We start from the raw sequence: 57,671 nt of genomic DNA, 5'->3' as shown, positions 1-57,671 counted from the left end.
CGACGCGGACCCGGTCCGCCTCGACTGGCTGGAGGACGGCGGTCTCGGCGCCGCCCCGGGCTCCACCGTCGGCGTGCCCTGGCCCAGGGGCGCGTACCGGCCGGACCAGACGTTCGCGCTCACGGACGCCGACGGCACCCCCGTGCCCGTGCAGTCCTGGCCCCTCGCCCACTGGCCGGACGGCTCCCTCAAGTGGACCGCCCACGCGATGAGTTCGGACACCGGACCGCTCACGCTGACCGCGGGGGAGGCCGCCGCGCCGGAGCGGAAGGTCACCGTCACCACGAGCGGCGGGGCCGTCTCGGTGTCGACCGGGGTCATCACCGCGAAGATCGGCACGACCGGCTCGGCGCTGGTCAAGTCCGTGACGCGCGGCACGACCGAGATCGCCGGGAACGGCCGCCTCGTCCTCATCCGCCGGCCGGAGATCGAGGACGAGGACCAGGGCACCGTGAAGTCGGAGCGCTTCGAGAGCGTGATCTCCGCGACCACGGTCGAACAGGACGGCCCGGTCCGGGCCGTCGTCCGTGTCGACGGCAAGCACCGCAAGGGGGAGCGGAGTTGGCTGCCCTTCTCGGTCCGTCTGTACTTCTACGCGGGCGCCGACTCCTTCCGCATGGTCCACACGATCACCTTCGACGGGAAACAGGAACCCGGGAAGAGCAGCGGCGACTTCGTGGGCGGGCTCGGCGTCCGCTTCACCGTGCCGATGCGGGACGCCGCCTACGACCGGCACATCCGCGTCGGCGGCGACGGCACGGGTCTGCTGCGCGAGGCCGTCCAGGGCGTCACCGGACTGCGCCGCGACCCCGGAGCCACCGTCCAGGCGGCCCAGTTCGCCGGCGAGACGCTCGCCGACCCGTCCACCTGGGACCAGCGGGTCACCACCCGGCTCCCGTACATCCCCCAGTGGGGCGACTACACCCTCTCCCAGCTCTCCGCCGACGGCTTCACCGTGCGCAAGCGCACCGGGAAGGGACACGGCTGGATCGCCGCGGGCGGCGGCCGGCGTGCCTCCGGCTTCGGCTACGTCGGCGGCCCGAGCGGCGGACTCTCCTTCGGGCTGCGGGACTTCTGGGAGAAGTTCCCCGCCCAGCTCGACATCCGGGGCGCCCACACCGACGAGGCCGAGGTCACCCTCTGGCTCTGGTCGCCCGAGGCGCAGCCCATGGACCTGCGCTTCTACCACGACGGCATGGGCCAGGACACGTACGCGGAACAGCTCGAAGGCCTCAACATCACCTACGAGGACTACGAGCCGGGCTTCGGCACCCCGTACGGCATCGCCCGCACCTCCGAACTGCTCTTCTGGGCCGACGAGTCGACCCCCACGCCCGAGCGGCTCGCCGAACAGATCGGCGCCCTCCGGGTGCTGCCGCAACTCGCGGCGCCGCCCCGGCAGCTGATCAAGGCGAAGGTCTTCGGCCCGGGTCTCTACTCCGAACCCGACCGTTCGACGCCCGCCAAGGCGAGGATCGAGGACCACCTCGACTTCCTCTTCACCTACTACAAGGACCAGGTGGAGATGCGCCGGTGGTACGGCTTCTGGGACTACGGCGACATCATGCACTCCTACGACCCGGTCAGGCACCAATGGCGCTACGACGTCGGCGGCTACGCCTGGGACAACTCCGAACTGTCACCGGACCTGTGGCTGTGGTTCGCCTATCTGCGCAGCGGACGGGCGGACATCTTCCGCTTCGCCGAGGCGATGACCCGGCACACCGGCGAGGTCGACGTCTACCACCTCGGCCGGTGGGCGGGCCTCGGCACCCGGCACGGGGTGCAGCACTACGCCGACAGCGCCAAGCAGCAGCGCATCGCCAACACCACCTACCGGCGCTACTACTACTTCCTCACCGCCGACGAACGCGTCGGCGACCTCATGCGCGCCAACGTCGACTCCGACGAGACCTTCCTCGTCCTCGACCCGAACCGCAAGGTCCGCACCGAGCCGTACACACCGGACCGGCACGCGCTGTCGATCGGCTTCGGCACGGACTGGAGCGGGCTCGTCTCGGCGTGGCTGACCGAGTGGGAGCGCAAGGGGCCGCAGTGGGAGAAGGCCAGGGCGCGGGTGCTGTCGACGATGGAGACCATCGCCGCGCAGCCCAACGGTTTCGTCCAGGGCTCGGGACTGTACGACCTCGACACCGGCCGGTTCGCCGTCGCCGGCGCGCCGGTGGTCGGCGTATCGCACCTGTCCGCCGTCTTCGGCCTGAACGAGCTGTGCGCCGAACTCATCGACCTCGTCGACATGCCCGCCTTCAAGGAGGCGTACCTCGACTACTGCCGCTACTTCAACGCCACCAAGGCCGAGCAGGCCGCCCGCTACGGCAGCAACTTCGGCACCCTGCTGCTCTTCCAGGGCCATTCACGCCTCGACGCGTACGCCGCCGTCCAGACGGACGACGCCCGACTCGCCGCCCGCGCCTGGGCGAAGTTCTACGACTCGGACGGCTACGGCGAGTCCGCGCCCTGGAGGACGGAGGAACTGAGCGGCCCGGTCACGCTGGTGCCGGGCAGCGAGGCCTCCTGGGTCTACACGAACGACACGGCGCTCTACGGCCTCGCCGCCATCGAGAACCTGGCACTCCTCGGGGACCGGATGCCCTCGTGACCGGTCCCCGGGTGACCCGCCGCTAGTCCATCCGCCCCAGCACCTCCCGCACCCGCCGCGCGTCACGGATCCGCTGCTCGTAGGTGGCGCCGAGCCCGAGCAGCAGCAGGCCGGCGAGTGCGGGAGGCGTCCAGCGCGGAAGCGCGTCCACCACCTGCACGATGTACGGGGCGAGTTCGTGCAGGGCGTCCAGGACGAGCACCGCGCCGCCCAGCACCAGCGGGGCCTGGAGCCGGTGCCGGGCACCCAGCAGGGTGACGGCGAGCGCCGCCGCGCCCAGCAGCAGCGGACGCGGCCACTGGCCGTCGCCCCAGGCCGCGAACAGGCTCGGCACGAGGGTCACGGACAGACCCGGCGCGTACGCCGTCCACGACGACACCGAGTTGTCCGAGCGGCGCCTGAACGCGCCCAGGAACAGGGCCGGAACCGTCACCGGCAGGGTGTACGCCTCCGGGGAGCCGACGCCCCAGGACGCGAGCCGCACCCAGGAGGCCAGCACGAACAGCACGGCCGCCGCGTGTCCGACGGAGCGCCGGTCCTTCCGTACGGCCGTGCCCGCGGCGATCAGTCCGCACAGGGCCAGAATCGTGGCCAGCAGGGCGGGTTCGGCCACCGCGAGCGCGACGGCGAGCAGCCCGGCGAGGGCACCGGTGATCTCGATCGACACGGTCGTCGGCACGTCCTCGGTGCGCGCGGCGAGCAGCGCGGCGGCCACGGGCACGGCCAGCACGAGCAGGGCCGTGTGCTGGGGCTGGAGGCCGAGGGAGGCGCCGGCCGCGCAGGCGAGCGCTGTCGCGTACCCGAGCGCTGCGGGCGCCGCCACCGGGGCGAGGCCGGGTCGCGGGGCCGCCGCCGCGAACAGCGCGGTCAGCGCGGCGAGCACCGTCAGGGTCGCGGTCTCGGAGGCCAGCGCGAGGAAGGCGAGACCGAGGGAGGTGATCAGGGCGAGCACGAGCGCCGTCAGCCGGGGGCCGGTCCGGCGGGCGTACCCGAGCAGGCCCGCCGTGATGAGTCCGTGGACGGACAGCGCGGCCGCGTAGGGGAGTTCGAGGGTCGCAGGGAGCACGAACACCGTCGCCCACGCCAGGGTCAGCGCACCGGCCAGGGCGTACGGACGCCAGGCGGCGGCGCGGACGGCCACCGCCAGGACCGCGGCGACGAGCGCGAGCACGAGCGGCGCCGTGACCGCGTCGGCGGGCCAGGGCAGGCCGTACGTCACCGCGTCCCGCGCGTCGGCGGGAGCACCGGACCAGGCGGAGCCGGCCCGGCCGGCCGGGCCCAGCAGGGTGATCGCCACGACGGGCAGGGCCCAGGCCATGGCGAGCGCCCCCACGCAGCCGGAGGCCAGGGCGATCCCGCGGCGCACCGGCGCGGGAAGGCCCGCTCCGGCGACGGCGAGGAGGGCGACGGCGCAGGCCAGATGACCGGGGACCGTCCACTCGTCCGGCAGGGACGTGCGCAGCAGCCCGCCGAACGCGACCACGCCGGTCAGACCCCCGGCCGTCGCGATGCCCGTCGCGGTGTGCGTGCCGAGGCCCGGCTTCGGGGCGCCCCACGCCGCAGTCACGGCGATCGAGGCGGCGAGGAGGAGGAGCGCCGCCGCACGGACGGCGGCGCTCGGACCGGCGGACGTCCAGGACAGCCAGCCGGCCGCGAACGTGCCCCAGCCGCCCAGGCCGTAGGCCCCGACGGCGGCCACGGCACGGACGGAACGCAGGGGCACACGCAGGGCGAGCACCGTGTCGAGCGCCGCCGTGACCAGCAGCGCGGCCGTGATCGCGTACGCACCGGCGGAGGCGGCCACCGCCCACAGCAGCAGCGGCGACTGCGCGGCGACCACGGCGGCGGGCAGCGGCAGCCGCAGCGAGGGACGTGCGGCGGGGCCGGCCGGCCTGAGCGGCGCGCCGAGCGCGAGGCCGTACGCGGCCCACACCACGGCCAGCACCGCCGAGGCGAGCGCCGCGTACCCGACACCGTCCGTGCCGGGGAGCGCCACCGCGTACAGGGCGTACGCGTCCAGGACGGTCAGGACGAGACCGGTGCCCGCGAGCGCCTCGGCCGTCGAGCGCAGTCCGCGCCGCAGCAGGGGCACGGGAGCGCCGAGCGCGGCCAGCGTCACCGCGCCGAGCACGAGGGAGCGGCCCGTGATCCCCAGGTGGCCCCAGCCGACCAGGGTGAACGCGACGGCGGCGACCGCCAGCAGGACGCCGCCGAGGAGCAGGAGCACGTTCTGTACTCCGGGCGCGGTGGTCTCGGGCCGCCGGGCACCGGGCACCGGCGAAGCGGTTCGTACGGGCGCCGCCTGGAGCGCGTGGACCAGCCAGGCGCGTCGGGTCAGCAACACGGCGCGGCGCGCGTCGAGTTGCCGCAACTCGGTGTCCAGGAGCCGCAACTCGTCGGCCGGGGACGGGAACTGGGTCATGGTTCGAGAGTGTGGTCCGGGTCACGCCGGGCGGCATGAGCGCGCGTACTCACGCCGTACTCAGATCCGCGGACGCACGAGGCCGGTACTTCCGGCACCCGCGCCGCCGGGGGACACTCGGGCCATGGACTGGACCCACTACCGCTTCCACACTGTGTGGGAGTTGCCCGCGCCGCCGCCGGACGTGTACGCGGTCCTCGAACAGGCCGAGACCTACCCGCTCTGGTGGCCCCAGGTGCGCGAGGTGACCCCCGTCGACGAGCACAGCGGCGTCATCCGTATCCGCTCGGTCCTGCCGTACGACATCACCATCACCGCGCACGCGGCCCGCCGGGACCCGGCGGAGGGCGTCCTGGAGATCGGCATGTCGGGTGATCTCGACGGCTGGGCACGCTGGAGCTTCGACGCGGCCGGCCCGGGAACCCGCGCCCGGTACGACCAGGAAGTGCACGTCACCACGCCCCTGCTGCGGCGGCTCGCCGTGCCGGGACGCCCCTTCTTCCGCGCCAACCACGCCCTGATGATGCGCGCGGGCGAGCGCGGACTGAGGTCCCACCTCACAACGGTTTGAACCGCACCCGCCGGGACCTGTATTGTTCAGTCCGTTCCCGGGCGATTAGCTCAGTGGGAGAGCGCTTCGTTCACACCGAAGAGGTCACTGGTTCGAACCCAGTATCGCCCACCCGGAGAAGACCGGTCCGTCATCGACGGACCGGTTTTTCGTTGTGCGGACGCCGACGCGCCCGGTCGGGTCATGTCCGTTCGGACCGTGCCCGGTCAGGCCGCCGCTGCCAGGTCCGGGCGCAGCGGCCACGCCGGATCCACCGCCTCCGGTGAACCGCTGCGCGCGAACCAGGCCTGCAGCCCGCGCGCCTGCGCCGCGTGCCACACCGCCTGGAGCGTGTGCAGCTCGGACGGCGACAGCCGCTCGAGACGGGCCGAGAAACGGCGCCCCACCGCACGGACGACCTCCATCGAGGCCAGTGCGTCGGCCGCCGCGTCGTGCGCGCCCTCCAGCGGCACCTCGTAGTGCGCGCACAGATCCGTCAAGGTGCGGCGGCCCTTGCGGTAGCGGTCGAGATGCTTGTCGAGGACGCGCGGGTCGAGCACGCGCAGCGACGTCGACTCGAACCAGCGGTCGAGGGACGAGGCCCGATGCCTGCGCAACTCCCGGTCCAGCAGCGTCAGATCGAACGGGGCGTTCATCACCACCAGCGGCCGGCCGGCCGCGGCCTGTTCACTCAGCTCCCTTGCTATCTCCTCCATGACGGGCGACGGCCAGCGGCCGTTGCGCTGCAGATGTTCGTCCGTGAGCCCGTGCACCGCCGTCGCCCCCGCGGGCACCGGCACTCCAGGGTTCACCAGCCATCGGGTCACCCGCGGACGGGCACCCGGGGCGTCCTGGACGACGACGGCGGCCGACACGATCCTGTCGGTCTCGACGTCCACGCCCGTGGTCTCCGTGTCGAACGCGGCCAAAGGGCCCTCGTACCAGCACGTCATACGTACACAACTCCTCGTTCACCCACGGCAGCTGACGTACCGTCTTCTGCCCGTTTGGTGATACCCGGCCCGTTTGCGCCGTACGCCGGAAGGAGACAACAGAGGTACGGGTCTTTGCAGTTCAGCGACCCGTCGCGGGGATACATCAAGCCTGGAAGGCTGTTGGACTCATGGCACTCGCGCAGCCCGAACGGGGCGGGCTGCTGCCCCAGCGGACGGCACCCCATCGCGGCTCACTCGCCACCACCGCCTGCATGGAGACCTTGCAGGTGGGCTACTTGCACGCCGTCGCGGCGGCCGCGGGCTGTTCACTGTCCCAGCCGTTTCCCGACAACGGCATCGACTGGCACGTCAGCCACAGCGCCCCCGGGCACACGGTCGACGACGAAGTCACCATCAAGGTGCAGCTCAAGTGCACGTACCAGATCCCGCCCAACCCCCCGGGGCCCGCCTTCTCCTTCACGCTCGACAACGAGCACCTGGCGAAGCTCGCGCGCACCCCGGTCTCGGTGCACAAGATCCTGGTCGTGATGCTCGTGCCCAGATCCCAGGACGACTGGCTGCGTGCCAGCCACGACCGGCTCGACCTGCGGCACTGCTGCTACTGGATCAACCTCGCCGGACACGCCATCACGGGCCGGCGCCGGACCACCGTCCGCATCCCGACGGCCCGGATCTTCGACGACCGCGCCCTGTGCGAGATCATGACGCGGGTCGGGACGGGAGGCAGACCATGACACACCGCCCCATCGACGAGGCGCTCCGGCCGGTCAGGCCCCACCCCGCCGAAGCCTTCTGGAACGATCCGCCGGCTCCCGACCAGGTGGACCCGGCCGTGCTCGGCGCGCTGCTGCGGCGGCACGGCTGGCAGCGCCGCGGGGGAGCGGCCGGGCGGTACGGCAGGTGGACCCCACCGGGGCCCGGGGGCGGCGGCACCAGCCTGCTGGTGCCGGAGAACCGGGCCTTCCCCGACAGCGACGACCTCCTCGGCGAGGCCCTCGTCGCCCTCTCCCGCAACGGCTCCCCGGCCGCGCGGGACGTGCTCGTCGCCCTCGCCGTGCCCAGCGACGAGATCCGCTGGTGGCGGGACGTGCCGACCGGTCCCGTGGGCGCGGCGCCCTGGACGGTCGAGGAACAGACCCGCGGCGCCGCCCGCCAGATGCTGCTCGCCGGGGCGCTCGCGGCACGCGCGCGTGCCGGCTACTACGGCGCCCGCCACCGCAGGGCGGCCACCGCCTCCCTGGAGAACGTCCTGGTCGGCGCGGAACCGGGCGGGCGGGGCCTCACCGCCTTCGTTCCCGTCACCTCCGGCCGGCCGCTCGCCGTACGGCTGCACGAGGCGCTGTGCGCGGCCCGCGAGGCCATCGACTATCAGCGGGCCACCGGCGGCATGGACGCCTTCGACGCCGCCGTCGAGGCGGGCGTCAGCCATGAACTGATGGAAGCCCTGGTGGCCCTCGTCCGGGGCACCGAGGGCGCCCGCATCACCGTCGAGTGGTCACCCGCCGCGGGCGTCCCCGAGGGCGGCGCGAACCCCGCCGAGCCCGTCGAGTTCTCGCCCGGCGACCTGCCCGTCCTGCGCGAGGCCGGGGCCCGCTATCTGCGCGAGGAGCCGTCCGTGCCGGTACGGCTCACCGGTGCCGTGGTCCGGATGCGCAGGTCGGGTGCGCGCGGGGCCGGCACGGTACGGCTGCGGGTCATCGCCGGCGCCGAGGTCCCGCATGTGCGGATGACCCTCGACGAGGAGGCGTACCGGATAGCGGGCCAGGCCCACCTGGTCGGGCTGCCCGTACGGGTCCACGGCCGGCTGGAGAGCCGGGGCGGCTTCCGCAGGCTCACGGACGCCACCGGCGTCGTACCCGTCCAGGTGGACGAGGCCGAACGGGACCGGCTGATGAAGTCGCTCCAGGAGAATCTGGACTTCTTCGAGGAGGCCTGCACCGAGGACTGAGGCCCGCGTCCGGGGCGGCCCGGGACGCCCTGTCCACAACCGTTTCGCGGAGGGGACCCCGGGCTCGGTAGGATTCGGGGCATTGCCATGCCATCCCGTATGTGGTGTGGACCCCTTCAGTCAGGAGAGACCGGTGTCAGACGTCCGTGTGATCATCCAACGCGATTCCGAGCGGGAAGAACGTGTGGTGACGACGGGCACTACGGCCGCCGAGCTCTTCGCCGGCGAGCGCACCGTCGTCGCGGCCCGGGTCGCGGGCGAGCTGAAGGACCTCGCGTACGAGGTGCGGGACGGCGAGGAGGTCGAGCCGGTCGAGATCTCCTCCGAGGACGGCCTGAACATCCTGCGCCACTCCACCGCGCACGTCATGGCCCAGGCCGTGCAGGAGCTCTTCCCCGAGGCCAAGCTGGGCATCGGCCCGCCGGTCAAGGACGGCTTCTACTACGACTTCGACGTGGAGAGGCCCTTCACGCCCGAGGACCTCAAGGCCGTCGAGAAGAAGATGCAGGAGATCCAGCGGCGCGGCCAGCGCTTCTCCCGCCGCGTCGTCACCGACGAGGACGCCCGCGAGGAGCTCGCGGCCGAGCCGTACAAGCTGGAGCTCATCGGCATCAAGGGCTCCGCGTCCTCGGACGACGGCGCGGACGTCGAGGTGGGCGGCGGCGAGCTGACCATCTACGACAACCTCGACGCCAAGACCGGCGAGCTGTGCTGGAAGGACCTCTGCCGCGGTCCCCACCTGCCCACCACCCGCAACATCCCGGCGTTCAAGCTGATGCGCAACGCCGCCGCGTACTGGCGCGGCAGCGAGAAGAACCCGATGCTCCAGCGCATCTACGGCACCGCCTGGCCCTCCAAGGAGGAGCTGAAGGCGCACCTGGACTTCCTCGCCGAGGCCGAGAAGCGCGACCACCGCAAGCTGGGCAACGAGCTGGACCTGTTCTCCATCCCGGACCAGATCGGCTCCGGCCTCGCCGTCTTCCACCCCAAGGGCGGCATCATCCGCCGGGTCATGGAGGACTACTCGCGCCGCCGGCACGAGGAGGAGGGCTACGAGTTCGTCTACACCCCGCACGCCACCAAGGGGAAGCTCTTCGAGACCTCGGGCCACCTGGACTGGTACGCCGACGGCATGTACCCGCCCATGCAGCTCGACGAGGGCGTGGACTACTACCTCAAGCCCATGAACTGCCCGATGCACAACCTGATCTTCGACGCGCGCGGCCGCTCGTACCGTGAACTGCCGCTGCGCCTGTTCGAGTTCGGCACCGTGTACCGGTACGAGAAGTCGGGCGTCGTGCACGGCCTGACCCGTGCCCGGGGCTTCACGCAGGACGACGCGCACATCTACTGCACCAAGGAGCAGATGGCGGACGAGCTCGACAAGACGCTCACCTTCGTCCTGAACCTCCTGCGCGACTACGGCCTCACCGACTTCTACCTGGAGCTGTCCACCAAGGACCCGGAGAAGTTCGTCGGCTCGGACGAGATCTGGGAAGAGGCCACCGAGACGCTGCGCCAGGTCGCCGAGAAGCAGGGTCTCCCGCTGGTCCCGGACCCGGGCGGCGCCGCCTTCTACGGCCCGAAGATCTCCGTGCAGGCCAAGGACGCCATCGGCCGCACCTGGCAGATGTCGACCGTGCAGCTCGACTTCAACCTGCCCGAGCGCTTCGACCTGGAGTACACCGGCCCCGACGGCTCCAAGCAGCGCCCGGTCATGATCCACCGCGCGCTCTTCGGCTCCATCGAGCGCTTCTTCGCCGTGCTGCTGGAGCACTATGCGGGCGCGTTCCCGGCGTGGCTGGCGCCCGTCCAGGCGATCGGCATCCCGATCGGCGACGCGCACGTGGAGTACCTCCAGAAGTTCGCCGCCGAGGCCAAGAAGCAGGGCCTGCGCGTCGAGGTCGACGCGTCCTCGGACCGGATGCAGAAGAAGATCCGCAACGCCCAGAAGCAGAAGGTGCCCTTCATGGTCATCGCGGGCGACGAGGACATGGCGGCCGGCGCCGTCTCCTTCCGCTACCGCGACGGCTCCCAGGAGAACGGCATCCCGCTCGCCGAGGCCATCGCCAAGATCGCGAAGGTCGTCGAGGAGCGCGCCCAGATCTGATCCGGACGGATCGGGTCGCCGCGGCTCGGCCGAGACCTCAGCCCCCGGGAAGCTAGCTTCCCGGGGGCTTCTCGTCGCCCTCGCGCGAGAACCGCTGCAGCAGCCACGAGGAGAACGACCCCGTCACCGCGCCGAGCAGCCCGAGACCGCACGCCATCATGGCGACGGCGATCGTCCGCCCTCGGGGCGTCACCGGCGTCACATCCCCGTACCCGACGGTCGCGAGCGTGGAGGCGGCCCACCACACCGAGTCGCCGAAGGTGACGATCGTCGCGTTCGGCGCCCGGTACTCGGCCTGGTAGACGGCGAGGGCACCCGAGAAGCCGAGCAGCAGGACCGAGATGCTCGCGTAGAAGATCACCCGTGAGTACAGCGGGAGCCGGGGCTCCCCGCGGCGCCGCAGCACCGAGTCGTAGAGCTTGACGACCCGCAGCGGCCGCAGCAGCGGCAGGACGAGCACCACGGTGTCCAGCAGGTGCCGCCGGACGAACCTGCGGCCCTGCCCGCTCAGCCGCCAGCGCACCAGGTAGTCGACGAGGAACACCGCCCAGATGGCCAGGACCAGCGAGACGCAGGCCTCGCGCACCCACGCGGGAAGTCCGTGTCCCAGGACGTGCACCGCGTACCCGGCGAGGAACAGCAGCGACCCGATCGCCAGCGGTACCTCCGTGCGGCGCTCCCAGCGGGTCATCGGGCTGTCGTCGTCCATGGCCACAGCTTGGCCGCAGGCTCCTTTGCCCGGCACCCGCCGACACGCCGCGAACGGGCGAAGCAATATGCTGCAACACATGACGAGTGAGCCGGAGCAGCAGATCGGAGTGGGAACGCAGGACGCGTTCCAGCGCCTTTGGACGCCCCACCGGATGGCTTACATCCAGGGCGAGAACAAGCCCACCGGCCCGGGGGCCGACGACGGTTGTCCGTTCTGCTCGATACCGGCCAAGTCCGACGAGGACGGGCTGATCGTCAGGCGCGGGGAGCACGTGTACGCCGTGCTCAACCTCTACCCGTACAACGGCGGGCACCTGATGGTCGTGCCCTACCGGCACGTCGCCGACTACACGGACCTCACGGGGCCCGAGACCGCCGAACTCGGTGAGCTGACCAAGCAGGCCATGACCGCCCTGCGCACCGCCTCAGGCGCCCACGGCTTCAACATCGGCATGAACCAGGGGACGGTCGCGGGTGCCGGCATCGCCGCCCATCTGCACCAGCACATCGTGCCCCGCTGGGGCGGCGACACCAATTTCATGCCCGTCGTCGGGCACACCAAGGTCCTGCCGCAGCTCCTCGCGGACACCCGCAAGATGCTGGCGGAGGCCTGGCCCACCGCGTAGCCCGGGTCCGGGGCGCCCCTGCCGGGCGCCCCGTCCGTGCTCGGCGGCCCGCCGCTACGCGTCGTACAGGTCGGCCTTGCGCGGTGAGGGATCCTGCACCGCCGTGCTGAGGAACGACGAGCGGTTGCCGAACTTCTCCGTGTCGACGCCGTTCTCCTCGAGGACCTTGATCGCGGCCGTGTGCACCACGCGGAGCACCGGCGTCGCCGCCCGCAGCGCGTCGTCCGCCATGAACCGGTGCCGCCACGGCTGATCGGCCCAGGCGTGCCGCAGCCCGAAGGGCTCGGGCAGCGCCAGACTCCCGCCGATCCAGTTCAGCAGCGGCGGATACCAGGTGAGCGGTGCCCGCGCCGCGAGCCGCACGACCTCGTCCGCGGTGACCAGCGGCAGGTTCACCTTGCGGGTCTCCCAGAACTTGACGGCCTTCGCGACCTCCTTGGTGGGAGCCTCCGGCTTGCTGGTGAACAGCGGGTTCACCGGACCCAGCGCGTGCCCGGTCACCTCGATGCGCAGCGTCTGGTGCAGCACGGTCACCGTGATCATCATCGTGATGATCAACTGGCCGTCCCAGAGGGTCCACTGGACCCCGAGATAGTGCCGGTCCCCGCTGCCGAACTGCTGCTTGTTGCAGATGTCCTGCACCGCGTGCGACTTGATCGTGTACGCGTCCACGTCGGTGCCGCCCGGCCGGGACACCGCCTTCGCGTTCTCGCCGATCGGGGTGACGATCCAGTGCTTTATCGAAGGCGCCGGGAAACCACCGGTGTTGAGCGGGCCGCGCTCCAGCATGCGCAACTGGTCGTGGATGTTGCGGATGACGTCCCAGCTCCGGAACGGATGGATCTCCTTCTTCTCGTCCAGCGCCACCAGGTCCTCGGCGAGCTGCCAGCTCCCCCAGCGGGTGCCCATGCCGAGTATGCCCTTGGGGCCCGCGTAGAAGACCGAGTTGGACTGCTGCTCCGCGGTGAGCCGGGCGAGCGACTGGCGCAGTTGCTCCGCGGCCGTCTCACCGGGGCTGCCGGGAACCGCCTCGGGAATCTTGGCGCCGATGCCGCCGCCCGACAGCAGGCTGTCCCAGCGCTCCCGCAGATCCCTCGCGGTGCGCTCGCAGATCCGCTTCGCCCACAGCCAGCCCACGACCGGCAGGATCACCGCGGCACGCGCGTACCAGGCCCAGAAGCCGGTGAACGGCATGCGGACGAGGAAGAGGACGGCCAGCGCGCCGACCGCGAACAGGAGCGTCGTGCCGAGCGCGGAACCGCGCTTGTCCGCGCGCTTGGCGATCTGCGTGCGGATCTGAAAGACCATCAGCCACACCAGCAGGCCCGGCAGGAACAGCAGTCCGCAGAGCACCATGACGGCGGAGAGCCAATTGTCGCGCTCCCGGCGGATGTTGGTGGCCGCGAGACAGTGCTCGACGACGACCTGCGGCTCGGTGCCGAACGACTGGATCAGCGGGGCGCGGCCCTTGCCCAGCATGCGGGCCGTGACGGCACCCGAGAAGGCCTCGCCGAGATTCGGCGTGAACAGCTTGAGCCGGCCGGCCTTCACCGTGGACTGGTGCCATTCGTTGTCGGCCTTGAGGATCTCCTCCATCGGGCTGTCGCGGTACGCGGCCGAGGCCAGGGCGAACGTCGCCGCCGTCTGCCCCGCGGAGCCCGTGAGCGGCACCTGCGCCCCGGGAGTGAAATCGAAACCGTCGAACGCCACTTCCGCCCCCATCGCCGCCGCACCCGCTCCTGCGGCCTTCCCGACTTCGGTGTCCCGCACACCTGTTGATCAGGTCTTCGTCTTGATCAGTTCTCAGAGTATCGGCCGCGGCCGACATTCGTCGGCGGACGGCCGAAGCCGCCCACCGACGGATGAAACCCCCCGCGGGAGTGCCCGGGGCAACCCCGGTCCTCAGGTACCCGCTTCCTGTTCGCGAAGCCGTTCGGCGATGTGCTGGGGCATGGGTTCGTGCCGCGCGTAGGAGCGGTCGAAGCGCGCGGTGCCGTGCGAGACGGACCGCAGATCGACGGCGTACCGCCCGATCTCGATCTCGGGCACCTCGGCGCGCACCAGCGTGCGCCCGCCGGCCGCCTGCTCGGTGCCGACCACCCGGCCGCGCCGTCCCGACAGGTCGCTCATCACCGGGCCCACGTAGTCGTCGCCGACCAGGACGGTCACCTCCGCCACCGGTTCCAGGAGATGGATGGTCGCCTCGCGGGCCGCCTCGCGCAGGGCGAGCGCGCCCGCCGTCTGGAACGCGGCGTCGGAGGAGTCCACCGAGTGCGCCTTGCCGTCCCTCAGCGTGACCCGTACGTCGATGAGCGGATAGCCGGCGACCACGCCCTTGGCCGCCTGGGCGCGCACCCCCTTCTCGACCGAGGGGATGAACTGCCGGGGCACGGCGCCGCCGACGACCTTGTCCACGAACTCGATGCCCGAGCCGTTGGGCAGCGGTTCGACCTCGATCTCGCAGATCGCGAACTGGCCGTGCCCGCCGGACTGTTTGACGTGGCGGCCGCGCCCGGTGGCCGGTCCGGCGAACGTCTCGCGCAGGGACACCTTGTGCGGGACCACGTCGACCTGCACGCCGTAGCGGTTGCGCAGCCGCTCCAGGGCCACGTCCGCGTGCGCCTCGCCCAGGCACCACAGGACGACCTGATGGGTGTTCTGGTTCTGCTCCAGACGCATCGTGGGGTCCTCGGCCACCAGCCGTCCGAGCCCCTGGGAGAGCTTGTCCTCGTCCGCCTTGCTGTGCGCCTCGATGGCGAGCGGGAGCAGCGGGTCGGGCATCTGCCACGGCTCCATCAGCAGCGGGTCGTCCTTGGCCGAGAGGGTGTCCCCGGTCTCGGCCCGGCTCAGCTTCGCCACACTGGCGAGGTCGCCCGCGATGCAGTGGGTGAGGGCGCGCTGCTGTTTGCCGAACGGCGCGGACAGGGCGCCGACGCGTTCGTCGACGTCGTGGTCCTCGTGCCCGCGGTCGGTCAGCCCGTGCCCGGAGACGTGCACCGTCGCGTCGGGGCGGAGGGTCCCGGAGAAGACGCGGACCAGGGAGACCCGGCCCACGTACGGGTCGGACGCGGTCTTCACGACCTCCGCGACCAGCGGACCGTCCGGGTCGCAGGCCTTCACCTCGCGGGGCGCGCCGTCCGGTGTGGTCACGGCGGGCGCCGGGCTCTCCAGCGGGGTGGGGAAGCCGCCCGTGATCAGTTCGAGGAGCTCGACCGTGCCGAGGCCCTGCCGGGCTCCGTCGGCGGCGGGCGCGGCGGCCAGCACCGGGAAGAAGCTCCCGCGGGCCACGGCCCGTTCCAGGTCCTGCACGAGTGTCTTGAGGTCGATCTTCTCGCCGCCGAGGTAGCGGTCCATGAGGGTCTCGTCCTCGCTCTCGGCGATGATCCCCTCGATCAGCCGGTTGCGGGCCGTCTCGATGAGCGTCTGCTGCTCGGGCCCCGGATCCGCCTCCTTGCGCTCCCCGGAGGAGTAGTCGAACAACTGCTGGGTGAGCAGGCCGATCAGGCCGGTGACGGGCGCGTGCCCGTCCGGCCCGGCGGCGCCGTGCAGCGGGAGGTAGAGCGGGAGTACGGCGTCGGGGTCGTCCCCGCCGAACGCCTCGGCGCAGGTCGCGGTCATCTCCTCGAAGTCCGACCTGGCCGATTCGAGATGGGTGACCACGATGGCCCGCGGCATCCCGACGGCGGCGCACTCCTCCCACAGCATCCGGGTCGAGCCGTCCACCCCGTCCGAGGCCGAGACGACGAAGAGGGCCGCGTCCGCCGCTCGCAGACCGGCCCTCAGTTCGCCGACGAAGTCGGCGTATCCGGGGGTGTCGAGAAGGTTGATCTTGAACCCGTCCCAGTCGACGGGCACCAGGGAGAGCTGCACCGAACGCTGCTGCCGGTGCTCGATCTCGTCGTAGTCCGAGACGGTGCCGCCGTCCTCCACGCGGCCCGCCCGGTTCACCGCTCCCGCCGTCAGCGCGAGAGCCTCCACCAATGTCGTCTTGCCCGATCCGCTGTGGCCGACCAGCACCACATTCCGTACGGACGCGGGGTGGTCGGCCGCCGTAGCCCTGCCGGCGGCTCCGGGGTGTGTGTTCGCCTTGTCGCCCATGGCCTTGCCTCCCGTGCACGGTGAGGTCTCTGTGGGCGCGGGACATGCCGGGGCCGCGTGCGGCGGCTCCGGTGACGCCCGCGGTCCTTCGAGCTTTGCACTCGCGTCACTGTGCGTCCATACAAGGGACGCGATCGCGCCGTGACACCGGCGGCATCGCGTCGTGACACGGGGGGCGGGTGCCCGGCCATCGCACAAGCGCACGCGTGACTACGATGGGCCAGCCGACGGCCAGCAGGGGCCGCCCGGCGACACCGACCCTCGGGAAGGCCATGCTGAACAAGTACGCGCGTGCATTCTTCACGCGTGTCCTCACACCGTTCGCCGCGTTTCTCGTCCGCCGGGGGGTGAGCCCCGACACGGTCACCCTCCTGGGCACCGCCGGCGTCATGGCGGGCGCGCTGGTCTTCTTTCCCCGGGGAGAGTTCTTCTGGGGAACGATCGTCATCACGCTCTTCGTGTTCTCCGACCTGGTCGACGGGAACATGGCGCGCCAGCTCGGCCGCTCCAGCCGCTGGGGTGCCTTCCTGGACTCCACGCTCGACCGCGTCGCCGACGGCGCGATCTTCGGCGGCTTCGCGCTCTGGTACGCGGGCAACGGCGACGACAACGTCCTGTGCGCCGTGTCGATCTTCTGCCTCGCCAGTGGCCAGGTGGTGTCGTACACCAAGGCACGCGGTGAGTCGATCGGTCTGCCGGTCGCGGTCAACGGTCTCGTCGAGCGCGCGGAGCGGCTGGTGATCTCGCTGGTCGCGGCCGGTCTGGCGGGTCTGCACACGTTCGGTGTGCCCGGCATCCAGGTGCTGCTGCCCATCGCGCTGTGGATCGTCGCCGTCGGCAGCCTCGTCACGCTGATCCAGCGCGTCGTCACCGTGCGCCGGGAGGCAGCCGAGGCGGACGCCGAGGTCGCCGCCCAGAACACCGAGGCCACCTCGTGACCAGCCTGCGCGACAGGCTGGTCGACGGCGCCTACGCCATGGGCTGGAGCGTCGTCAAAAAGCTTCCCGAGCCGGTCGCCGTGGGCCTCGGCCGCACGATCGCCGACATCGCGTGGAAGCGGCGCGGCAAGGGCGTCCAGCGCCTGGAGAGCAACTACGCGCGCGTGGTGCCGGACGCGACACCGCAGCGGCTCGCGGAGCTCTCCCGGGCCGGCATGCGCTCGTACCTGCGCTACTGGATGGAGTCGTTCCGGCTTCCCGCCTGGAGCGAGGAGCGGGTGACGAACGGGTTCGAACCCAAGGACGTCCACCACCTCACCGAGGGGATCGCCTCCGACCGGGGCGTCATCCTGGCCCTTCCGCACATGGCGAACTGGGATCTCGCGGGCGCCTGGGTCACCACCGGGCTCCGGACGCCGTTCACGACCGTCGCCGAGCGCCTCAAGCCCGAATCGCTGTACGACCGTTTCGTCGCCTACCGCGAGGGCCTCGGCATGGAGGTCCTGCCGCACAGCGGGGGCGCCGCGTTCGGCACGCTGGCCCGGCGCCTGCGCGACGGCGGGCTGATCTGCCTGGTCGCCGAACGGGACCTGTCCGCCTCGGGCGTCGAGGTGGAGTTCTTCGGCGAGACGACCCGGATGCCCGCGGGGCCGGCCCTGCTCGCCCAGCAGACCGGCGCGCTCCTCCTGCCGGTCACGCTCTGGTACGACGACTCTCCCGTGATGCGCGGCCAGGTGCATCCGCCCGTCGAGGTCCCCGCGTCAGGCAGCCGGGCCGAGAAGACGTCTGTCATGACACAGGCGCTGGCGGACGCCTTCGCCCACGGCATCGCCGAGCACCCGGAGGACTGGCACATGTTGCAGCGGCTGTGGCTCAAGGACCTCGACGCAGGGAAGGCTCCCCGCGAGGGGTCCGACGCGCAGGATCCCGAGAAGAGGGCTTCGTGAGGATCGGCATCGTCTGCCCGTACTCCTGGGACGTCCCGGGCGGCGTCCAGTTCCACATCCGCGACCTGGCCGAACACCTCATCGGTCTGGGCCACGAGGTCTCCGTCCTCGCCCCCGCGGACGACGACACGCCCCTGCCCCCGTACGTCGTCTCGGCCGGCCGCGCGGTCCCGGTCCCGTACAACGGCTCGGTGGCGCGGCTGAACTTCGGCTTCCTGTCGGCGGCCCGGGTGCGGCGCTGGCTGCACGACGGCACCTTCGACGTGGTCCACATCCACGAGCCGTCCTCGCCCTCGCTCGGCCTGCTCACGTGCTGGGCGGCCCAGGGGCCGATCGTCGCGACCTTCCACACCTCGAACCCGCGCTCCAGGGCGATGGTCGCCGCGTACTCGATCCTCCAGGCCGCCCTGGAGAAGATCAGCGCGCGCATCGCCGTGAGCGAGTACGCCCGGCGCACGCTGGTGGAACACCTCGGCGGTGACGCCGTCGTCATCCCGAACGGCGTCGACGTCGACTTCTTCGCCCGCGCCAAGCCCAAGCCCGAGTGGCAGGGCGACACCATCGGCTTCGTCGGACGCATCGACGAGCCCCGCAAGGGCCTCCCGGTGCTCATGAAGGCCCTGCCCGCGATCCTGGCCGAGCGTCCCCAGACGCGGCTGCTGGTCGCCGGGCGCGGCGACGAGAAGGAGGCCGTGGAGTCGCTGCCCGCCGAGCTGCGTTCGCGCGTGGAGTTCCTCGGCATGGTCAGCGACGAGGACAAGGCCCGTTTCCTGCGCAGCGTCGACCTGTACATCGCGCCCAACACCGGCGGCGAGAGCTTCGGGATCATCCTGGTCGAGGCCATGTCCGCCGGGGCGCCCGTGCTCGCCGCGGACCTCGACGCGTTCGCCCAGGTCCTCGACCAGGGCGCGGCGGGCGAGCTGTTCGCCAACGAGGACGCGGACGACCTGGCCCGCGCCGCGCTGCGCCTGCTCGCCGACCCGGAGCGCCGGGCCGCCCTGCGTGAGCGGGGGAGCGAGCACGTACGGCGCTTCGACTGGTCCACGGTCGGGGCGGACATCCTGTCCGTGTACGAGACGGTGACCGACGGCGCCGCCGCGGTGGCCACCGACGAACGCACGGGCCTGCGGGCCCGCTTCGGCCTGGCGCGCGACTGACCCCTCTCGGACGGCGGGCCGGGCCCGCGGCCGACAAGCGCGGGCCGGCCTCGATCCGGCCTGCGGCCGAGCCACTCCGGGCCCGCCCGGCACGCGCGCGGCTCCGGGGCGGCTCGCCCTGTGCGCGGGCCCCGGTGGGGCGGTGATCGGCACGGGTAGCCTTGCGGCCCGTGACCGCAACCCTGATCTGGATCCTCGTCGGCCTCGTCGTGATCGGCCTCTACCTGAGCTGGACCGCCGGGCGTCTCGACCGGCTGCACGCCCGTATCGACGCCGCCCGCGCCGCCCTCGACGCTCAGTTGCTGCGCCGGGCCTCCGTGGCACAGGAACTGGCCACCTCCGGGGTGCTCGACCCGGCCGCCTCGATCGTGCTCTACGAGGCGGCGCACGCGGCCCGGCAGGCCGAGGAGGAGCAGCGCGAGGTGGCCGAGAGCGAGCTGAGCCAGGCCCTGCGGGCGGTCTTCGGGGAGACCCAGCAGGTCGAGGCGGTACGCGAGGTGCCCGGTGGCGAGGAGGCGGCCGGTGAACTGGCCCAGGCCGTGCGCCGGGTGCCGATGGCGCGGCGCTTCCACAACGACGCCGTACGCGCCGCCCGCGCCCTGCGCCGGCACCGCAAGGTCCGCTGGTTCCGCCTCGCCGGCCACGCCCCGTTCCCCATGGCCTTCGAGATGGACGACGAGCCCCCGACGGCCCTGGCGGACCGCCCGACGAACTGATGGACACGGGAGGGCGGCCAGGAAAACGATCCACCGCCTCCTCATTGGCCCTTGCAGTGGCCTGGTCGCGTCGCGTTTCCTCGGAGCTGCAGAAATCCTCTTTCCCCGAGTGAGGTCAACCCGTGTCCAGCACCCTCCCCAACTCCGCCGAGAACACCGCGATCGGTACCGCCCGCGTCAAGCGCGGCATGGCCGAGCAGCTCAAGGGCGGCGTGATCATGGACGTCGTCAACGCGGAGCAGGCGAAGATCGCCGAGGACGCCGGCGCCGTGGCCGTCATGGCCCTGGAGCGGGTCCCCGCCGACATCCGCAAGGACGGCGGAGTCGCCCGGATGTCGGACCCGAACATGATCGAGGAGATCATCGAGGCGGTCTCGATCCCGGTGATGGCCAAGTCCCGCATCGGCCACTTCGTCGAGGCCCAGGTCCTGCAGTCCCTCGGCGTCGACTACATCGACGAGTCCGAGGTCCTCACCCCGGCCGACGAGGTCAACCACTCCGACAAGTTCGCGTTCACCACCCCCTTCGTGTGTGGCGCCACCAACCTGGGCGAGGCCCTGCGCCGTATCGCCGAGGGCGCGGCCATGATCCGCTCCAAGGGCGAGGCCGGCACCGGCAACGTCGTCGAGGCCGTGCGCCACCTGCGCCAGATCAAGAACGAGATCGCCCGCCTGCGCGGCTTCGACAACAACGAGCTGTACGCCGCCGCCAAGGACCTGCGCGCCCCCTACGAGCTCGTCAAGGAGGTCGCCGAGCTCGGCAAGCTGCCGGTCGTGCTGTTCTCCGCCGGTGGTGTCGCCACCCCCGCCGACGCCGCGCTCATGCGCCAGCTCGGTGCCGAGGGCGTCTTCGTCGGCTCCGGCATCTTCAAGTCCGGCGACCCGGCCAAGCGCGCCGCCGCCATCGTGAAGGCCACCACCTTCTACGACGACCCGAAGATCATCGCGGACGCGTCGCGCAACCTCGGCGAGGCCATGGTCGGCATCAACTGCGACACGCTCCCCGAGACCGAGCGCTACGCCAACCGCGGCTGGTAGTCACATGACCACTCCTGTCATTGGCGTCCTGGCTCTCCAGGGCGACGTACGGGAGCACCTCATCGCCCTGGCCGCGGCGGACGCCGTGGCCAGGCCGGTGCGGCGCCCCGAGGAGCTCGCCGAGATCGACGGCCTCGTCATACCCGGCGGCGAGTCCACCACCATCTCGAAGCTCGCGGTCCTCTTCGGAGTGATGGAGCCGCTGCGCGCGCGGGTCCGCGCCGGCATGCCCGTCTACGGCACCTGCGCGGGCATGATCATGCTCGCCGACAAGATCCTCGACCCCCGCTCGGGCCAGGAGACCATCGGCGGCATCGACATGATCGTGCGCCGCAACGCCTTCGGACGGCAGAACGAGTCCTTCGAGGCGGCGGTCGACGTCCGGGGCGTCGAGGGCGATCCTGTAGAGGGCGTCTTCATCCGCGCACCCTGGGTCGAGTCCGTGGGAGCCGAGGCCGAGGTGCTCGCCGAGCACGGCGGCCACATCGTCGCCGTACGCCAGGGAAACGCGCTCGCCACGTCGTTCCACCCGGAACTGACGGGCGACCACCGCGTGCACGGTTTGTTCGTCGACATGGTGCGCGCGAACCGGACACCGGCGTCCTTGTAGGATCTGTGGGGTCTTCCCAGGCTCTCGACGCCTGGGGGAGTCCGTACAGGTTGGGTTACGCGAAGGAGACAGGCAGATGTCCGGCCACTCTAAATGGGCTACGACGAAGCACAAGAAGGCCGTGATCGACGCCAAGCGCGGCAAGCTCTTCGCGAAGATGATCAAGAACATCGAGGTCGCGGCCCGTACGGGCGGCGCCGACGTGTCCGGCAACCCGACGCTGTTCGACGCCATCCAGAAGGCGAAGAAGAGCTCGGTCCCGAACAAGAACATCGACTCCGCGGTCAAGCGCGGCGCCGGTCTCGAGGCCGGTGGCGCCGACTACGAGACGATCATGTACGAGGGCTACGGCCCGAACGGTGTCGCGGTGCTCATCGAGTGCCTCACCGACAACCGCAACCGCGCCGCCTCCGACGTGCGTGTCGCCATGACCCGCAACGGCGGCAGCATGGCCGACCCCGGCTCGGTGTCGTACCTCTTCAACCGCAAGGGCGTCATCGTCGTCCCCAAGGGTGAACTGACCGAGGACGACGTCCTGGGCGCCGTGCTCGACGCGGGCGCCGAGGAGGTCAACGACCTCGGCGAGAGCTTCGAGGTCCTGTCCGAGGCCACCGACCTGGTCGCGGTCCGCACCGCGCTCCAGAGCGCCGGCATCGACTACGACTCCGCCGACGCCAACTTCGTCCCGACCATGCAGGTCGAGCTCGACGAGGAGGGCGCGCGGAAGATCTTCAAGCTGATCGACGCGCTGGAGGACAGTGACGACGTGCAGAACGTCTTCGCCAACTTCGACGTCAGCGACGAGGTCATGGAGAAGGTCGACGCCTGACCTGGGGCTTGCTCGAAGCGACGGGCCGACGGGACACCCCCCGTCGGCCCGTCGCTGTGTCAGTGGCACCCGATAGCCTGCACGAACTGGGGAGACCCCCAGCGACGACCGGCGAGTTCGAAGGAGGCCCGGGTGCGGGTGCTGGGTGTTGACCCCGGGTTGACCCGATGCGGTGTCGGGGTGGTCGAGGGAGTCGCCGGGCGGCCCCTGACCATGCGCGGCGTCGGAGTCGTCCGCACCCCGGCGGACGCCGAGCTCGGCCTGCGCCTGGTCGCCGTCGAGCAGGGCATCGAACAGTGGCTCGACGAGTACGAACCCGAATTCGTCGCCGTGGAGCGGGTGTTCAGCCAGCACAACGTCCGGACCGTGATGGGCACCGCCCAGGCCAGCGCCGTCGCCATGCTCTGCGCGGCCCGCCGTGGCATCCCCGTCGCGCTGCACACCCCGAGCGAGGTCAAGGCCGCCGTCACCGGCAGCGGCCGCGCGGACAAGGCCCAGGTCGGCGCGATGGTCACCCGCCTGCTCCGGCTCTCCGCGCCGCCCAAGCCCGCCGACGCGGCGGACGCCCTCGCGCTCGCCATCTGCCACATCTGGCGCGCCCCGGCCCAGAACAGACTCCAGCAGGCCGCCGCGCTGATCGCGCCCGACCGGGCCGTCGCGCAGAACAGACTCCAGCGGGCCGCCGCCGCGCAGGCCCGGAACCCAGCATCGAAAGGCCGTACCGCATGATCGCCTTCGTCAGCGGCCCGGTCGCCGCCCTCGCCCCCGACTCCGCGGTCGTCGAGGTCGGCGGCATCGGCATCTCCGTCCACTGCACCCCGGGCACGCTCGCCGGGCTCCGCACCGGACAGCAGGCCAAGCTCGCCACCTCCCTGGTCGTCCGCGAGGACTCCCTGACGCTGTACGGCTTCGCCGACGACGACGAGCGCCAGGTCTTCGAGCTGCTCCAGACCGCCAGCGGAGTCGGCCCGCGTCTCGCCCAGGCGATGCTCGCCGTGCACACCCCCGACGCCCTGCGCCGCGCGGTGTCCACCGGTGACGAGAAGGCGCTCATCGCCGTCCCCGGGATCGGCAAGAAGGGCGCCCAGAAGCTGCTGCTGGACCTCAAGGACCGGCTCGGCGAACCGCTCGGGCCCGGCGGCCCGGCCATCGGCACGCCGGTCACCGCGAGCTGGCGCGACCAGCTCCACGCCGCGCTCGTCGGCCTCGGGTACGCGACCCGCGAGGCCGACGAGGCGGTCGCCGCCGTCGCCCCGCAGGCCGAGGCCGCCGAGGGAACCCCGCAGGTGGGCCAGCTCCTGCGCGCCGCCCTGCAGACCCTGAACCGAGCACGCTGAACGGCCCCGGCCCCCGGGCCGGCCGCGTGCCCCGGAGCGGCCCGCGCCCGGGTCACCGCCGACCGCCCCACCACCACGAGACCGCGAGGCACCACCGATGAACTGGGACGACACGACAGACGAAGCCGCCGGCGAGCGGCTCGTCGGACCCGCCGACGACCGGCTGGTGCGCTCGGTCGCCGACGGCGAGGACCAGGCCGTCGAGGCCGCGCTGCGCCCCAAGGACCTGGACGAGTTCATCGGCCAGGAGAAGGTGCGCGAACAGCTCGACCTGGTCCTGCGGGCGGCCCGCGCGCGGGGGGCCACCGCCGACCACGTCCTGCTCTCCGGCGCGCCCGGCCTCGGCAAGACCACCCTCTCCATGATCATCGCGGCCGAGATGGGCGCCCCCATCCGCATCACCAGCGGCCCCGCGATCCAGCACGCCGGAGACCTCGCCGCGATCCTCTCCTCCCTCCAGGAGGGCGAGGTCCTCTTCCTCGACGAGATCCACCGCATGTCCCGGCCCGCCGAGGAGATGCTCTACATGGCGATGGAGGACTTCCGCGTCGACGTCATCGTCGGCAAGGGCCCCGGCGCCACCGCCATCCCGCTGGAACTGCCCCCGTTCACCCTGGTCGGCGCCACCACCCGCGCGGGACTCCTGCCCCCGCCGCTGCGCGACCGCTTCGGCTTCACCGCGCACATGGAGTTCTACGAACCCGCCGAGCTGGAGCGCGTCGTCCACCGCTCCGCCGGCCTCCTGGACGTGGAGATCGGCGCCGAGGGGGCCGCGGAGATCGCCGGCCGCTCCCGCGGCACGCCCCGTATCGCCAACCGCCTGCTGCGCCGCGTACGCGACTACGCGCAGGTCAGGGCGGACGGGATCATCACCCGGGAGATCGCCGCGGCGGCCCTGAAGGTCTACGAGGTCGACGCGCGCGGTCTGGACCGGCTCGACCGCGGGGTCCTCGAAGCCCTGATCAAGCTTTTCGGCGGCGGACCTGTCGGATTGTCCACACTCTCTGTCGCTGTGGGGGAGGAGCGTGAGACCGTGGAAGAGGTCGCCGAGCCCTTCCTCGTACGAGAGGGACTCCTCGCCCGCACTCCCCGTGGCCGGGTGGCGACACCCGCGGCATGGGCACATCTCGGCCTCACGCCGCCCCGCCGGTCGACCGGCGGAAACGGACAAGAGGACCTGTTCGGGGCGTGACGGCGTGCGTACGCACCGGGGCAGGAACCCCGGTGCCATGCTGAGCGTTGTTCCCTGAGTGCGGACTCGCTTAGACTCCGCCGATGCCGCCCTTGTCGACGGCAGACACCCCCCATACATACCCCCATCCAGCAGGCCGCTCACCTGGTGCGGTCGAAGAAGGAAGTTCCGACCCGTGAGTCTCGTGACCCTCCTCCCGTTCATCGTGCTCATCGGGGCCATGTTCCTGATGACCCGGTCGGCCAAGAAGAAGCAGCAGCAGGCGGCTTCCATGCGCAACGAGCTCCAGCCCGGCTCCGGCGTGCGCACGATCGGCGGTATGTACGCCACTGTCAAGGAGGTCAACGACGACACGGTCCTCCTCGACGCCGGCCCGGGTGTCGACCTGCTCTTCGCGAAGAACGCGATCGGCGCCGTCCTCACGGACGACGAGTACAACCGCATCGTGCACGGCATCGAGCACGACCTGAAGGCCGACGGCACCGTCGTGCCGGACGACGCCTCCTCCCTCACCGAGACCGACGAGCCCGCCGCCGACGCCTCCGACGACAAGCCCCTCGACCTCGGCAAGAAGGACCTGGCCGACAAGCCGGCCGACGCCGTCGTCGAGACGAAGGCCGACGAGCCCGTCGCCGACGAGGCGGAGCCGAAGAAGACCGACGGCGAGGCCGGCGCGAAGTAGTCACGACCCGGGAGCCCGGCGCGATCCGCTCGCGCCCCACACCTCCCGGGACGTGCTGTTCTCGCACGGAGTCCCGACACCATGGCATGGCCGTCCACGCGCTCACCCGGCGCAGGGCGGCCCGAGAGGGAGTACGAGAAGGTGGCAGCACCGAAGAAGGGCCGGAGCGCGAGCGCCCAGAGCAGGCCGGGGCGCTCGCTGGCCCTGATCCTGATCGCCATCGCGGCGCTCACCGGAGGGATGTTCGCCTCCGGGCAGACCACTCCGCGTCTCGGCATCGACCTCGCCGGCGGCACGAGCATCACGCTCACGGCGAAGAACGAGCCGGGTCAGCCCAACGCGATCAACAAGACCAACATGGACACCGCGGTCGACATCATGAACCGCCGTGTCAATGGGCTCGGTGTCTCCGAGGCCGAGGTTCAGACCCAGGGTTCCGACAACATCATTGTCAACATCCCCAAGGGCACGAACTCCGAGCAGGCCCGCAAGCAGGTCGGCACCACCGCCAAGCTGTACTTCCGCCCCGTGCTGACCACGGACGTCTCCGGTGCCGCGGCGTCGTCCAGCCCGTCGCCGAGCGCCTCCAGCAGCTCCTCCGGCAAGGCCGGGGACAAGGCGACCTCGTCCTCCTCGTCCTCCGCGACGCCGTCCGCGTCCGCCACCACCCAGGGCCGCGTGGTCAGCGACGCCCTGAAGGCGGGCTCCTCGCCGTCCGCGAGCGGCACCCCCAGCTCCTCGGCCTCGCCCTCCACGAGCGCCTCGCCGTCCGCGAGCGTGGACCCCGCCACCGCCAAGCTCCAGGCCCAGTACGAAGCGCTGGACTGCACCGACAAGGCCGTCCGCGCCAAGGCCGGTGCCGACGCCAAGCCGACCGAGCCGACCGTGGCCTGCGGCCAGGACAAGAACTCCTCCGGCCAGTGGCAGAAGTACATCCTCGGCCCGGCCGAGGTGGCCGGTACGGACATCAAGAAGGCCGGCGCGGTCTTCGACACGCAGAGTGCCGCGGGCTGGAAGGTCACCATGGACTTCACGTCCGGTGGCTCCAAGAAGTTCGCCGCCATCACCGGCAAGCTCGCCCAGAACCAGCCCCCGCAGAACCAGTTCGCGATCGTCCTCGACGGCCAGGTCGTCTCGGACCCCTCGGTGGCCCAGTCGCTGAGCGGCAGCGCCGAGATCTCCGGCAGCTTCACCCAGACCGAGGCCCAGGACCTGGCCAACATGCTGAAGTACGGCGCCCTGCCGCTCAGCTTCAAGGAGTCCAGCGTCACCACGGTGACCGCCGCGCTCGGTGGCGAGCAGCTCCACGCCGGTCTGATCGCGGGCGCCATCGGCCTCGCCCTGGTCGTCCTCTACCTGGTGATCTACTACCGGGGCCTGTCGGTCATCGCCATCGCCTCCCTGGGCGTCTCGGCGATCCTCACGTACGTGCTCATGGCGCTGCTCGGCCCGGCCATCGGCTTCGCGCTGAACCTCCCGGCCGTCTGCGGCGCGATCGTCGCGATCGGCATCACGGCGGACTCGTTCATCGTGTTCTTCGAACGCATCCGTGACGAGATCCGCGAGGGCCGCACCCTGCGTCCGGCCGTCGAGCGCGCCTGGCCGCGTGCCCGTCGCACCATCCTGGTCTCCGACTTCGTGTCGTTCCTCGCCGCCGCGGTGCTCTTCATCGTCACCGTCGGCAAGGTCCAGGGCTTCGCGTTCACCCTCGGTCTGACCACGGTGCTCGACGTCGTCGTGGTGTTCTTCTTCACCAAGCCGCTGATGACCCTCCTGGCCCGCAGGAAGTTCTTCGCGGAGGGCCACCGCTGGTCCGGCCTCGACCCGAAGCGACTGGGCGCCAAGCCGCCGCTGCGCCGCACCCGTCGCGCGTCCGCCCCCGTCGACACGAAGGAGGCGTGAGATGTCGAAACTCGGCACCCTCGGCGCCCGGCTCCACCGCGGCGAGATCGGCTACGACTTCGTCGGCAAGCGCAAGATCTGGTACGGCATCTCGATCCTGATCACCATCACGGCCATCCTCGGCCTGACGGTGCGGGGCCTGAACATGGGCATCGAGTTCCAGGGCGGCGCCGTCTTCACCACCACCGGGAGCAGCAGTGTCTCGGTGAGCCAGGCCGAGACGTTCGCGGAAGAGGCCTCCGGCCACGACGCGGTCGTCCAGGGGCTCGGCAAGGGCGGCCTGCGCATCCAGATCGCCGGCATCGACACCGACAAGTCCGACGCGATCAAGCAGAAGCTCGCCACGGACCTGAAGGTCAACCCCGAGGACATCAACGCCGACCTCGTCGGTCCGAGCTGGGGTGACCAGATCGCCAACAAGGCCTGGGAGGGCCTGGCGATCTTCATGGTCCTCGTCGTGATCTACCTGGCGATCGCCTTCGAGTGGCGCATGGCCATCGCGGCCCTGGTCGCCCTGATCCACGACATCACCATCACGGTCGGCATCTACGCCCTGGTCGGCTTCGAGGTCACCCCGGGCACCGTGATCGGTCTGCTCACGATCCTCGGTTACTCGCTCTACGACACGGTGGTCGTCTTCGACAGCCTCAAGGAGCAGACGAAGGGCATCACCAAGCAGACCCGCTGGACCTACAGCGACGTCGCCGACCGCTCGATCAACAGCACCCTGGTGCGTTCCATCAACACCACGGTGGTCGCGCTGCTGCCGGTCGCCGGCCTGCTGTTCATCGGCGGCGGCGTGCTCGGCGCCGGCATGCTCAACGACATCTCGCTGTCGCTGTTCGTCGGCCTCGCGGCCGGCGCGTACTCCTCGATCTTCATCGCCACGCCGCTCGTCGCCGACCTCAAGGAGCGCGAGCCGGAGATGAAGGCCCTGCGCAAGCGGGTCCTGGCCAAGCGCGCCCAGGCGGCCGCCAAGGGCGAGTCCCTGGAGCCGCAGGCCGCCGAGCCCTCGTACGAGGACGACGAGGACGACGTCACGCCGGCGGTCGTCGGTCCCCGCAACCAGCCCGCGTCCCGCTCCCGCGGCCGCGGCCGTCCCTCGGGGAAGCGCCGATGACCGGCATCGAGGAGCTGCTGACCAGCCGCATCCGTGACGTGGCCGACTACCCGGAGCCGGGTGTGATGTTCAAGGACATCACCCCGCTCCTGGCCGACCCGGCCGCGTTCGGTGCGCTGACCGGCGCCCTGGCGGACATCGCCGTGCGCACCGGCGCCACCAAGATCGTCGGTCTGGAGGCGCGCGGCTTCATCCTCGGAGCCCCGGTCGCCGTCCACGCGGGCATCGGCTTCATCCCCGTGCGCAAGGCGGGCAAGCTCCCCGGAGCGACCCTGTCGCAGGCGTACGACCTGGAGTACGGCTCCGCCGAGATCGAGGTGCACGCCGAGGACCTGAGCGGCGCCGACCGCGTCCTCGTCGTCGACGACGTCCTCGCCACCGGCGGCACCGCCGAGGCATCCCTCCAGCTCATCCGCAGGGCGGGCGCCGAGGTCGCGGGCCTCGCCGTGCTGATGGAGCTGGGCTTCCTGGGCGGCCGCGGCCGTCTGGAGCCGGCCCTGGCCGGAGCTCCCCTGGAGGCGCTGCTGACGGTCTGAGGACCGCGCGCACGCCACCCGGGAGTCCGCTCCCGGACAGGCCCCCGAAAGGCCTGAGGCACCCGTAGGACACCCTGGAGGCGGGCCCGGAGGAATCCGGCGCCCGCCTCCGGCGTTCCCCCTGTACGAGGCCGCCCCCGGCGGCCGACAGCGAGTCCGGCACGAAGGATCGCTACCATGGGGTTTCCGGAGCCTGACCGGGGGACCCGGATCGCGCACGAGGAGCCCTCTTGCCAGACGAGGCCCAGCCACTCGCCCCCAGCGCGGAACGCCTGGGGCGAACCGCCTCCACCCAGCCCGAGCCCGCCTCGGGCCCTGCGGAGAAGCCCGCACGGAACGGAGCGAGCGGGCCGGTCGAGCACGCCCAGTCCGCGCCCGACGGAACGGCGGCCGAGGCGTCGCGCCCCAAACCGGCCCCGCCCGAGCGGCCCGTGAACACCCCGGCGGTCCGGCCCGCGGCAGCGCAGCCCTCCCGCTCCGGCGGCTCCTCCAACCGCGTCCGGGCCCGCCTCGCCCGTCTCGGCGTGCAGCGCTCGAACCCGTACAACCCGGTCCTGGAACCGCTGCTGCGGATAGTGCGCAGCAACGACCCCAAGATCGAGACGTCCACGCTCCGGCAGATCGAGAAGGCCTACCAGGTCGCCGAGCGGTGGCACCGGGGCCAGAAGCGCAAGAGCGGCGACCCGTACATCACGCACCCGCTCGCCGTCACCACCATCCTCGCCGAGCTGGGCATGGACCCGGCCACGCTCATGGCCGGTCTCCTGCACGACACGGTCGAGGACACCGAGTACGGCCTGGACCAGCTCCGCCGCGACTTCGGCGACTCCGTCGGCCTCCTCGTCGACGGCGTCACCAAGCTGGACAAGGTCAAGTTCGGTGAGGCCGCGCAGGCCGAGACCGTGCGCAAGATGGTCGTCGCGATGGCCAAGGACCCGCGCGTCCTGGTCATCAAGCTCGCCGACCGCCTGCACAACATGCGCACCATGCGCTATCTCAAGCGCGAGAAGCAGGAGAAGAAGGCGCGCGAGACCCTGGAGATCTACGCGCCGCTCGCCCACCGCCTGGGCATGAACACCATCAAGTGGGAGCTGGAGGACCTCGCCTTCGCGATCCTCTACCCCAAGATGTACGACGAGATCGTGCGCCTGGTCGCCGAGCGCGCCCCCAAGCGCGACGAGTACCTCGCCATAGTGACCGACGAGGTCCAGTCGGACCTGCGCGCGGCCCGCATCAAGGCGACCGTCACCGGCCGCCCGAAGCACTACTACAGCGTCTACCAGAAGATGATCGTCCGCGGCCGTGACTTCGCGGAGATCTACGACCTGGTGGGCATCCGCGTCCTCGTGGACACCGTCCGCGACTGCTATGCGGCACTCGGCACCGTGCACGCGCGATGGAACCCGGTCCCCGGCCGGTTCAAGGACTACATCGCGATGCCGAAGTTCAACATGTACCAGTCGCTGCACACGACGGTCATCGGCCCCAACGGCAAGCCCGTCGAACTCCAGATCCGTACGTTCGACATGCACCGCCGCGCCGAGTACGGCATCGCCGCGCACTGGAAGTACAAGCAGGAGACCGTCGCCGGGTCCTCCAAGATCCGCACCGACGTGCCCCGGGCCGCCAAGGGCAGCGCCGGCCAGGACACGGTCAACGACATGGCGTGGCTGCGCCAGCTCCTCGACTGGCAGAAGGAGACCGAGGACCCCAGCGAGTTCCTGGAGTCCCTGCGCTTCGACCTGTCGCGCAACGAGGTCTTCGTCTTCACGCCGAAGGGCGACGTCATAGCGCTTCCGGCCGGTGCGACACCGGTGGACTTCGCGTACGCGGTGCACACGGAGGTCGGCCACCGGACCATAGGGGCACGGGTCAACGGACGCCTCGTGCCGCTCGAGTCCACCCTGGACAACGGCGATCTGGTCGAGGTCTTCACCTCCAAGGCGGCCGGCGCGGGCCCCTCCCGCGACTGGCTCGGCTTCGTGAAGTCGCCGCGCGCCCGCAACAAGATCCGCGCGTGGTTCTCCAAGGAACGCCGCGACGAGGCCATCGAGCACGGCAAGGACGCCATCGCCCGCGCGATGCGCAAGCAGAACCTGCCCATCCAGCGGATCCTCACCGGCGACTCCCTGGTCACGCTCGCGCACGAGATGCGCTACCCCGACATCTCGTCGCTGTACGCGGCGATCGGCGAGGGCCATGTCACCGCCCAGAGCGTCGTCCAGAAGCTCGTGCAGGCACTCGGCGGCGAGGAGGCGGCCACCGAGGAGATCGACGAGTCCGTACCCCCGGCGCGGGGCCGCGGCCGCAAGCGGCGCAGCAACAACGACCCGGGTGTCGTCGTCAAGGGCGTCGACGACGTGTGGGTCAAGCTCGCCCGCTGCTGCACGCCGGTGCCGGGCGACCCGATCATCGGGTTCGTCACCCGCGGCAGCGGCGTCTCGGTCCACCGCAGCGACTGCGTGAACGTCGACTCGCTCTCGCGCGAGCCCGAGCGCATCCTCGAGGTCGAGTGGGCGCCCACCCAGTCCTCGGTCTTCCTGGTCGCCATACAGGTCGAGGCCCTGGACCGGTCCCGGCTGCTGTCGGACGTCACCCGTGTCCTGTCCGACCAGCACGTCAACATCCTGTCCGCGGCCGTCCAGACCTCCCGGGACCGTGTCGCCACCTCCCGGTTCACCTTCGAGATGGGCGACCCCAAGCACCTGGGACACGTCCTGAAGGCCGTACGGGGCGTCGAGGGCGTCTACGACGTGTACCGCGTGACATCGGCCCGCAGGCCCTCCGAGGCCTGACGCCGGAGACATGAGAAGGGGCTCCCGTACGGTGCGTACGGGAGCCCCTTCACATGGGTGCGGCGGGTGTCAGCCGGTGCGGCGGTGTGTCAGCCGCCGAACTCCTGAAGACCCTTCAGCGCCTGGTCCAGCAGCGCCTGACGGCCGTCCAGCTCCCGCTGGAGCTTGTCGGCCTTCGCGGTGTTGCCCGCGGAGCGCGCCGCCTCGATCTGGCCCTGGAGCTTGTCGACGGCGGCCTGGAGCTGACCGGTCAGACCCTCGGCACGCGCGCGTGCCTCCGGGTTCGTCCGGCGCCACTCGGTCTCCTCCGACTCCTGGAGAGCCCGCTCCACCGCGTGCATCCGGCCCTCGACCTTCGGGCGGGCGTCGCGCGGCACGTGGCCGATGGCCTCCCAGCGCTCGTTGATGGAACGGAAGGCCGCACGGGCCGCCTTCAGGTCCTGCACCGGGACGAGCTTCTCGGCCTCCTCGGCCAGCTCCTCCTTGAGCTTCAGGTTCTCCGTCTGCTCCGCGTCACGCTCGGCGAACACCGAGCTGCGCGCCGCGAAGAAGACGTCCTGGGCGCCGCGGAAGCGGTTCCACAGGTCGTCCTCGTGCTCGCGCTGGGCGCGGCCCGCGGCCTTCCAGTCCGCCATCAGCTCGCGGTAGCGGGCCGCCGTCGGGCCCCAGTCCGACGAGCCGGACAGCGACTCGGCCTCGGCGACCAGCTTCTCCTTGGTCTTGCGGGCCTCCTCGCGCTGCGCGTCCAGCGACGCGAAGTGCGCCTTGCGCCGCTTGGAGAACGCCGAGCGGGCGTGCGAGAAGCGGTGCCACAGCTCGTCGTCCGACTTGCGGTCGAGTCGCGGCAGCCCCTTCCACGTGTCCACCAGCGCACGAAGCCGCTCACCGGCCGCCCGCCACTGGTCGCTCTGCGCCAGCTCCTCGGCCTCGACGACCAGCGCCTCCTTGGCGTGCCGCGCCTCGTCGGACTGCTTGGCCCGCTGGACCTTGCGCTCCTCACGGCGCGCGTCGACCGTCGCGACGAGCTTGTCCAGCCGCACCTTGAGCGCGTCCAGATCACCGACCGCGTGGTGGGCGTCCACCTGCTCGCGGATGTGATCGATGGCGGTCTGGGCGTCCTTCGCCGACAGGTCGGTGGTCTTCACTCGCTTTTCGAGGAGGCCGATCTCGACAACCAGGCCTTCGTACTTGCGCTCGAAGTAGGCCAGCGCCTCATCAGGGGTGCCTGCCTGCCAGGATCCGACGACCTGCTCGCCGTCGGCCGTACGCACGTACACGGTCCCCGTCTCGTCGACGCGGCCCCACGGGTCGCTGCTCACAGCGCCTCCTCCACATGATGCCTGTGGGGGGCTTCGGAGCCCCCTGGCATCGTCCACAGTTTCGTCACGGCCAACATAGGCGACCGGCGGGGCGGCTGTCCGCATCCCGCGCGACCGAAATTCAGCAGCGTACGGTCAGGATTTCGTCACGGTCAGCTTGTTGACGACGACCGTCGCGTTCGGCGCGCCGTCGCCCTGGCCCGTGCTCTCGCCGGCGGCCGCGATCTTCTTGAGAACCGTCATGCCGGACTTGGAAATAGTTCCGAACGGTGTGTAGCTGGGCGGAAGCTGACTGTCCTGGTACACCAGGAAGAACTGGCTGCCGCCGGTGTGCTTCTGGCCGGTGTTGGCCATGGCGATCGTGCCCGCCGGGTACACGTTGCCCTTGAGCGTCTTGTCCTTCAGATTCTCGTCCGGAATCGTGTAGCCGGGACCGCCGCTGCCCTGGGCCGTCGGGTCACCGCACTGCAGGACGTAGATCCCGTTGGTGGTGAGCCGGTGGCACTTGGTGTGGTCGAAGTAGCCCTTGCCCGCGAGGAAGGCGAACGAGTTCACCGTGTGCGGGGCGGCGGACGCCTTGAGGGCGATGTCGATGTCACCGCACGTCGTCGCCATCTTCATGGAGTACGCGGCGGACGTGTCGATGGTGACCGCCGGCTCCTTCTTCCACGTGAGCGACTTCACCTTGCCCTCGGCCGGCTTCTCGCACGGATCGGGCGCCTTGCTCGGCGGCGTCGCGCTGGGCGTCGCCCCGGCCGCGCTCGCCTTCTTGTCGTCGCTCTTGAAGAGCCCGGTCGCGTAGGCCGTCGCACCGCCCGCGACGAGCACGCCGACGACCGCCGCGATCACCGCGTTGCGGGTTTGGGTCCTCCGTCGAGCGGATGTGCGGCGCTGCTGCTGTCGCAAGAACTTCTCCCGGGCGAGCTGACGCCGCCGCTGTTCCTGGCTGACCACCGGAATTCTCCTCGTGCGTCTCGTACGTCGAGTGGGACGCGTGCGTCGCCTGAGCCGACCACCCGCGTGTGCCCCGTACCGTATATGGGTTCGCTGAGGAATCGGCAGCGCCGGTAGGCTCTGATCCACAGCCAACCGCCCCGTACGACACCAGCGCGTACGCCACCACGAAGGACGATCGTGCTCATTGCCGGGTTCCCCGCCGGGGCCTGGGGGACCAACTGTTACCTGGTCGCCCCCGCCGCGGGTGAGGAGTGCGTGATCATCGACCCGGGCCATCAGGCCGCCCAGGGAGTCGAGGACGCGCTCAAGAAGCATCGGCTCAAGCCCGTCGCGGTCATCCTGACCCATGGCCACATCGACCATGTCGCCTCGGTCGTCCCGGTGTGCGGAGCGCACGACGTTCCGGCCTGGATCCACCCCGAGGACCGGTACATGATGAGCGACCCGGAGAAGGCGCTCGGACGGTCCATCGGCATGCCACTGATGGGCGAGCTGACCGTGGGGGAGCCCGACGACGTGCGGACGCTGACCGACGGCGCGGAGCTGAGGCTGGCGGGCCTCGACCTCTCCGTCGCGCACGCGCCGGGCCATACGAAGGGGTCGGTGACGTTCCGGATGCCCGAGAGCGCGGACATCCCGTCCGTGTTCTTCTCCGGGGATCTGCTCTTCGCCGGCTCCATCGGACGCACCGACCTGCCGGGCGGCGACATGGACGAGATGCTCGACTCGCTGGGCCGCGTGTGCCTGCCGCTCGACGACTCGACCGTGGTGCTGTCCGGCCACGGCCCCCAGACGACCATCGGCCAGGAGCGCGCCACCAACCCGTATCTGCGGCAGGTGGCGGCCGGCCTGGGAGCGGACCCGACCTCCGCTCCACGACGAGGAATGTGACAAGACTTCCGTGAGCACCTTCAGGGCCCCCAAGGGCACGTACGACCTCATCCCGCCGGACAGCGCCAAGTACCTCGCGGTCCGCGAGGCCATCGCGGCCCCGCTGCGCAACTCCGGCTACGGCTACATCGAGACGCCCGGTTTCGAGAACGTCGAGCTGTTCGCCCGCGGTGTCGGTGAGTCCACCGACATCGTGACCAAGGAGATGTACGCCTTCGAGACCAAGGGCGGCGACAGGCTGGCGCTGCGCCCCGAGGGCACCGCCTCCGTGCTGCGCGCGGCCCTCGAGGCCAACCTGCACAAGGCGGGCAACCTCCCCGTCAAGCTCTGGTACTCGGGCTCGTACTACCGCTACGAGCGTCCCCAGAAGGGCCGTTACCGCCACTTCTCCCAGGTGGGCGCCGAGGCGATCGGAGCCGAGGACCCGGCGCTCGACGCCGAGCTCATCATCCTGGCGGACCAGGCGTACCGCTCGCTGGGCCTGCGGAACTTCCGCATCCTGCTGAACAGCCTGGGCGACAAGGAGTGCCGTCCCGTCTACCGGGCCGCGCTGCAGGACTTCCTGCGCGGCCTGGACCTCGACGAGGAGACGCTGCGCCGCGCGGAGATCAACCCGCTGCGGGTGCTCGACGACAAGCGCGAGGACGTCCAGAAGCAGCTCGGCGGGGCACCGCTGCTGCGCGACTACCTGTGCGACGCCTGCAAGGCCTACCACGAGGAGGTGCGCGACCTGATCACGGCCGCGGGCGTCTCCTTCGAGGACGACCCGAAGCTGGTGCGCGGTCTGGACTACTACACGCGCACGACCTTCGAGTTCGTGCACGACGGCCTCGGCTCGCAGTCCGCGGTCGGCGGCGGCGGCCGTTACGACGGGCTGTCCGAGATGATCGGCGGCCCCGCGCTGCCGTCCGTCGGCTGGGCGCTGGGCGTCGACCGTACGGTACTGGCGCTGGAGGCGGAGGGCGTGGAGCTCGAACTCCCCTCGTCCACCAGCGTGTTCGCGGTGCCGCTCGGGGAGGAGGCCCGCCGGACGCTCTTCGGCGTGGTCACCGAACTGCGCCGGGCCGGTGTCGCCGCCGACTTCTCGTACGGCGCGAAGGGGCTCAAGGGCGCGATGAAGAACGCGAACCGCAGCGGGGCCCGCTTCACGGTCGTCGCCGGTGAGCGGGACCTCGCCGAGGGCGTCGTGCAGCTCAAGGACATGGAGTCCGGTGAGCAGACGGCGGTCGCGGTCGACGCGATCGTGTCCGAACTGCGCGCGCGCCTGGGCTGATCCGGCCGCTCCCGCCCGGTGGGCCTCCCACCGGGCGGGTCCTCGCCCGGCACCGGACCTGTCAGGGTCCGGCACCGGGGTGGCCGTCCGGCACCGGACCTGTCCGGGTCCGCACTGGGGTGGGGTGCCCGGCCGGAGCCGTCAGCCGTCGCGGCGGTTCTTCCAGCGGAAGGTCAGCAGACACAGCAGCAGGCCTCCGACGCACCACGCCCCGAGCACCAGCGCGACGCGCCCGAACTCCCAGTCGCCCGCCTGCTCCAGCACCTTCGCGGAGTCGGGCAGGAACACCCCGCGCAGCCCCTGGCACATCCACTTGAGGGGGAACAGCGCGCCGATGTTCAGCATCCAGTCCGGGATGGTGTCGACGGATATGTAGACGCCGGAGATGAACTGGAGGACGAGGAAGGGCAGGACGACCACCGAGGTGGCGCTCTTGCCGGACTTCGGAACCGAACTGATCGCGATGCCGAGCAGGGCGCAGGCCGTCAGACCCAGGACGAAGATCCAGCCGAAGTCCGCCCACCGGCCGGCGTCGGAGGGCAGATCGACGCCGTACAGCGTGGTGCCGACGGCGAGCAGGATCGCCGTCTCCAGGGCACCGGTCACCAGAACCAGCCATATCTTGCCGAAGAAGTACGCGGCCGGCGGCATCGGTGTGCCGCGCAGCCGGCGCAGCACCCTCTCGTCCCGTTCGATCGCGATCGAGATGCCGAGGGACTGGAAACTGGTCGACATGATGCCCGCGGCCATCATCGCGGGGACGTAGAGCTGGGACGCGGTGATGCCCGCGCCCTTCACGTCGTTGCTGAAGATCGACGCGAACAGGAACAGGAAGACCACCGGGAAGGCGAAGGTGAAGACCACCTGGTCCCGCTGGCGGAAGAACTGCTTGAGCTCCAGGCCGCCGCGGCGCAGTCCCAGCCCCCAGGCGCCGGGCAGCCGGCCGGACGCGTCCTTCGTGCCGGGTCGTACCTCGGTCGTGGTCATCGCGCGTCCTCCTGGCCGGTCAGCCGCAGATAGACGTCCTCCAGGGTCGGGCGGCTCACCCGCAGTCCCGGGATCTCGCCGTCGAAGCGGCGGGTGAGGTCGGCCACCGTCTTCGTGGGCGTCCCGGTGCGCTCGCTGCGCGGGCTGCCGTCGGCCTCCGTCCACGCGACCGTGGCCTCGCTGCCGAACCGCTCGCGCAGCGCGGCCGGTTCGCCCTCGGCGACGACGCGGCCCCGCGCGACGACCGCCAGCCGGTCCGCGAGTGCCTCGGCCTCCTCCATGTAGTGCGTGGTCAGCAGGATGGTGGTGCCCTCGTCGGCCAGTTTGCGGATCAGCTCCCAGAACTGCCGTCGCGCCGCCGGGTCGAAGCCGGTGGTCGGCTCGTCCAGGAGCAGCAGCTCGGGCCCGCCGATCACTCCGAGGGCCACGTCGAGCCGCCGGCGCTGACCGCCCGAGAGCGACTTGATCCTGCTGCCCGCCTTCGCCTCGAGACCGACCAGACCGATGACTTCCTCGGGGTCGCGGGGATTCGGGTAATAACGGGAGAAATGCCGCACCGTCTCGCCCACCGTCAACTCGGCGGGCGCGGATTCGTCCTGCCAGACGATTCCGACGCGTGAGCGCCACGCGCGCGTGCCCGTCTCCGGGTCCGAGCCGAGCACGGAGACCTCGCCCGCGTCCCGCCGGCGGTTGCCCTGGAGGATCTCCACGGTGGTGCTCTTGCCCGCTCCGTTCGGTCCGAGCAGGCCGAACACCTCGCCCCGCCGGATGCCCAGATCGATGCCGTCGACCGCGGTCACGTCCCCGTACTGCTTGCGCAGCCCCCGTACGTCCACCGCGAGTCGCTCCGCGTGAGTTGTCATGCGGAAGAGCATCTCCCCGAACCGAACCTTCCGGGGTGCCCGTGCGTACCTTCTTATGGCCACCGAACGGTGGGCGGCCGGGCGGGTGCGGCACAATGAGCCTGCCCGCAGGCCCCTTCGAAGCTACGGAAACGGCGTGATGAACAAGACGACAGTCAAGGACGTCCCGACCGGTCAGGAACGCCCTGCCGCCACCCCCGCGCGCACGGCCGGCGGCAGCCGCGCCCTCGCGGTGCTGCTGGTGATCACGGGCGCGGCCGGTCTCCTTGCCGCGTGGGTCATCACGATCGACAAGTTCAAGCTGCTGGAGAACCCGAACTTCGTCCCGGGCTGCAGCCTGAACCCGGTGGTTTCCTGCGGCAACATCATGAAGAGCGAACAGGCCTCGGCCTTCGGCTTCCCGAACCCCATGATGGGGCTCGTCGCCTACGGCATCGTGATCTGCGTCGGCATGAGCCTGCTCGCCCGCGCGACCTTCCCGCGCTGGTACTGGCTGACCTTCAACGCGGGCACGCTCTTCGGCGTCGCGTTCTGCACCTGGCTCCAGTTCCAGTCGCTGTACCGGATCAACTCGCTCTGCCTGTGGTGCAGCCTGGCCTGGGTCGCCACGATCATCATGTTCTGGTACGTGACGTCCTTCAACGTCCGCAACGGCTTCCTGCCCGCCCCGGGCTGGCTCAAGGGCTTCTTCGGCGAGTTCACCTGGGTCCTGCCGGCGCTGCACATCGGCATCATCGGCATGCTGATCCTGACCCGCTGGTGGGACTTCTGGACGAGCTGACCGGCTGACGGGCGGGCGCGTCGACGGGCCGGTCGCGGCCCCGACCGCGGCCCCGGTCCACGGCCCGGCGGGGATTGTCAGTGGTGTGACATAGGGTTTTGGACGTGGAGCCCGACCTGTTCACCGCCGCCGCAGAAGAACGCCAGGAGAAGGACCCGTCCAGCAGTCCTCTCGCCGTGCGGATGCGCCCGCGCACCCTCGACGAGGTCGTGGGGCAGCAGCATCTGCTGAAGCCGGGCTCGCCCCTGCGCAGACTGGTCGCCGAGGCCGACGGCGGCCCGGCCGGACCGTCCTCGGTGATCCTCTGGGGCCCGCCGGGCACCGGCAAGACGACCCTCGCCTACGTCGTCTCCAAGGCGACCGACAAGCGCTTCGTGGAACTCTCCGCGATCACCGCGGGCGTCAAGGAGGTCCGCGCGGTCATCGACGGCGCCCGCCGCGCCGCCGGGGGGTACGGCAAGGAGACCGTCCTCTTCCTGGACGAGATCCACCGCTTCAGCAAGGCCCAGCAGGACTCCCTGCTCCCGGCCGTGGAGAACCGCTGGGTGACCCTGATCGCCGCGACCACTGAGAACCCGTACTTCTCGGTGATCTCGCCGCTCCTCTCCCGCTCCCTCCTGCTGACCCTCGAAAGCCTCACCGACGACGATCTGCGCGGCCTGCTGCGCCGGGCGCTCGCCTCGGAGCGCGGCCTCAAGGACTCCGTGGCCCTGCCCGGCGACACCGAGGACCATCTGCTGCGCATCGCCGGCGGTGATGCCCGCCGCGCCCTGACCGCCCTGGAGGCCGCGGCCGGCGCGGCCCTCGACAAGGGCGAGCCGGAGATCACCCTCCAGACCCTGGAGGCCACGGTCGACCGCGCCGCCGTGAAGTACGACCGCGACGGCGACCAGCACTACGACGTGGCGAGCGCGCTCATCAAGTCCATCCGCGGCTCCGACGTGGACGCCGCCCTGCACTACCTCGCCCGGATGATCGAGGCGGGCGAGGACCCCCGCTTCATCGCCCGCCGCCTGATGATCTCCGCCAGCGAGGACATCGGCCTCGCCGACCCGAACGCGCTGCCCATAGCCGTCGCGGCCGCGCAGGCCGTCGCGATGATCGGCTTCCCGGAGGCCGCGCTCACCCTCAGCCACGCCACCATCGCCCTCGCGCTGGCCCCCAAGTCCAACGCCGCGACCACCGCCATCGGTGCCGCGCTGGAGGACGTCCGCAAGGGACACGCCGGTCCGGTGCCGGCCCACCTGCGCGACGGCCACTACAAGGGCGCGGCCAAGCTCGGGCACGCCCAGGGGTACGTGTATCCCCACGACCTGCCCGAGGGCATCGCGGCCCAGCAGTACGCGCCCGAGGAACTCACGGACCGGGAGTACTACACCCCGACCCGGCACGGCGCCGAGGCGCGCTACGCCGACGCCGTGGAGTGGACCAGGAAGCGCCTCGGTAGAGGGCGCTCCTGAGCACCCTGTACGATGGCTCGAAGCGCTGCGTCCCGTGTCCGGCTCCGGTCGGCACCACCAGAACGGGACATCCAGCCGGAGCCCCTGCCACCACGGGGGGATTCCAGGAGCGTCGCGCACCGTCGAAGGTGTCGCGGGCAACCCACCACCACCCGGAACTCCGGGACCGGTCGGTGGGTCACTCGCGTGCTGCACGTATGTGCCCAGACCCAGGAGCGGCTGCCCGCCCCGTCCCCGTGGATCTCCACGGCGGCGAGGAGGGTTTCCCGGGCTGCGGATTGCGACCTCCCCTAACCCTGGTGAAGCCGTATTCGCATCGGAAACATGAGGTGTTTGGTTCATGGCGAACCAGTCCCGCCCCAAGGTCAAGAAGTCGCGTGCGCTCGGTATCGCGCTGACCCCGAAGGCTGTCAAGTACTTCGAGGCCCGCCCCTACCCGCCGGGTGAGCACGGCCGTGGCCGCAAGCAGAACTCGGACTACAAGGTCCGTCTGCTCGAGAAGCAGCGTCTGCGCGCGCAGTACGACGTGTCCGAGCGCCAGCTCGTCCGCGCCTACGAGCGTGCCTCCAAGGTCCAGGGCAAGACCGGTGAGGCCCTGATCATCGAGCTGGAGCGTCGTCTCGACGCGCTGGTCCTGCGTTCGGGCATCGCCCGCACGATCTACCAGGCCCGCCAGATGGTCGTTCACGGCCACATCGAGGTCAACGGCCAGAAGGTCGACAAGCCCTCGTTCCGCGTCCGTCCCGACGACGTCGTGATGGTCCGCGAGCGCAGCCGCAGCAAGACGCTGTTCGAGGTTTCCCGCGCCGGTGGCTTCGCCCCCGACGGCGAGACCCCGCGCTACCTCCAGGTGAACCTCGCCGCCCTGGCCTTCCGCCTGGACCGTGAGCCGAACCGCAAGGAGATCCCGGTGATCTGCGACGAGCAGCTCGTCGTCGAGTACTACGCCCGCTGATCTTTCAACAGCGGACGCGGTACCACCCAAGCGTCGGCGTCAGCCCGTCGTCTCCCCGCCCTTCGAGGTGGGCGAGACGGCGGGCTTTCGCACGTCCGGGGGCAGCCTGCGCGGCGAGGGCACCGCACCCAGGGGCGGCACCCCGGCCCCGCCCAGCGCCCGGGCGACCGCCGCGTCCTGCCCGAGCAGCCCGCCCGCCCGTACGCACTCCTCGTACCGCTCGTCACCCAGCTCCTGCCGGGCCAGGGCCGCACAGCGCTCGTGCGGCGCGTTGTAGTACGCCGAGCCGAACAGCGGCAGACCCACCGACGGCCACATGCGCGCCGCCGCCCCCTGCAGCACCGCGGCCTCGGCTGCGTCCCCCTCCACCACCGTCACCAGGGCGAGCAGCTCGACCGCGAGCACGGCGCCGAGCAGATCGTGGAAACTGTGCGCGATCCCCAGGCCCTGCTCCAGCAGACCGCGCGCCCGCGCCGGATCGCCCTCCGCCTGCGCCTGGTACCCGAGGACGTACAGCGCGTAGGCCAGCGCCCAGCGCTCCCCGTGGTCCTCGCACACCCCGCGGACGTCCTCGCACAGTTTCACCGCGCCCGGCATGTCGCCCTGGAAGGCGAGCGCCATGGCCAGCTCGATCTGGCCCATCAGCACATTGCTGTTGAGCTCGCCGATCTCGTGATACCGGTCCAGCGCCGAGCGCAGCAGCCTCTCGGCCCGCGCCATGTCGTCCGTGACCAGGGCCAGACAGCCGGTGCGATGCTCGGCGTACGCCACCGCGACGGCGTTCCCGCAGCGCTCCGCCTCGTCGCGGCACTCCTGGAGCGCGGACAGCGCGGGCACCGAGTCGCCCTGGAGGACCGCCACGTAGCCGAGCACCCACAGGGCCTTCAGCCGTGACTGGTCGCGGTCGCCGTCGAGTTCGACACTGCGCTCCAGCCAGTGCCGCCCCTCCGAGAGACGGCCGCAGCCGACCCAGTAGAACCACAGGGCGCCCGCCAGGTACTGGCCCAGATGCGCGTCGTCGGGTTCGCCGAGCGAGTACTCCAGCGCGCAGCGCAGATTCGGCAGTTCCGTCTCGACGCGCACCGCCACCTCGGCCTGCCGCGGCGAGAACCAGTCCAGTTCGCACCAGGTGACCAGGCCCATGTACCAGTCGCGGTGGCGACGGCGCAGCCGCTCCGCGTCGCCCGTCGCCGCCAGCCAGTGCGCCCCGTAGGCGCGGACCGTGTCCAGCATCCGGTACCGCACTCCGGCCGCGGTCTCCTCGCGCGCGAGCACCGACTGCGCGAGCAGTTCGCCGAGCACGTCCAGCACGTCGTCGGCGTGCAGTCCGTCCCCGCTGCACACGTACTCCGCGGCCTCCAGATCGAACTGCCCGGCGAACACCGACAGGCGCGCCCACAGCAGCCGCTCTCCCGGTGTGCACAGTTCGTGGCTCCAGCCGATCGCCGTCCGCAGGGTCTGGTGCCGCGGCGGCGCGTCGCGCACACCGCCGGTCAGCAGCCGGAACCGGTCCTCCAGGCGGGCGAGCAACTGAGCGGGGGAGAGGGCGCCGACGCGGCCCGCCGCCAGTTCCAGCGCCAGCGGGATCCCGTCCAGCCGCCGGCACAGCTCCCGGACGTCGGAGCCGTTGCCCTCGCCCAGCGCGAAGCCGGGCACCCGGGCCGCCGCCCGGTCCGCGAACAGCTCCACGGCCTCGGCCTCGTCCAGCGGCGCCAGCGGGAACACCCGCTCGCCCGCGATCCCCAGCGGTCTGCGGCCCACGGCCAGCACCCGCAGTCCCGGCGCCCGCCGCAGCAACTCGCCCACCAGCGCGGCGCTCACGTCGACCAGGTGCTCGAAGCCGTCCAGGACCAGCAGGAGCCTGCGCCCGGCGACATGGTCGAGCAGCACCCGGCGCGGCGGCTTCGCCGTGTGGTCCGTCAGCCCGAAGGCCTCGGCCACGGCGTACTCGACGAGTTCCGGGTCGTGCACCGCGGACAGGTCCACGTGCCACACCCCGTCGCGCGGGTCCGTCGCCGCCGCCGCGTGGGTGGCGAGGCGGGTCTTGCCGACGCCCCCCATGCCGGTCACGGTGACCAGACGGACCGCCTCCAGCGCCTCGGCCAGCCGCGCGAGCTCCGCGGAGCGCCCCACGAACGCGTCGAGTTCCAGGGGCAGATTGCCGGGTACGGCAGGACCGGAGTGTCGGCCGGGGTGAGAACGCTGCATGAGATACGGAGCGTACTGACCCGTTAGCGCTCCGTACAATCGGTTCGCGCAACTCCACACTCCGGAGCGGATAAATGCGGTACGGAGCCCCGGCCCCGGCGCGATAGGCTCGGGTGACGACTTTTCGATGTTCAGGCACACAGTCAGGGAGCGGGTGCACAGTGTCCGGTGGTGAGGTGGCCGGGATCCTGGTGGCCGTCTTCTGGGCGATCCTGGTCTCCTTCCTCGCCGTCGCGCTGGTGAGGCTGGCCCAGACGCTCAGGGCGACCACCAAGCTCGTCGCGGACGTGACCGACCAGGCCGTCCCGCTCCTGGCCGACGCCTCGGCGGCGGTGCGCTCCGCGCAGACGCAGATCGACCGGGTCGACGCCATCGCGTCGGACGTCCAGGAGGTCACGTCGAACGCCTCGGCGCTGTCGACGACCGTCGCCTCCACGTTCGGCGGCCCGCTGGTCAAGGTCGCGGCGTTCGGGTACGGCGTGCGCCGGGCCATCGGAGGCCGTCGTGACAATGTGCCCGACAAAGCGCCCCGGCGTACCGTGATCGTGGGCCGCGCCGTCCCGTCCACCCGGCGGGGAAAGCGGAAGAAGGACTGACGCAGCGATGTTCCGCCGTACGTTCTGGTTCACCGCGGGCGCAGCCGCGGGTGTATGGGCCACCACCAAGGTCAACCGCAAGCTCAGGCAGCTCACCCCCGAGAGCCTCGCGGCGCAGGCCGCGAACAAGGCGATCGACGCGGGCCACCGCCTCAAGGAGTTCGCGCTCGACGTCCGCGACGGGATGGCCCAGCGAGAGGCCGAACTCGGCGAGGTGCTCGGTCTGAACGCGGACCCGGATCCCGAACTGCCCACCCAGCGCCGTATCGCCGCGATCGGCGGCGGCGAGCAGTCCGGCAACAACAAGCAGATCAAGTACATCGACAACACGACGTACTCGTACAACCGGAATGAGGACCACTGATGGAGTCGGCTGAAATCCGCCGCCGCTGGTTGAGCTTCTACGAGGAGCGCGGTCACACCGTCGTCCCTTCGGCGTCGCTCATCGCGGACGACCCGACTCTGCTCCTGGTCCCCGCCGGCATGGTCCCCTTCAAGCCGTACTTCCTCGGCGAGGTCAAGGCTCCCTGGGCGCGCGCCACCAGCGTGCAGAAGTGCGTGCGCACGCCCGACATCGAAGAGGTCGGCAAGACCACGCGCCACGGCACGTTCTTCCAGATGTGCGGCAACTTCTCCTTCGGCGACTACTTCAAGGAAGGGGCCATCACCTACGCCTGGGAGCTGCTCACCACGCCCCAGGACAAGGGTGGTTACGGCCTAGACCCCGAGCGTCTGTGGATCACGGTCTACCTCGACGACGACGAGGCCGAGACCATCTGGCGCGACAAGATCGGCGTCCCGGCCGAGCGCATCCAGCGCCTGGGCAAGAAGGACAACTACTGGTCCATGGGCGTCCCGGGCCCCTGCGGTCCGTGCTCCGAGATCAACTACGACCGCGGTCCCGAGTTCGGTGTCGAGGGCGGCCCGGCCGTCAACGACGAGCGCTACGTGGAGATCTGGAACCTGGTCTTCATGCAGTACGAGCGCGGCGAGGGCACCTCGAAGGACGACTTCGAGATCCTCGGCGAGCTGCCCAGCAAGAACATCGACACCGGCCTCGGCCTCGAGCGCCTCGCGATGATTCTGCAGGGCGTGCAGAACATGTACGAGATCGACACCTCCATGGCGGTCATCAACAAGGCCACCGAGCTGACGGGTGTCGAGTACGGTGCCGCCCACGCCTCCGACGTGTCGCTGCGTGTGGTCACCGACCACATGCGCACCTCCGTGATGCTCATCGGCGACGGCGTGAGCCCCGGCAACGAGGGCCGCGGCTATGTGCTGCGCCGCATCATGCGCCGCGCCATCCGCAACATGCGCCTGCTCGGCGCCACCGGACCGGTCGTCAAGGACCTCATCGACGTCGTCATCGGCATGATGGGCCGGCAGTACCCGGAGCTGGTCACCGACCGGCAGCGGATCGAGACCGTGGCCCTCGCCGAGGAGGCCGCCTTCCTCAAGACCCTGAAGGCCGGCACGAACATCCTCGACACGGCCATCACCGACACGAAGTCGTCGGGTGGCACGGTCCTCGCCGGCGACAAGGCCTTCCTGCTCCACGACACGTGGGGCTTCCCGATCGACCTCACCCTCGAAATGGCCGCCGAACAGGGCCTGTCGGTGGACGAGGACGGCTTCCGCCGCCTGATGAAGGAGCAGCGGGACAAGGCCAAGGCCGACGCCCGCGCCAAGAAGACCGGCCACGCCGACCTCGGCGCCTACCGCCAGATCGCCGACGCCGCCGGTGAGACCGACTTCGTCGGCTACGACGGCACCGAGGCCGAGTCGACGATCGTCGGCATCCTCGTGGACGGCGTCTCCTCGCCGGCCGCCACCGAGGGCGACGAGGTCGAGATCGTCCTCGACCGCACCCCGTTCTACGCCGAGGGCGGCGGCCAGATCGGCGACACCGGCCGCATCCGGGTCGACACGGGCGCCGTCATCGAGATCCGTGACTGCCAGAAGCCCGTCCCCGGCGTGTACGTCCACAAGGGCGTCGTCCAGGTCGGCGAGGCCACCGTCGGCGCCAAGGCCCAGGCCACCATCGACGTACGCCGTCGCAAAGCCATCGCCCGCGCCCACTCGGCCACGCACCTCACGCACCAGGCGCTGCGCGACGCCCTGGGCCCGACGGCCGCCCAGGCCGGCTCCGAGAACCAGCCCGGCCGCTTCCGCTTCGACTTCGGCTCCCCGTCCGCCGTCCCGACGGCCGTGATGACGGACGTCGAGCAGCAGATCAACGAGGTGCTCGCCCGCGACCTGGACGTCCAGGCCGAGGTCATGAGCATCGACGAGGCCAAGAAGCAGGGCGCCATCGCCGAGTTCGGCGAGAAGTACGGCGAGCGCGTCCGCGTCGTGACCATCGGCGACTTCTCCAAGGAGCTGTGCGGCGGCACGCACGTGCACAACACCGCGCAGCTCGGCCTGGTGAAGCTGCTGGGCGAGTCGTCCATCGGCTCGGGCGTGCGGCGCATCGAGGCCCTCGTCGGCGTCGACGCGTACAACTTCCTGGCCCGTGAGCACACGGTCGTCGCCCAGCTCCAGGAGCTGGTCAAGGGCCGTCCGGAGGAGCTTCCGGAGAAGGTCTCCGCCATGCTCGGCAAGCTGAAGGACGCCGAGAAGGAGATCGAGAAGTTCCGCGCGGAGAAGGTGCTCCAGGCCGCCGCCGGACTCGTCGAGTCCGCTCAGGACGTGAACGGCGTCGCCCTGGTCACCGGCCAGGTCCCGGACGGCACGGGCGCCGACGACCTGCGCAAGCTGGTCCTCGACGTGCGGGGCCGCATCCAGGGCGGACGCGCCGTCGTCGTGGCCCTGTTCACGGTCGTGGGCGGCAAGCCCCTGACGGTCATCGCCACCAACGAGGCCGCCCGCGAGCGCGGTCTGAAGGCCGGTGAGCTGGTCCGCGGCGCCGCCAAGACCCTCGGCGGCGGCGGTGGCGGCAAGCCGGACGTCGCCCAGGGCGGTGGCCAGAACCCGGCCGCCGTCGGCGAGGCCATCGACGCGGTCCAGCGCCTCGTCGCCGAGACGGCCAAGTAAGGGCCGCGGACATGCGCAGAGGACGTCGGCTCGCGATCGACGTCGGGGACGCCCGGATCGGGGTCGCCTCGTGCGACCCCGACGGGATCCTCGCGACGCCGGTGGAGACGGTTCCGGGGCGTGACATCCCGGCCGCCCACCGCCGGCTGCGGCAGCTCGTCGAGGAGTACGAGCCGATCGAGGTCGTCGTCGGTCTCCCTCGCTCCCTCAAGGGGGGCGAGGGCCCTGCCGCGGTCAAGGTCCGTGCCTTCGCCCAGGAGCTCGCGGAAGGGATTGCTCCTGTTCCGGTTCGGCTCGTGGATGAGAGGATGACCACGGTCACGGCCAGTCAGGGACTGCGCGCCTCGGGCGTGAAGTCGAAGAAGGGCAGGTCGGTCATCGACCAGGCGGCAGCCGTCGTGATCCTGCAGCAGGCCCTGGAATCCGAACGGGTGTCAGGCAAGTCGCCCGGCGAGGGCGTCGAAGTGGTCATGTGATCGCGATACGGTAACGTTCCGCCCGATGCGGTGGTGTTCGAACAGCCGTCGCACAGTGAAGAGGCGGACGGGAGCCGGGCCAGACGAGCCGGCCGCTGCCGGCTCGCGGCTCGTAGGGGATCGATGACTGAGTATGGCCGGGGCCCTGGCTCCGAACCGTGGAATCCGGAGGACCCGTTGTACGGGGACCTCGGATGGGGCGGACAGGCCGCAGAGGGCCAGTCCGCCTACGACGGCGGCCAGCCGCAGCACTATCCGCAGCAGCAGGGCGACTGGGGCCAGGGGCAGCAGTACCAGGGCCAGCAGCAGTACCCGGCGCAGGGCCAGCACGGCCAGTACCCCGGTCAGCAGCAGTACCAGGGCCAGCAGCAGTACCCCGGTCAGGGGCAGCAGCAGTACCCGGGGCAGGAGCAGCAGTACCAGGGTCAGGGACAGCAGCAGTACCAGGGCCAGCAGCAGTACCCCGGTCAGGGCCAGCAGCAGTTCAACAACGGCCAGGGCCAGGGGCAGCAGCAGTTCAACGGTCAGGGCCAGGGTCAGCAGTACCAGGACCAGGGTCAGCAGCAGTTCAACGGCCAGGGTCAGCAGCAGTACCCCGGCCAGGGCCGGCAGCAGTACGCCGACAGCGGCACCGGTGCGCAGCCTCAGGTGCCGTACACGGGCGATCCCGCCGACCCCTACGCGGGCCAGTACGCGGCCGAGCAGCCGGACTCGTACAACACCCCGGACGCCTATCCGCCGCCCGAGCCGCCCGCCCGGCGCCGTGCCGAGCCGGAACCCGAGCCGGACTGGGACCCGGGACCGGACCAGGGCGAGCACGCCTTCTTCTCCGGTGAGGACGACGAGGACGACGACTTCGACGAGGACGACGACCCGAAGAAGGGCCGTGGCCGCGGGGACCGCAAGCAGCGCGGCGGCGACAAGGAGCGCGGCGGCAAGGGCAAGAAACGCCGCAGCGGCTGCGCCTGCCTGGTGGTCGTCATGGTCTTCGGCGGCGGTCTCGCGGGAGCCGGGTATTTCGGTTACCACTACTACCAGAATCGTTTCGGCGCGGCCCCCGACTTTTCCGGCGAGGGGACGGGGCAGGTTCCCGTCGAGATCGGCAAGGGCGAGGGCGGTTATGTCATCGGCCAGAAGCTGAAGGCCGCCGGTGTCGTCAAGAGCGTGGACGCGTTCGTGTCCGCTCAGGCGGAGAATCCGAAGGGCAAATCGATTCAGGCCGGCGCCTATCTTCTGCGCAAGGGGATGTCGGCCAAGAGCGCCGTCGAGCTGATGCTCGACCCCAAGAGCCAGAACAACGTGACCGTGCCGCCCGGTTTCCGCAATGCCCAGGTCTACACGTTGATCGACACGAAACTCGGACTCGCCAAGGGCACGACGAGCGCCGTCGCGAAGAAGAAGTACAAGACCCTCGGGCTGCCGAGCTGGGCGAACACCGACAAGGACATAAAGGACCCCCTGGAGGGGTTCCTCTACCCGCTCACGTATCCCGCGGCCAAGGGTATGAAGCCCGAGGCCGTGCTGAAGAGCATGGTCGCGCAGGCCAACAAGAGGTACACGGCGCTGGGGCTCGTGGCGAAGGCGAAGGCGCTCAAGCTCGACAGCCCCCTTCAGGTGGTCACGGTCGCGAGCCTGGTCCAGGCCGAGGGCAAGACGCACGACGACTACCGCAAGATGGCCGAGGTCGTCTACAACCGTCTGAAGAGCACCAACACCGAGACCAATCAGAAGCTGCAGTTCGACTCGACCTTCAATTACCTGAAGGGCCAGAGCAAGATCAATATCGGCGAGTCCGAGATCAACAGCAATCCGGACCCGTACAACACGTATTACCACCGCGGTCTGCCGCCCGGTCCGATCGGCAATCCGGGCGACGACGCCTTCAGGGCGGTGTTCAATCCCACGAAGGACGGCTGGATGTATTTCGTGGCGACCGACGGTCAGAACAACACGGAATTCGCCAAGACGCTGGCCCAGTTCGAGAAGCTCAAGGAAAAGTTCAATGCCAGCTCGGGCAACTGACGCGTCCCGGGCGGCCGTGCTCGGTTCACCGATCGCGCACTCCCTCTCGCCGGTGCTGCACCGCGCCGCGTACCGGGAACTCGGTCTCGGTGCGTGGACGTACGACCGCTTCGAGGTCGACGAGGCGGCGCTGCCCGCCTTCGTCGAGGGCCTCGGAGCGGAGTGGGCCGGGCTGTCGCTGACGATGCCGCTCAAGCGGGCCGTGATGCCACTGCTCGACGAGATCAGCGAGACGGCCGCCTCCGTCGAGGCGGTCAACACCGTCGTGTTCACCGAGGACGGGCGGCGCGTCGGCGACAACACCGACATCCCCGGAATGGTCGCGGCGCTGCGTGAGCGGGGGATCGAGCAGGTCGAGTCGGCCGCCGTCCTCGGGGCCGGCGCCACCGCCTCCTCCGCGCTGGCCGCCCTCGCGCGGATCTGCACCGGCGAGGTCGTCGCGTACGTGCGGAGCCCGGAGCGGGGCGCCGAGATGCGCGAGTGGGGCGAGCGGCTCGGTATCGAGGTGCGCACCGAGGACTGGGCCGACGCCGAACGGGCGCTGCGCGCGCCGCTGGTGATCGCCACGACTCCGGCCGGGACCACGGACGCGCTGGCGGCCGGCGTCCCCGGGAGCCCGACGACCCTTTTCGACGTGCTGTACGACCCCTGGCCGACCGACCTCGCGGCGCGCTGGTCCGCGTACGGCGGGGCCGTGGTCGGCGGCCTCGACCTGCTCGTCCACCAGGCGGTGCTCCAGGTGGAGCAGATGACCGGGCGGCAGCCGGCCCCCGTGGTCGCCATGAGAAAAGCGGGGGAACACGCGCTCGCTTCCCGTAATATCCGCTGAGGTCCGCAGGGAGCGGAGCACGGGGTAGGGGGAGTCAGGTACATGACCAGCGTGTCCGACGGGGTGCCACTGGCGTCCGGCAAGGGTGAGATCTTCGAGCTCGTCCTGAAGTTCATGCCCGACTGGGTGCAGGTCACGGTGCTCGCGCTGATCGTGCTCGCCGTCCTCGGCTCGTGGATCCTGAAGCTCACGCGCAAGATCCGTTACTGGCGTGCCGTGCGGGCGGGTGTGCCCGTGCACGCGGCGGCGCAGTACGGACAGGGGCGCGGCGCGGACTACCTGGGCGCCTACGCGCCACAGCAGAACCAGCAGAACCAGCAGAGCGGGCCCGCGCAGACCCCCGCTCCGGCCGGGCCGAGCGGTGCCGACTTCCTCGGCAGCTACGCGCCGGGTCAGGGGCAGGACGCCGCGCGCTGAGCCCTCCGTCCATGTCCGGCCGTCCCGCCTGATGGACCTGCGGCCGGTTCCGGCGCCAGGACGTGGGAGGATCGGACATGGCGGGCCTGGGCCGCGCACCCGGTCGCGCCGTCGCCGTACGCGAGCACACGTGTACGCAGCAGCAGTACCAGGGCGCGAGCATGAGGAGCACCGTTGAGCAGGTTGCGCTGGCTGACCGCGGGGGAGTCCCACGGTCCCGCACTTGTCGCGACGCTGGAGGGCCTTCCCGCCGGCGTGCCGATCACCACGGAGATGGTGGCGGACCACCTCGCCCGGCGGCGCCTGGGCTATGGACGCGGTGCCCGGATGAAGTTCGAGCGTGACGAGGTCACCTTCCTCGGCGGCGTCCGGCACGGTCTGACCCTCGGCTCCCCGGTCGCGGTCATGGTCGGCAACACCGAATGGCCCAAGTGGGACCAGGTCATGGCGGCCGACCCGGTGGACCGGGAGATCCTCGACGGTCTCGCCCGCAACGCACCCCTGACCCGCCCGCGTCCCGGTCACGCCGACCTCGCCGGCATGCAGAAGTACGGCTTCGACGAGGCCCGCCCGATCCTGGAGCGCGCCTCCGCCCGCGAGACCGCGGCCCGGGTCGCCCTCGGCGCCGTCGCCCGTTCGTACCTGAAGGAGACGGCCGGGATCGAGATCGTCTCCCACGTCGTCGAGCTCTGCTCCGTGAAGGCCCCGCAGGGTGTGTACCCCACCCCGGCCGACGTCGAGAAGCTCGACGCCGACCCGCTGCGCTGCCTCGACGCCGACGCCTCGAAGGCGATGGTCGCCGAGGTCGACCAGGCCCACAAGGACGGCGACACCCTCGGCGGCGTCGTCGAGGTCCTCGCCTACGGCGTTCCCGTGGGCCTCGGCTCGCACGTCCACTGGGACCGCAAGCTCGACGCCCGTCTGGCCGGGGCCCTGATGGGCATCCAGGCGATCAAGGGCGTCGAGATCGGCGACGGCTTCGAACTCGCCCGCGTGCCCGGCTCCCAGGCCCACGACGAGATCGTCGGGACGCCCGAGGGCATCAAGCGGACGTCGGGTCGCGCCGGCGGCACCGAAGGCGGCCTGAGCACCGGCGAACTGCTGCGCGTCCGCGCCGCGATGAAGCCGATCGCCACCGTGCCGCGCGCGCTCGCCACCGTCGACGTCGCCACCGGCGAGGCCGCCAAGGCCCACCACCAGCGCTCCGACGTCTCCGCCGTGCCGGCCGCCGGCATCGTCGCCGAGGCCATGGTCGCCCTCGTCCTCGCGGACGCGGTGGCCGAGAAGTTCGGCGGCGACTCGGTCACCGAGACCCGCCGCAACGTCCGGTCGTACCTCGAGAACCTGGCCATCCGGTGACCGCCCCACGGCTGGTCCTGGTCGGGCCGATGGGGGTCGGGAAGTCGACCGTGGGCGCGCTCGTCGCCGAGCGGCTCGGCTGCGTCTACCGGGACACGGACGACGACATCGTGGCCACCGAGGGCCGCGCCATCGCCGACATCTTCGTCGACGAGGGCGAGCCCGCCTTCCGCGCGATCGAGAAGCGGGCGGTGCGCACGGCACTCGCCGAGCACGACGGAGTCCTGGCCCTGGGCGGCGGTTCGGTCCTCGACGCCGACACCCGCGCCCTGCTCGCCGGCCACCAGGTCGTCTACCTCTCCATGGACGTCGAGGAGGCGGTGCAGCGCACCGGACTCAACGTCGCCCGGCCGCTGCTCGCCGTCAACCCGCGCAAGCAGTGGCGCGAGCTGATGGAGGCACGCCGCCACCTGTACACCGAAGTCGCCCGCGCGGTCGTGGCGACCGACGGCCGCACCCCCGATGAGGTCGCCCAAGAGGTCCTCGACGCACTGGAGTTGAAGGAAGCATGAGCGAGGCTGTGACCCGTGTCCAGGTCGGCGGCACCGCGGGCACCGACCCCTACGAGGTCCTGATCGGCCGTCAGCTCCTCGGCGAGCTCGGTGGGTTGATCGGCGACAAGGCCAAGCGTGTCGGTGTCATCCACCCCGAGGCGCTCGCCGACACCGGCGAGGCGCTCCGCGCCGACCTGGCGGAGCAGGGCTTCGAGGCCGTCGCCATCCAGGTGCCGAACGCCGAGGAGGCCAAGACCGCCGAGGTCGCCGCCTACTGCTGGAAGGCGCTCGGCCAGTCCGGCTTCACCCGCACCGACGTCATCGTCGGTGTCGGCGGCGGCGCCACCACCGACCTGGCCGGATTCGTGGCCGCGACCTGGCTGCGCGGGGTCCGCTGGATCGCCGTCCCCACCACCGTGCTCGCCATGGTGGACGCGGCGGTCGGCGGCAAGACGGGCATCAACACCGCCGAGGGCAAGAACCTCGTCGGCGCCTTCCACCCGCCCGCGGGCGTGCTGTGCGACCTGGCCGCGCTCGACTCGCTGCCGGTCAACGACTACGTGTCCGGGCTCGCGGAGATCATCAAGGCCGGCTTCATCGCCGACCCGGTGATCCTGGAACTCATCGAGTCCGACCCCGCGGCGGCCCGCACGCCCGAGGGCCCGCACACCGCCGAGCTGATCGAGCGCTCCATCAAGGTCAAGGCCGAGGTCGTCTCCGGCGATCTCAAGGAGTCGGGGCTGCGCGAGATCCTCAACTACGGCCACACGCTGGCCCACGCCATCGAGAAGAACGAGCGCTACAAGTGGCGGCACGGCGCGGCGGTCTCCGTCGGCATGCACTTCGCCGCCGAACTCGGCCGCCTCGCGGGCCGGCTGGACGACGCGACGGCCGACCGGCACCGCACGATCCTGGAGTCCGTGGGTCTCCCGCTGAGCTACCGCTACGACCAGTGGCCGAAGCTCGTGGAGAACATGAAGGTCGACAAGAAGTCCCGGGGCGACCTGCTGCGCTTCATCGTCCTCGACGGACTGGCCAAACCGACCGTCCTGGAGGGCCCGGATCCGGCCGTCCTGCTCGCGGCGTACGGCGAGGTCGGCGAGTAACGGGCGCCGCCCCGCGGGGCCGTATGGCCCGAAGGGCACCTGCTCAGCCCGTTTTGCCTCTCCTCACCGGGCACTTCGCACCGTCCCCGGCCGTTCACACAACGGCGGCCGGGGAAGGTACCGTTCGGTAGCGACGGGACCGGCGTCCCGTCGCGACGCGCACATCGCCTGTACGAGACGGAGTGGCACCGGATGCAGCACGCAGTGGGGGCTCCGCTGCCGCCCCATCAGCCGGGGCAGGGGCCGGCCGCCGGATGGTCGCCGGCCGGACAGTACCCGGGGCAGCAGGGCCCCGCGCCCGCTCCCGGTTTCGCCGGAGTGCCGGTGCCGCCCGGAGCGCCACCCGCGCAGGCGCCCCAGCATCACCTGCCACCGCATCAGATGCCCCCGCAGCCGCCGCAGCACCCGTCGGCGCAGCCTCCGCCGCATGCCTCGGCGCAGCCGCCGCACCCGCCCGTGCCGCCCGCGCCGGACACCACCGGGCATGTCCGGCTGCCTCCGGGCGTCTCGGTCGCCATGCCGAGCCCGCCGCCCGCCACGGGCGCGCCCGACCCGGCGGCGACGACGCTCGCGGTCCTGCTCATCGGCCCCGCGGGCGCCGGGAAGACCAGTGTCGCCAAGTACTGGGCGGACCACCGCCGGGTGCCCACGGCCCACATCAGCCTCGACGACGTACGCGAATGGGTGCGCTCGGGCTTCGCCGACCCGCAGTCGGGATGGAACGACCATTCCGAGGCGCAGTATCGTCTCGCCCGCCGCACCTGCGGCTTCGCCGCCCGCAACTTCCTGGCCAACGGCATCTCGTGCATCCTGGACGACGCCGTCTTCCCGGACCGCCCGGTCGTCGGCCTCGGCGGCTGGAAGCGGCACGTGGGGCCCGGTCTGCTGCCGGTCGTGCTCCTGCCGGGCCTGGAAGTGGTCCTGGAGCGCAACGCCGAGCGCTCGGGCAACCGCAGGCTCAGCGACGAGGAGGTCGCCCGCATCCACGGCCGCATGGCCGGCTGGTACGGCTCCGGGCTCCCGATCATCGACAACTCCCAGCTCGACGTCGCGGCCACGGCCCGTGTCCTGGACGACGTCCTGGCCCGTTCGATCGCCAGCCCGCCCCAGTGGTGAGGGTTCGGCGTGCCGCGGTGCTGAAAGGGTTCGGCGCGCGGTCGTGGTGACGGGGCCGGGCCCGCGGCACGGGTGAAACGGTTCGGCCGTCGGCGGGCCCAGGGGTTCGGGTCCTGCCGGTGACCCACGCGGCCTCGCCCCCCGGCGGTGCCGCGCGGAGCGGAGCGTGGCGGTGCCCGAAGGGTCCGGCTCGGGCCCTGTGACCGGTCCGTCCGGGCGCCGGGATACCCGTCCGGCCCTCTGAACCGGCGACATCCGGCCACCGCTCGTAGGCTCGGTTCATGCCAGAGGTGTACGCGACCCGCAGAGAGCGGCTCCGGGAGCGTTGTGCGGCGGGCGGCAGCGCGGCGGCGCTCGTCACCCGACCCGCCAACGTGAGGTATCTCGCCGGTGCCGCGCCGCTCGGCGCGGTGCTGCTGCTCGGCGGCGACGAGGACATGCTGCTGTGCGCAGGCCCGCCGTCCGGCGAAGCCATGGAAGGGCGCCCCGACGAGGCGCTGGAGGTCCGGGTGCTGCCGCGTGCCGGCGGAGACCCGGCCGTCGCCGCCGCCGGACTGGCGGCGGATCAGGGAGTGGAGTCCCTCGCGGTCGAGGAACACCACCTCACCGTGACCCGGCACCGCGCCCTCGGATCGGTCGCGCCGCGGCTGCTCCTGGCCGATCTGGGCGGAGCGGTCGAACAGCTCCGGGTGATCAAGGACGAGGAGGAGATCTCCGCACTGCGGATCGGCGCGGAGATCGCCGACCAGGCGCTCGGTGAACTCCTGGAATCCATTCTCGTGGGCCGCACGGAACGCCATCTCGCCCTGGAACTGGAGCGCCGGCTCGTCGACCACGGTGCCGACGGGCCCGCCTTCGCGACCTCGGTCGGCACCGGTCCGAACTCGGGACGCCGCGGCCACCGGCCCACCGACCGGCGTGTCGAGGAGGGTGACTTCCTCTCCGTCTGCCTCGGCGCGACCTACCGCGGCTACCGGTGTGAGATCGGTCGTACGTTCGTGATCGGCACCTCGCCGGCCGACTGGCAGATCGAGCTGTACGACCTCGTCTTCGCCGCCCAGCGCGCCGGCCGGGAGGCGCTGGCACCCGGCGCCGCCTACCGGGACGTGGACCGCGCCGCCCGCCAGGTACTGGACTCCGGGGGGCATACGGAAGGCCTTCCCTCCCTGACGGGGCACGGTGTCGGGCTCGAAATCGACGAGGACCCGCAGCTTGCCCCCGCGGCCATGGGTAAACTGGACGCTTGCGTGCCGGTCACCGTCGAACCGGGGGTCCACCTTCCGGGCCGGGGCGGTGTCAGGATCGATGACACGCTCGTCGTACGCCCTGAGGCGGACGGCGGACCCGAGCTACTCACCATCACGACCAAGGAACTGCTCGCGCTCTAGCTTCCGGGCTACGCGCGTGCGCCGGGGTCGTCCACGTCAGTCCAGGAGATTCCGCAACCGTGGCTTCCACGAACGACCTCAAGAACGGCCTGGTGCTCAAGCTCGACGGAGGCCAGCTCTGGTCCGTCGTCGAGTTCCAGCACGTCAAGCCCGGCAAGGGCCCGGCCTTCGTGCGCACCAAGCTGAAGAACGTGCTCTCCGGCAAGGTCGTCGACAAGACGTTCAACGCCGGCGTCAAGGTCGAGACGGCCACGATCGACAAGCGCGACATGCAGTTCTCGTACATGGACGGCGAGTACTTCGTCTTCATGGACATGGAGACCTACGACCAGCTCATGGTCGACCGCAAGGCCGTCGCCGACGCCGCCAACTTCCTCATCGAGGGCTTCACGGCCACCGTCGCCCAGCACGAGGGCGAGGTGCTCTTCGTCGAGCTGCCGGCCGCCGTCGAGCTGGTCGTCCAGGAGACCGAGCCCGGCGTCCAGGGCGACCGCTCCACCGGTGGCACCAAGCCCGCCACCCTGGAGACCGGTCACCAGATCCAGGTCCCGCTCTTCATCACCACCGGTGAGAAGATCAAGGTCGACACCCGCACCAGCGACTACCTCGGCCGGGTGAACAGCTAACCGTGGCTGCCCGCAACACGGCCCGCAAGCGCGCCTTCCAGATCCTCTTCGAGGGCGACCAGCGCGGTGTGGACGTCCTCACGGTCCTCGCGGACTGGATCCGGCACTCCCGGTCCGACACCCGGCAGCCGCCGGTCAGCGAATACACGATGGAACTGGTCGAGGGCTACGCCGGCAAGGCGCGGCGCATCGACGAGCTCATCGCGCAGTACGCCGTCGGCTGGACGCTGGACAGGATGCCGGTCGTCGACCGCAACATCCTGCGCCTCGGTGCCTACGAGCTGATCTGGGTCGACGAGACCCCGGACGCCGTGGTGCTCGACGAGGCGGTGCAGCTCGCGAAGGAGTTCTCCACGGACGAGTCGCCCTCGTTCGTGAACGGACTGCTGGGCCGGCTGAAGGACCTGAAGCCGTCGCTCCGCCGCGACGAGGACTGACCGACAGCCAGAGCCGTACGCCCCGAGGGTGCGTACGGAACGCCGGAGGGCCCGCAGCGAGATCGCTGCGGGCCCTCCGGCGTTCCGGTACCCGCACGACGTGCGAGGCCCGCAGAACGCCGCCGGGGGGGGGGGGGGGGGGGGGGGTGGGGGGAATGGCCCCCCAGAAAGGCCGTTCCGCCTGGTTTCTCTGCGTTCTGGTCCTCCTTGTTTCGTGCCGCCTTGCACGCCCCCCT

The 57,671-nt window shown here is 71.1% G+C and carries 50 protein-coding genes and 1 tRNA gene (1 of these 51 running past the window's edge); 41 read left to right on the top strand and 10 right to left on the bottom strand.

What is annotated here, in order from left to right; translation table 11 throughout:
* A protein-coding gene (locus ACZ4TO_RS33230) for an exo-rhamnogalacturonan lyase family protein (RefSeq protein WP_468026174.1) crosses the window boundary here: on the top strand, positions 1-2,620 show its 3' portion. 119 nt of this gene lie to the left of the window's left edge; the window shows 2,620 of its 2,739 coding nt (coding positions 120-2,739); the start codon falls outside the window, past its left edge; its stop codon occupies positions 2,618-2,620.
* A 22-nt stretch (positions 2,621-2,642) separates the two neighbouring features.
* On the opposite strand, the gene ACZ4TO_RS33225 is transcribed toward ACZ4TO_RS33230, so the two are convergent.
* Positions 2,643-5,042, bottom strand: coding sequence for an SCO7613 C-terminal domain-containing membrane protein (locus tag ACZ4TO_RS33225; protein WP_468026173.1), 2,400 nt, complete (start codon positions 5,040-5,042; stop codon positions 2,643-2,645).
* 124 nt (positions 5,043-5,166) lie between these two features.
* Between ACZ4TO_RS33225 and ACZ4TO_RS33220 the strand changes: the two genes are divergently transcribed.
* A complete protein-coding gene (locus ACZ4TO_RS33220) occupies positions 5,167-5,613 on the top strand; it encodes an SRPBCC family protein (protein ID WP_382788901.1) in 447 nt (148 codons plus the stop codon).
* A gap of 39 nt (positions 5,614-5,652) precedes the next feature.
* Positions 5,653-5,724, top strand: a tRNA-Val gene (locus ACZ4TO_RS33215).
* Between the two features lie 95 nt (positions 5,725-5,819).
* Here ACZ4TO_RS33215 and ACZ4TO_RS33210 read toward each other — a convergent pair.
* On the bottom strand, positions 5,820-6,545 hold the full coding sequence (locus tag ACZ4TO_RS33210) for a 3'-5' exonuclease (RefSeq protein ID WP_382788898.1): 726 nt from the start codon (positions 6,543-6,545) through the stop codon (positions 5,820-5,822).
* 170 nt (positions 6,546-6,715) lie between these two features.
* Here ACZ4TO_RS33210 and ACZ4TO_RS33205 point away from each other — a divergent pair, with 170 nt between their 5' ends.
* From ACZ4TO_RS33205 to thrS, 3 genes are all read left to right on the top strand, one after another.
* Positions 6,716-7,282 carry a DUF4365 domain-containing protein gene (locus ACZ4TO_RS33205; protein WP_037621207.1) on the top strand — a complete coding sequence of 189 codons (567 nt, stop codon included), beginning with the start codon at positions 6,716-6,718 and terminating at the stop codon, positions 7,280-7,282.
* On the top strand, positions 7,279-8,496 hold the full coding sequence (locus ACZ4TO_RS33200; protein WP_382788895.1) for a hypothetical protein: 1,218 nt from the start codon (positions 7,279-7,281) through the stop codon (positions 8,494-8,496). The genes ACZ4TO_RS33205 and ACZ4TO_RS33200 overlap by 4 nt, the downstream gene beginning before the upstream one ends.
* A 133-nt stretch (positions 8,497-8,629) precedes the next feature.
* The gene (gene thrS / locus ACZ4TO_RS33195) at positions 8,630-10,606 is read left to right on the top strand and encodes a threonine--tRNA ligase (RefSeq protein ID WP_382788892.1); all 1,977 of its coding nucleotides are present in this window, start codon (positions 8,630-8,632) and stop codon (positions 10,604-10,606) included.
* A gap of 52 nt (positions 10,607-10,658) precedes the next feature.
* Here thrS and ACZ4TO_RS33190 read toward each other — a convergent pair whose 3' ends face one another.
* Complete coding sequence (locus ACZ4TO_RS33190) at positions 10,659-11,315, bottom strand: potassium channel family protein (protein ID WP_382788889.1); 657 nt, start codon at positions 11,313-11,315, stop codon at positions 10,659-10,661.
* A 67-nt stretch (positions 11,316-11,382) separates the two neighbouring features.
* On the opposite strand from ACZ4TO_RS33190, the gene ACZ4TO_RS33185 reads away from it, so the two are divergent.
* Complete coding sequence (locus ACZ4TO_RS33185) at positions 11,383-11,943, top strand: HIT family protein (protein WP_103547824.1); 561 nt, start codon at positions 11,383-11,385, stop codon at positions 11,941-11,943.
* Between the two features lie 54 nt (positions 11,944-11,997).
* On the opposite strand, the gene ACZ4TO_RS33180 is transcribed toward ACZ4TO_RS33185, so the two are convergent.
* Together ACZ4TO_RS33180 and ACZ4TO_RS33175 are read right to left on the bottom strand one after the other, a co-directional pair.
* On the bottom strand, positions 11,998-13,665 hold the full coding sequence (locus tag ACZ4TO_RS33180; RefSeq protein WP_468026172.1) for a hypothetical protein: 1,668 nt from the start codon (positions 13,663-13,665) through the stop codon (positions 11,998-12,000).
* 180 nt (positions 13,666-13,845) lie between these two features.
* Positions 13,846-16,041, bottom strand: coding sequence for an elongation factor G-like protein EF-G2 (locus tag ACZ4TO_RS33175; protein WP_382788882.1), 2,196 nt, complete (start codon positions 16,039-16,041; stop codon positions 13,846-13,848).
* A 215-nt stretch (positions 16,042-16,256) separates the two neighbouring features.
* Here ACZ4TO_RS33175 and pgsA point away from each other — a divergent pair, with 215 nt between their 5' ends.
* The 15 genes from pgsA to ACZ4TO_RS33100 all read left to right on the top strand — a co-directional run bounded on the left by pgsA (position 16,257) and on the right by ACZ4TO_RS33100 (position 31,839).
* Positions 16,257-16,979, top strand: coding sequence for a phosphatidylinositol phosphate synthase (gene pgsA, locus ACZ4TO_RS33170; protein ID WP_382789580.1), 723 nt, complete (start codon positions 16,257-16,259; stop codon positions 16,977-16,979).
* Complete coding sequence (locus ACZ4TO_RS33165) at positions 16,976-17,926, top strand: phosphatidylinositol mannoside acyltransferase (RefSeq protein ID WP_382788879.1); 951 nt, start codon at positions 16,976-16,978, stop codon at positions 17,924-17,926. The genes pgsA and ACZ4TO_RS33165 overlap by 4 nt, the downstream gene beginning before the upstream one ends.
* Positions 17,923-19,083, top strand: a complete 1,161-nt coding sequence (locus tag ACZ4TO_RS33160) for a glycosyltransferase family 4 protein (protein WP_382788876.1) — start codon at positions 17,923-17,925, stop codon at positions 19,081-19,083. The genes ACZ4TO_RS33165 and ACZ4TO_RS33160 overlap by 4 nt, the downstream gene beginning before the upstream one ends.
* Before the next feature lie 170 nt (positions 19,084-19,253).
* A complete protein-coding gene (locus ACZ4TO_RS33155; protein ID WP_382788873.1) occupies positions 19,254-19,799 on the top strand; it encodes a cation:proton antiporter in 546 nt (181 codons plus the stop codon).
* 122 nt (positions 19,800-19,921) lie between these two features.
* Entirely contained in the window at positions 19,922-20,836 is a 915-nt protein-coding gene (gene pdxS / locus ACZ4TO_RS33150; RefSeq protein ID WP_037621192.1) for a pyridoxal 5'-phosphate synthase lyase subunit PdxS, read from the top strand.
* A gap of 4 nt (positions 20,837-20,840) precedes the next feature.
* A complete protein-coding gene (gene pdxT / locus ACZ4TO_RS33145; protein ID WP_382788870.1) occupies positions 20,841-21,446 on the top strand; it encodes a pyridoxal 5'-phosphate synthase glutaminase subunit PdxT in 606 nt (201 codons plus the stop codon).
* A gap of 76 nt (positions 21,447-21,522) precedes the next feature.
* Positions 21,523-22,275, top strand: a complete 753-nt coding sequence (locus ACZ4TO_RS33140; protein ID WP_382788867.1) for a YebC/PmpR family DNA-binding transcriptional regulator — start codon at positions 21,523-21,525, stop codon at positions 22,273-22,275.
* 132 nt (positions 22,276-22,407) lie between these two features.
* Complete coding sequence (gene ruvC, locus ACZ4TO_RS33135; RefSeq protein WP_382788865.1) at positions 22,408-23,004, top strand: crossover junction endodeoxyribonuclease RuvC; 597 nt, start codon at positions 22,408-22,410, stop codon at positions 23,002-23,004.
* The gene (ruvA, locus tag ACZ4TO_RS33130) at positions 23,001-23,612 is read left to right on the top strand and encodes a Holliday junction branch migration protein RuvA (RefSeq protein WP_382788862.1); all 612 of its coding nucleotides are present in this window, start codon (positions 23,001-23,003) and stop codon (positions 23,610-23,612) included. Before ruvC ends, ruvA begins: the two co-directional genes overlap by 4 nt.
* Positions 23,613-23,709: 97 nt before the next feature.
* On the top strand, positions 23,710-24,804 hold the full coding sequence (gene ruvB / locus ACZ4TO_RS33125; protein WP_468026171.1) for a Holliday junction branch migration DNA helicase RuvB: 1,095 nt from the start codon (positions 23,710-23,712) through the stop codon (positions 24,802-24,804).
* A gap of 175 nt (positions 24,805-24,979) precedes the next feature.
* Positions 24,980-25,486 carry a preprotein translocase subunit YajC gene (gene yajC, locus ACZ4TO_RS33120; RefSeq protein ID WP_468026170.1) on the top strand — a complete coding sequence of 169 codons (507 nt, stop codon included), beginning with the start codon at positions 24,980-24,982 and terminating at the stop codon, positions 25,484-25,486.
* Positions 25,487-25,627: 141 nt separating this feature from the next.
* The gene (gene secD, locus ACZ4TO_RS33115; protein WP_468026169.1) at positions 25,628-27,388 is read left to right on the top strand and encodes a protein translocase subunit SecD; all 1,761 of its coding nucleotides are present in this window, start codon (positions 25,628-25,630) and stop codon (positions 27,386-27,388) included.
* Between the two features lies 1 nt (position 27,389).
* A complete protein-coding gene (gene secF / locus ACZ4TO_RS33110) occupies positions 27,390-28,508 on the top strand; it encodes a protein translocase subunit SecF (protein WP_385042504.1) in 1,119 nt (372 codons plus the stop codon).
* Positions 28,505-29,044: an adenine phosphoribosyltransferase gene (locus tag ACZ4TO_RS33105; protein ID WP_382788848.1), complete on the top strand. Its 540-nt coding sequence runs from the start codon at positions 28,505-28,507 to the stop codon at positions 29,042-29,044. Before secF ends, ACZ4TO_RS33105 begins: the two co-directional genes overlap by 4 nt.
* A gap of 230 nt (positions 29,045-29,274) precedes the next feature.
* Positions 29,275-31,839, top strand: coding sequence for a RelA/SpoT family protein (locus ACZ4TO_RS33100; protein ID WP_382788846.1), 2,565 nt, complete (start codon positions 29,275-29,277; stop codon positions 31,837-31,839).
* Between the two features lie 89 nt (positions 31,840-31,928).
* Here ACZ4TO_RS33100 and ACZ4TO_RS33095 read toward each other — a convergent pair whose 3' ends face one another.
* Together ACZ4TO_RS33095 and ACZ4TO_RS33090 are read right to left on the bottom strand one after the other, a co-directional pair.
* Positions 31,929-33,158: a DUF349 domain-containing protein gene (locus ACZ4TO_RS33095; RefSeq protein WP_382788843.1), complete on the bottom strand. Its 1,230-nt coding sequence runs from the start codon at positions 33,156-33,158 to the stop codon at positions 31,929-31,931.
* A gap of 135 nt (positions 33,159-33,293) precedes the next feature.
* Positions 33,294-34,112, bottom strand: coding sequence for a peptidylprolyl isomerase (locus tag ACZ4TO_RS33090; RefSeq protein WP_382788841.1), 819 nt, complete (start codon positions 34,110-34,112; stop codon positions 33,294-33,296).
* A gap of 180 nt (positions 34,113-34,292) precedes the next feature.
* Between ACZ4TO_RS33090 and ACZ4TO_RS33085 the strand changes: the two genes are divergently transcribed.
* Both ACZ4TO_RS33085 and hisS read left to right on the top strand, forming a co-directional pair.
* Positions 34,293-35,006, top strand: a complete 714-nt coding sequence (locus tag ACZ4TO_RS33085; protein ID WP_382788838.1) for an MBL fold metallo-hydrolase — start codon at positions 34,293-34,295, stop codon at positions 35,004-35,006.
* Between the two features lie 10 nt (positions 35,007-35,016).
* Positions 35,017-36,279 carry a histidine--tRNA ligase gene (gene hisS, locus ACZ4TO_RS33080; protein ID WP_468026168.1) on the top strand — a complete coding sequence of 421 codons (1,263 nt, stop codon included), beginning with the start codon at positions 35,017-35,019 and terminating at the stop codon, positions 36,277-36,279.
* Positions 36,280-36,420: 141 nt separating this feature from the next.
* Here hisS and ACZ4TO_RS33075 read toward each other — a convergent pair whose 3' ends face one another.
* Positions 36,421-37,266 carry an ABC transporter permease gene (locus ACZ4TO_RS33075; protein WP_382788833.1) on the bottom strand — a complete coding sequence of 282 codons (846 nt, stop codon included), beginning with the start codon at positions 37,264-37,266 and terminating at the stop codon, positions 36,421-36,423.
* Positions 37,263-38,129, bottom strand: coding sequence for an ABC transporter ATP-binding protein (locus ACZ4TO_RS33070; RefSeq protein ID WP_468026167.1), 867 nt, complete (start codon positions 38,127-38,129; stop codon positions 37,263-37,265). Before ACZ4TO_RS33070 ends, ACZ4TO_RS33075 begins: the two co-directional genes overlap by 4 nt.
* A 136-nt stretch (positions 38,130-38,265) precedes the next feature.
* Between ACZ4TO_RS33070 and ACZ4TO_RS33065 the strand changes: the two genes are divergently transcribed.
* The 3 genes from ACZ4TO_RS33065 (at position 38,266) to rpsD (ending at position 41,325) form a co-directional block, all read left to right on the top strand.
* Positions 38,266-38,910 (top strand): vitamin K epoxide reductase family protein, encoded by a 645-nt coding sequence (locus ACZ4TO_RS33065; RefSeq protein WP_385042500.1) that lies wholly within the window; start codon positions 38,266-38,268, stop codon positions 38,908-38,910.
* 104 nt (positions 38,911-39,014) lie between these two features.
* Positions 39,015-40,370 carry a replication-associated recombination protein A gene (locus ACZ4TO_RS33060; RefSeq protein ID WP_385042499.1) on the top strand — a complete coding sequence of 452 codons (1,356 nt, stop codon included), beginning with the start codon at positions 39,015-39,017 and terminating at the stop codon, positions 40,368-40,370.
* 340 nt (positions 40,371-40,710) lie between these two features.
* On the top strand, positions 40,711-41,325 hold the full coding sequence (rpsD, locus tag ACZ4TO_RS33055) for a 30S ribosomal protein S4 (protein WP_037621164.1): 615 nt from the start codon (positions 40,711-40,713) through the stop codon (positions 41,323-41,325).
* A gap of 39 nt (positions 41,326-41,364) precedes the next feature.
* Here rpsD and ACZ4TO_RS33050 read toward each other — a convergent pair whose 3' ends face one another.
* Positions 41,365-43,533, bottom strand: coding sequence for an ATP-binding protein (locus ACZ4TO_RS33050; protein WP_468026166.1), 2,169 nt, complete (start codon positions 43,531-43,533; stop codon positions 41,365-41,367).
* A 161-nt stretch (positions 43,534-43,694) separates the two neighbouring features.
* On the opposite strand from ACZ4TO_RS33050, the gene ACZ4TO_RS33045 reads away from it, so the two are divergent.
* The 14 genes from ACZ4TO_RS33045 (at position 43,695) to nusB (ending at position 57,435) form a co-directional block, all read left to right on the top strand.
* Positions 43,695-44,129, top strand: a complete 435-nt coding sequence (locus ACZ4TO_RS33045; RefSeq protein WP_382788819.1) for a DUF948 domain-containing protein — start codon at positions 43,695-43,697, stop codon at positions 44,127-44,129.
* 7 nt (positions 44,130-44,136) lie between these two features.
* Positions 44,137-44,493 carry a DUF6167 family protein gene (locus tag ACZ4TO_RS33040; RefSeq protein WP_382788817.1) on the top strand — a complete coding sequence of 119 codons (357 nt, stop codon included), beginning with the start codon at positions 44,137-44,139 and terminating at the stop codon, positions 44,491-44,493.
* Entirely contained in the window at positions 44,493-47,165 is a 2,673-nt protein-coding gene (gene alaS, locus ACZ4TO_RS33035) for an alanine--tRNA ligase (RefSeq protein WP_382788814.1), read from the top strand. Before ACZ4TO_RS33040 ends, alaS begins: the two co-directional genes overlap by 1 nt.
* Before the next feature lie 11 nt (positions 47,166-47,176).
* Positions 47,177-47,641 carry a Holliday junction resolvase RuvX gene (gene ruvX, locus ACZ4TO_RS33030; protein ID WP_328454536.1) on the top strand — a complete coding sequence of 155 codons (465 nt, stop codon included), beginning with the start codon at positions 47,177-47,179 and terminating at the stop codon, positions 47,639-47,641.
* Positions 47,642-47,764: 123 nt separating this feature from the next.
* On the top strand, positions 47,765-49,663 hold the full coding sequence (mltG, locus tag ACZ4TO_RS33025) for an endolytic transglycosylase MltG (RefSeq protein WP_385042497.1): 1,899 nt from the start codon (positions 47,765-47,767) through the stop codon (positions 49,661-49,663).
* Positions 49,644-50,492 carry a shikimate dehydrogenase gene (locus tag ACZ4TO_RS33020; RefSeq protein ID WP_468026165.1) on the top strand — a complete coding sequence of 283 codons (849 nt, stop codon included), beginning with the start codon at positions 49,644-49,646 and terminating at the stop codon, positions 50,490-50,492. Before mltG ends, ACZ4TO_RS33020 begins: the two co-directional genes overlap by 20 nt.
* Positions 50,493-50,534: 42 nt before the next feature.
* On the top strand, positions 50,535-50,909 hold the full coding sequence (locus ACZ4TO_RS33015; RefSeq protein WP_385042495.1) for a hypothetical protein: 375 nt from the start codon (positions 50,535-50,537) through the stop codon (positions 50,907-50,909).
* Positions 50,910-51,083: 174 nt separating this feature from the next.
* Positions 51,084-52,268 carry a chorismate synthase gene (aroC, locus tag ACZ4TO_RS33010; protein WP_382788801.1) on the top strand — a complete coding sequence of 395 codons (1,185 nt, stop codon included), beginning with the start codon at positions 51,084-51,086 and terminating at the stop codon, positions 52,266-52,268.
* Positions 52,265-52,780, top strand: coding sequence for a shikimate kinase (locus tag ACZ4TO_RS33005; protein ID WP_382788799.1), 516 nt, complete (start codon positions 52,265-52,267; stop codon positions 52,778-52,780). Before aroC ends, ACZ4TO_RS33005 begins: the two co-directional genes overlap by 4 nt.
* Positions 52,777-53,868, top strand: coding sequence for a 3-dehydroquinate synthase (aroB, locus tag ACZ4TO_RS33000; RefSeq protein WP_382788796.1), 1,092 nt, complete (start codon positions 52,777-52,779; stop codon positions 53,866-53,868). The genes ACZ4TO_RS33005 and aroB overlap by 4 nt, the downstream gene beginning before the upstream one ends.
* 192 nt (positions 53,869-54,060) lie before the next feature.
* Positions 54,061-54,984: a Pro-rich N-terminal domain-containing protein gene (locus tag ACZ4TO_RS32995; RefSeq protein ID WP_468026164.1), complete on the top strand. Its 924-nt coding sequence runs from the start codon at positions 54,061-54,063 to the stop codon at positions 54,982-54,984.
* 281 nt (positions 54,985-55,265) lie between these two features.
* On the top strand, positions 55,266-56,372 hold the full coding sequence (locus ACZ4TO_RS32990; protein ID WP_382788789.1) for an aminopeptidase P family protein: 1,107 nt from the start codon (positions 55,266-55,268) through the stop codon (positions 56,370-56,372).
* A gap of 59 nt (positions 56,373-56,431) precedes the next feature.
* The gene (efp, locus tag ACZ4TO_RS32985) at positions 56,432-56,998 is read left to right on the top strand and encodes an elongation factor P (RefSeq protein ID WP_351862521.1); all 567 of its coding nucleotides are present in this window, start codon (positions 56,432-56,434) and stop codon (positions 56,996-56,998) included.
* A 2-nt stretch (positions 56,999-57,000) separates the two neighbouring features.
* Entirely contained in the window at positions 57,001-57,435 is a 435-nt protein-coding gene (gene nusB / locus ACZ4TO_RS32980) for a transcription antitermination factor NusB (RefSeq protein ID WP_361679097.1), read from the top strand.
* Positions 57,436-57,671: the final 236 nt, after the last annotated feature.

This window comes from Streptomyces sp. NPDC028298 (assembly GCF_055565895.1).
Note: the sequence above shows the minus strand (reverse complement) of the source record. Positions and strands in the feature narration are given on the sequence as shown.

What these genes read in the sequence shown, in the direction of transcription:
- ACZ4TO_RS33225 (WP_468026173.1), bottom strand. Translation starts at nt 5,042, where the DNA reads ATGACCCAGTTCCCGTCCCCGGCCGACGAGTTGCGGCTCCTGGACACC.
- ACZ4TO_RS33220 (WP_382788901.1), top strand. Translation starts at nt 5,167, where the DNA reads ATGGACTGGACCCACTACCGCTTCCACACTGTGTGGGAGTTGCCCGCG.
- ACZ4TO_RS33210 (WP_382788898.1), bottom strand. Translation starts at nt 6,545, where the DNA reads ATGACGTGCTGGTACGAGGGCCCTTTGGCCGCGTTCGACACGGAGACC.
- ACZ4TO_RS33205 (WP_037621207.1), top strand. Translation starts at nt 6,716, where the DNA reads ATGGCACTCGCGCAGCCCGAACGGGGCGGGCTGCTGCCCCAGCGGACG.
- ACZ4TO_RS33200 (WP_382788895.1), top strand. Translation starts at nt 7,279, where the DNA reads ATGACACACCGCCCCATCGACGAGGCGCTCCGGCCGGTCAGGCCCCAC.
- ACZ4TO_RS33190 (WP_382788889.1), bottom strand. Translation starts at nt 11,315, where the DNA reads ATGGACGACGACAGCCCGATGACCCGCTGGGAGCGCCGCACGGAGGTA.
- ACZ4TO_RS33185 (WP_103547824.1), top strand. Translation starts at nt 11,383, where the DNA reads ATGCTGCAACACATGACGAGTGAGCCGGAGCAGCAGATCGGAGTGGGA.
- ACZ4TO_RS33180 (WP_468026172.1), bottom strand. Translation starts at nt 13,665, where the DNA reads ATGGGGGCGGAAGTGGCGTTCGACGGTTTCGATTTCACTCCCGGGGCG.
- ACZ4TO_RS33175 (WP_382788882.1), bottom strand. Translation starts at nt 16,041, where the DNA reads ATGGGCGACAAGGCGAACACACACCCCGGAGCCGCCGGCAGGGCTACG.
- pgsA (WP_382789580.1), top strand. Translation starts at nt 16,257, where the DNA reads ATGGGCCAGCCGACGGCCAGCAGGGGCCGCCCGGCGACACCGACCCTC.
- pdxT (WP_382788870.1), top strand. Translation starts at nt 20,841, where the DNA reads ATGACCACTCCTGTCATTGGCGTCCTGGCTCTCCAGGGCGACGTACGG.
- ACZ4TO_RS33140 (WP_382788867.1), top strand. Translation starts at nt 21,523, where the DNA reads ATGTCCGGCCACTCTAAATGGGCTACGACGAAGCACAAGAAGGCCGTG.
- ruvA (WP_382788862.1), top strand. Translation starts at nt 23,001, where the DNA reads ATGATCGCCTTCGTCAGCGGCCCGGTCGCCGCCCTCGCCCCCGACTCC.
- ruvB (WP_468026171.1), top strand. Translation starts at nt 23,710, where the DNA reads ATGAACTGGGACGACACGACAGACGAAGCCGCCGGCGAGCGGCTCGTC.
- secF (WP_385042504.1), top strand. Translation starts at nt 27,390, where the DNA reads ATGTCGAAACTCGGCACCCTCGGCGCCCGGCTCCACCGCGGCGAGATC.
- ACZ4TO_RS33105 (WP_382788848.1), top strand. Translation starts at nt 28,505, where the DNA reads ATGACCGGCATCGAGGAGCTGCTGACCAGCCGCATCCGTGACGTGGCC.
- ACZ4TO_RS33075 (WP_382788833.1), bottom strand. Translation starts at nt 37,266, where the DNA reads ATGACCACGACCGAGGTACGACCCGGCACGAAGGACGCGTCCGGCCGG.
- ACZ4TO_RS33070 (WP_468026167.1), bottom strand. Translation starts at nt 38,129, where the DNA reads ATGACAACTCACGCGGAGCGACTCGCGGTGGACGTACGGGGGCTGCGC.
- rpsD (WP_037621164.1), top strand. Translation starts at nt 40,711, where the DNA reads ATGGCGAACCAGTCCCGCCCCAAGGTCAAGAAGTCGCGTGCGCTCGGT.
- ACZ4TO_RS33050 (WP_468026166.1), bottom strand. Translation starts at nt 43,533, where the DNA reads ATGCAGCGTTCTCACCCCGGCCGACACTCCGGTCCTGCCGTACCCGGC.
- ACZ4TO_RS33040 (WP_382788817.1), top strand. Translation starts at nt 44,137, where the DNA reads ATGTTCCGCCGTACGTTCTGGTTCACCGCGGGCGCAGCCGCGGGTGTA.
- alaS (WP_382788814.1), top strand. Translation starts at nt 44,493, where the DNA reads ATGGAGTCGGCTGAAATCCGCCGCCGCTGGTTGAGCTTCTACGAGGAG.
- ruvX (WP_328454536.1), top strand. Translation starts at nt 47,177, where the DNA reads ATGCGCAGAGGACGTCGGCTCGCGATCGACGTCGGGGACGCCCGGATC.
- mltG (WP_385042497.1), top strand. Translation starts at nt 47,765, where the DNA reads ATGACTGAGTATGGCCGGGGCCCTGGCTCCGAACCGTGGAATCCGGAG.
- ACZ4TO_RS33020 (WP_468026165.1), top strand. Translation starts at nt 49,644, where the DNA reads ATGCCAGCTCGGGCAACTGACGCGTCCCGGGCGGCCGTGCTCGGTTCA.
- ACZ4TO_RS33015 (WP_385042495.1), top strand. Translation starts at nt 50,535, where the DNA reads ATGACCAGCGTGTCCGACGGGGTGCCACTGGCGTCCGGCAAGGGTGAG.
- aroB (WP_382788796.1), top strand. Translation starts at nt 52,777, where the DNA reads ATGAGCGAGGCTGTGACCCGTGTCCAGGTCGGCGGCACCGCGGGCACC.
- ACZ4TO_RS32995 (WP_468026164.1), top strand. Translation starts at nt 54,061, where the DNA reads ATGCAGCACGCAGTGGGGGCTCCGCTGCCGCCCCATCAGCCGGGGCAG.
- ACZ4TO_RS32990 (WP_382788789.1), top strand. Translation starts at nt 55,266, where the DNA reads ATGCCAGAGGTGTACGCGACCCGCAGAGAGCGGCTCCGGGAGCGTTGT.